The organism is Massilia niastensis DSM 21313, assembly GCF_000382345.1.
Lineage (GTDB): Bacteria > Pseudomonadota > Gammaproteobacteria > Burkholderiales > Burkholderiaceae_D > Telluria > Telluria niastensis.
This window is the reverse complement of sequence record NZ_KB908087.1, coordinates 1-56,852: the sequence shown is the minus strand read 5'-3', so window position 1 is coordinate 56,852 and position 56,852 is coordinate 1. Positions and strand designations below refer to the sequence as shown.

At 65.6% G+C, this 56,852-nt stretch carries 51 protein-coding genes, 1 tRNA gene and 1 pseudogene (1 of these 53 running past the window's edge); 36 read left to right on the top strand and 17 right to left on the bottom strand.

Annotated features, from left to right (window positions below; all coding sequences use genetic code 11):
* The 4 genes in view from H162_RS0109250 to H162_RS0109235 are tightly spaced (at most 30 nt apart) and all read left to right on the top strand, a layout consistent with a single transcriptional unit that may run on beyond the window.
* Window positions 1-787, top strand: partial view of an SDR family oxidoreductase gene (locus H162_RS0109250; protein ID WP_020653181.1) — the 3' portion only. 14 nt of this gene lie to the left of the window's left edge; 787 of the gene's 801 nt are visible here — the last part of the coding sequence; its start codon lies off the left edge, out of view; the stop codon is at window positions 785-787.
* Between the two features lie 30 nt (window positions 788-817).
* The gene (locus tag H162_RS0109245) at window positions 818-1,480 is read left to right on the top strand and encodes a tetratricopeptide repeat protein (protein ID WP_020653180.1); all 663 of its coding nucleotides are present in this window, start codon (window positions 818-820) and stop codon (window positions 1,478-1,480) included.
* A 24-nt stretch (window positions 1,481-1,504) separates the two neighbouring features.
* Window positions 1,505-2,170 carry a response regulator transcription factor gene (locus H162_RS0109240; protein WP_020653179.1) on the top strand — a complete coding sequence of 222 codons (666 nt, stop codon included), beginning with the start codon at window positions 1,505-1,507 and terminating at the stop codon, window positions 2,168-2,170.
* Window positions 2,167-3,558 carry a sensor histidine kinase gene (locus tag H162_RS0109235; protein WP_156885530.1) on the top strand — a complete coding sequence of 464 codons (1,392 nt, stop codon included), beginning with the start codon at window positions 2,167-2,169 and terminating at the stop codon, window positions 3,556-3,558. Before H162_RS0109240 ends, H162_RS0109235 begins: the two co-directional genes overlap by 4 nt.
* A 4-nt stretch (window positions 3,559-3,562) precedes the next feature.
* On the opposite strand, the gene H162_RS0109230 is transcribed toward H162_RS0109235, so the two are convergent.
* The 3 genes from H162_RS0109230 to H162_RS0109220 form a co-directional block, all read right to left on the bottom strand.
* Window positions 3,563-4,396, bottom strand: coding sequence for a universal stress protein (locus H162_RS0109230; protein WP_020653177.1), 834 nt, complete (start codon window positions 4,394-4,396; stop codon window positions 3,563-3,565).
* Window positions 4,397-4,451: 55 nt separating this feature from the next.
* Complete coding sequence (locus H162_RS0109225) at window positions 4,452-5,282, bottom strand: universal stress protein (RefSeq protein WP_026354438.1); 831 nt, start codon at window positions 5,280-5,282, stop codon at window positions 4,452-4,454.
* Window positions 5,283-5,356: 74 nt separating this feature from the next.
* The gene (locus tag H162_RS0109220) at window positions 5,357-6,211 is read right to left on the bottom strand and encodes a universal stress protein (RefSeq protein ID WP_229451989.1); all 855 of its coding nucleotides are present in this window, start codon (window positions 6,209-6,211) and stop codon (window positions 5,357-5,359) included.
* A 361-nt stretch (window positions 6,212-6,572) separates the two neighbouring features.
* Here H162_RS0109220 and H162_RS30465 point away from each other — a divergent pair, with 361 nt between their 5' ends.
* Window positions 6,573-7,058 (top strand): universal stress protein, encoded by a 486-nt coding sequence (locus tag H162_RS30465; RefSeq protein ID WP_020653174.1) that lies wholly within the window; start codon window positions 6,573-6,575, stop codon window positions 7,056-7,058.
* Window positions 7,059-7,157: 99 nt separating this feature from the next.
* On the opposite strand, the gene H162_RS30460 is transcribed toward H162_RS30465, so the two are convergent.
* Window positions 7,158-7,451, bottom strand: coding sequence for a universal stress protein (locus tag H162_RS30460; RefSeq protein ID WP_169444458.1), 294 nt, complete (start codon window positions 7,449-7,451; stop codon window positions 7,158-7,160).
* 167 nt (window positions 7,452-7,618) lie between these two features.
* Here H162_RS30460 and H162_RS0109205 point away from each other — a divergent pair, with 167 nt between their 5' ends.
* The 3 genes from H162_RS0109205 (at window position 7,619) to H162_RS0109195 (ending at window position 13,897) form a co-directional block, all read left to right on the top strand.
* Window positions 7,619-10,306, top strand: coding sequence for a bifunctional acetate--CoA ligase family protein/GNAT family N-acetyltransferase (locus tag H162_RS0109205; RefSeq protein ID WP_020653172.1), 2,688 nt, complete (start codon window positions 7,619-7,621; stop codon window positions 10,304-10,306).
* 162 nt (window positions 10,307-10,468) lie between these two features.
* Window positions 10,469-13,273 (top strand): cation-transporting P-type ATPase, encoded by a 2,805-nt coding sequence (locus H162_RS0109200; RefSeq protein ID WP_020653171.1) that lies wholly within the window; start codon window positions 10,469-10,471, stop codon window positions 13,271-13,273.
* Between the two features lie 39 nt (window positions 13,274-13,312).
* Window positions 13,313-13,897: an NAD(P)H-dependent oxidoreductase gene (locus tag H162_RS0109195; protein ID WP_020653170.1), complete on the top strand. Its 585-nt coding sequence runs from the start codon at window positions 13,313-13,315 to the stop codon at window positions 13,895-13,897.
* Between the two features lie 37 nt (window positions 13,898-13,934).
* Here the strand turns inward: H162_RS0109195 and H162_RS32610 are convergent, their stop codons facing one another.
* From H162_RS32610 to H162_RS0109175, 4 genes are all read right to left on the bottom strand, one after another.
* A complete protein-coding gene (locus tag H162_RS32610) occupies window positions 13,935-15,068 on the bottom strand; it encodes a GGDEF domain-containing protein (protein ID WP_020653169.1) in 1,134 nt (377 codons plus the stop codon).
* A gap of 105 nt (window positions 15,069-15,173) precedes the next feature.
* Entirely contained in the window at window positions 15,174-15,647 is a 474-nt protein-coding gene (locus tag H162_RS30450; protein WP_020653168.1) for a universal stress protein, read from the bottom strand.
* Between the two features lie 21 nt (window positions 15,648-15,668).
* On the bottom strand, window positions 15,669-16,106 hold the full coding sequence (locus H162_RS0109180; protein WP_020653167.1) for a universal stress protein: 438 nt from the start codon (window positions 16,104-16,106) through the stop codon (window positions 15,669-15,671).
* A gap of 39 nt (window positions 16,107-16,145) precedes the next feature.
* Complete coding sequence (locus H162_RS0109175) at window positions 16,146-16,598, bottom strand: universal stress protein (protein ID WP_026354436.1); 453 nt, start codon at window positions 16,596-16,598, stop codon at window positions 16,146-16,148.
* Window positions 16,599-16,884: 286 nt separating this feature from the next.
* Here H162_RS0109175 and H162_RS30445 point away from each other — a divergent pair, with 286 nt between their 5' ends.
* Window positions 16,885-17,988 carry a PEP-CTERM sorting domain-containing protein gene (locus H162_RS30445; protein ID WP_020653165.1) on the top strand — a complete coding sequence of 368 codons (1,104 nt, stop codon included), beginning with the start codon at window positions 16,885-16,887 and terminating at the stop codon, window positions 17,986-17,988.
* Window positions 17,964-19,064, top strand: coding sequence for an HAF repeat-containing protein (locus tag H162_RS32605; protein WP_020653164.1), 1,101 nt, complete (start codon window positions 17,964-17,966; stop codon window positions 19,062-19,064). The genes H162_RS30445 and H162_RS32605 overlap by 25 nt, the downstream gene beginning before the upstream one ends.
* 23 nt (window positions 19,065-19,087) lie before the next feature.
* Here the strand turns inward: H162_RS32605 and H162_RS0109160 are convergent, their stop codons facing one another.
* Window positions 19,088-19,837: an MBL fold metallo-hydrolase gene (locus H162_RS0109160; protein ID WP_020653163.1), complete on the bottom strand. Its 750-nt coding sequence runs from the start codon at window positions 19,835-19,837 to the stop codon at window positions 19,088-19,090.
* 112 nt (window positions 19,838-19,949) lie between these two features.
* Here H162_RS0109160 and H162_RS0109155 point away from each other — a divergent pair, with 112 nt between their 5' ends.
* From H162_RS0109155 to H162_RS0109075, 16 genes are all read left to right on the top strand, one after another.
* Window positions 19,950-20,297, top strand: a complete 348-nt coding sequence (locus H162_RS0109155; protein ID WP_020653162.1) for an ArsR/SmtB family transcription factor — start codon at window positions 19,950-19,952, stop codon at window positions 20,295-20,297.
* Window positions 20,278-20,709, top strand: a complete 432-nt coding sequence (locus H162_RS0109150; protein ID WP_026354435.1) for a YeeE/YedE family protein — start codon at window positions 20,278-20,280, stop codon at window positions 20,707-20,709. Before H162_RS0109155 ends, H162_RS0109150 begins: the two co-directional genes overlap by 20 nt.
* A gap of 10 nt (window positions 20,710-20,719) precedes the next feature.
* Window positions 20,720-21,157, top strand: coding sequence for a YeeE/YedE family protein (locus H162_RS0109145; protein WP_020653160.1), 438 nt, complete (start codon window positions 20,720-20,722; stop codon window positions 21,155-21,157).
* Between the two features lie 221 nt (window positions 21,158-21,378).
* Window positions 21,379-21,621, top strand: coding sequence for a HypC/HybG/HupF family hydrogenase formation chaperone (locus H162_RS0109140; RefSeq protein WP_020653159.1), 243 nt, complete (start codon window positions 21,379-21,381; stop codon window positions 21,619-21,621).
* Window positions 21,614-21,964 carry a hydrogenase maturation nickel metallochaperone HypA/HybF gene (locus H162_RS0109135; protein ID WP_020653158.1) on the top strand — a complete coding sequence of 117 codons (351 nt, stop codon included), beginning with the start codon at window positions 21,614-21,616 and terminating at the stop codon, window positions 21,962-21,964. The genes H162_RS0109140 and H162_RS0109135 overlap by 8 nt, the downstream gene beginning before the upstream one ends.
* Before the next feature lie 26 nt (window positions 21,965-21,990).
* Window positions 21,991-22,743 (top strand): hydrogenase nickel incorporation protein HypB, encoded by a 753-nt coding sequence (gene hypB / locus H162_RS30435; protein WP_020653157.1) that lies wholly within the window; start codon window positions 21,991-21,993, stop codon window positions 22,741-22,743.
* Complete coding sequence (gene hypD, locus H162_RS0109125; protein WP_020653156.1) at window positions 22,740-23,852, top strand: hydrogenase formation protein HypD; 1,113 nt, start codon at window positions 22,740-22,742, stop codon at window positions 23,850-23,852. Before hypB ends, hypD begins: the two co-directional genes overlap by 4 nt.
* Before the next feature lie 3 nt (window positions 23,853-23,855).
* Window positions 23,856-26,132 (top strand): carbamoyltransferase HypF, encoded by a 2,277-nt coding sequence (gene hypF, locus H162_RS0109120; protein ID WP_020653155.1) that lies wholly within the window; start codon window positions 23,856-23,858, stop codon window positions 26,130-26,132.
* Window positions 26,129-27,136, top strand: a complete 1,008-nt coding sequence (gene hypE, locus H162_RS0109115) for a hydrogenase expression/formation protein HypE (RefSeq protein ID WP_020653154.1) — start codon at window positions 26,129-26,131, stop codon at window positions 27,134-27,136. The genes hypF and hypE overlap by 4 nt, the downstream gene beginning before the upstream one ends.
* Before the next feature lie 10 nt (window positions 27,137-27,146).
* Window positions 27,147-28,265, top strand: a complete 1,119-nt coding sequence (locus H162_RS0109110) for a 4Fe-4S dicluster domain-containing protein (protein ID WP_020653153.1) — start codon at window positions 27,147-27,149, stop codon at window positions 28,263-28,265.
* Window positions 28,262-29,092 (top strand): FAD/NAD(P)-binding protein, encoded by an 831-nt coding sequence (locus H162_RS0109105; protein WP_020653152.1) that lies wholly within the window; start codon window positions 28,262-28,264, stop codon window positions 29,090-29,092. The genes H162_RS0109110 and H162_RS0109105 overlap by 4 nt, the downstream gene beginning before the upstream one ends.
* Window positions 29,092-29,871 (top strand): NADH-quinone oxidoreductase subunit B family protein, encoded by a 780-nt coding sequence (locus tag H162_RS0109100; RefSeq protein WP_020653151.1) that lies wholly within the window; start codon window positions 29,092-29,094, stop codon window positions 29,869-29,871. Before H162_RS0109105 ends, H162_RS0109100 begins: the two co-directional genes overlap by 1 nt.
* The gene (locus H162_RS0109095) at window positions 29,864-31,162 is read left to right on the top strand and encodes a Ni/Fe hydrogenase subunit alpha (protein WP_020653150.1); all 1,299 of its coding nucleotides are present in this window, start codon (window positions 29,864-29,866) and stop codon (window positions 31,160-31,162) included. Before H162_RS0109100 ends, H162_RS0109095 begins: the two co-directional genes overlap by 8 nt.
* Window positions 31,159-31,671: a hydrogenase maturation protease gene (locus H162_RS30430; protein WP_020653149.1), complete on the top strand. Its 513-nt coding sequence runs from the start codon at window positions 31,159-31,161 to the stop codon at window positions 31,669-31,671. Before H162_RS0109095 ends, H162_RS30430 begins: the two co-directional genes overlap by 4 nt.
* Before the next feature lie 596 nt (window positions 31,672-32,267).
* The gene (gene ppsA / locus H162_RS0109080; RefSeq protein ID WP_026354432.1) at window positions 32,268-34,706 is read left to right on the top strand and encodes a phosphoenolpyruvate synthase; all 2,439 of its coding nucleotides are present in this window, start codon (window positions 32,268-32,270) and stop codon (window positions 34,704-34,706) included.
* Window positions 34,707-34,709: 3 nt separating this feature from the next.
* Window positions 34,710-35,831 (top strand): 6-phosphofructokinase, encoded by a 1,122-nt coding sequence (locus tag H162_RS0109075; protein WP_020653146.1) that lies wholly within the window; start codon window positions 34,710-34,712, stop codon window positions 35,829-35,831.
* Between the two features lie 255 nt (window positions 35,832-36,086).
* Here the strand turns inward: H162_RS0109075 and H162_RS0109070 are convergent, their stop codons facing one another.
* The 3 genes from H162_RS0109070 to H162_RS0109060 form a co-directional block, all read right to left on the bottom strand.
* Window positions 36,087-36,803: an IS6 family transposase gene (locus H162_RS0109070; RefSeq protein ID WP_020653145.1), complete on the bottom strand. Its 717-nt coding sequence runs from the start codon at window positions 36,801-36,803 to the stop codon at window positions 36,087-36,089.
* 204 nt (window positions 36,804-37,007) lie between these two features.
* Window positions 37,008-37,790 (bottom strand): hypothetical protein, encoded by a 783-nt coding sequence (locus H162_RS0109065; protein WP_020653144.1) that lies wholly within the window; start codon window positions 37,788-37,790, stop codon window positions 37,008-37,010.
* Window positions 37,787-38,275 carry an RNA polymerase sigma factor gene (locus H162_RS0109060; RefSeq protein WP_020653143.1) on the bottom strand — a complete coding sequence of 163 codons (489 nt, stop codon included), beginning with the start codon at window positions 38,273-38,275 and terminating at the stop codon, window positions 37,787-37,789. Before H162_RS0109060 ends, H162_RS0109065 begins: the two co-directional genes overlap by 4 nt.
* Window positions 38,276-38,380: 105 nt before the next feature.
* On the opposite strand from H162_RS0109060, the gene H162_RS0109055 reads away from it, so the two are divergent.
* Together H162_RS0109055 and H162_RS33950 are read left to right on the top strand one after the other, a co-directional pair.
* Window positions 38,381-39,712 carry a S8 family serine peptidase gene (locus H162_RS0109055; protein ID WP_229451987.1) on the top strand — a complete coding sequence of 444 codons (1,332 nt, stop codon included), beginning with the start codon at window positions 38,381-38,383 and terminating at the stop codon, window positions 39,710-39,712.
* 99 nt (window positions 39,713-39,811) lie between these two features.
* Window positions 39,812-41,035, top strand: coding sequence for a hypothetical protein (locus tag H162_RS33950; RefSeq protein ID WP_156885529.1), 1,224 nt, complete (start codon window positions 39,812-39,814; stop codon window positions 41,033-41,035).
* Between the two features lie 133 nt (window positions 41,036-41,168).
* On the opposite strand, the pseudogene H162_RS30425 reads toward H162_RS33950, so the two are convergent.
* A pseudogene (locus H162_RS30425) lies at window positions 41,169-42,090 on the bottom strand (IS5 family transposase).
* Window positions 42,091-42,356: 266 nt separating this feature from the next.
* A complete protein-coding gene (locus H162_RS0109045; RefSeq protein ID WP_020653141.1) occupies window positions 42,357-43,115 on the bottom strand; it encodes a PEP-CTERM sorting domain-containing protein in 759 nt (252 codons plus the stop codon).
* Between the two features lie 236 nt (window positions 43,116-43,351).
* Here H162_RS0109045 and H162_RS32600 point away from each other — a divergent pair, with 236 nt between their 5' ends.
* Window positions 43,352-44,494, top strand: coding sequence for a DUF3466 family protein (locus H162_RS32600; RefSeq protein ID WP_020653140.1), 1,143 nt, complete (start codon window positions 43,352-43,354; stop codon window positions 44,492-44,494).
* Here the strand turns inward: H162_RS32600 and H162_RS0109035 are convergent.
* Entirely contained in the window at window positions 44,436-46,733 is a 2,298-nt protein-coding gene (locus H162_RS0109035; RefSeq protein WP_020653139.1) for a heavy metal translocating P-type ATPase, read from the bottom strand. The genes H162_RS32600 and H162_RS0109035 overlap by 59 nt on opposite strands.
* 351 nt (window positions 46,734-47,084) lie before the next feature.
* On the opposite strand from H162_RS0109035, the gene H162_RS0109030 reads away from it, so the two are divergent.
* Window positions 47,085-48,389 carry a family 1 glycosylhydrolase gene (locus tag H162_RS0109030; protein ID WP_020653138.1) on the top strand — a complete coding sequence of 435 codons (1,305 nt, stop codon included), beginning with the start codon at window positions 47,085-47,087 and terminating at the stop codon, window positions 48,387-48,389.
* 255 nt (window positions 48,390-48,644) lie between these two features.
* On the opposite strand, the gene H162_RS0109025 is transcribed toward H162_RS0109030, so the two are convergent.
* Window positions 48,645-48,731 (bottom strand) — tRNA-Leu (locus H162_RS0109025).
* Window positions 48,732-48,919: 188 nt separating this feature from the next.
* Between H162_RS0109025 and H162_RS0109020 the strand changes: the two genes are divergently transcribed.
* The 6 genes from H162_RS0109020 (at window position 48,920) to H162_RS0108995 (ending at window position 56,173) form a co-directional block, all read left to right on the top strand.
* Complete coding sequence (locus H162_RS0109020; protein WP_020653137.1) at window positions 48,920-49,711, top strand: hypothetical protein; 792 nt, start codon at window positions 48,920-48,922, stop codon at window positions 49,709-49,711.
* A gap of 25 nt (window positions 49,712-49,736) precedes the next feature.
* A complete protein-coding gene (locus tag H162_RS0109015; protein ID WP_020653136.1) occupies window positions 49,737-51,965 on the top strand; it encodes an acylase in 2,229 nt (742 codons plus the stop codon).
* A 1-nt stretch (window position 51,966) separates the two neighbouring features.
* Window positions 51,967-52,515, top strand: a complete 549-nt coding sequence (locus H162_RS0109010; protein ID WP_020653135.1) for a sugar O-acetyltransferase — start codon at window positions 51,967-51,969, stop codon at window positions 52,513-52,515.
* 88 nt (window positions 52,516-52,603) lie between these two features.
* A complete protein-coding gene (locus H162_RS0109005; protein WP_026354430.1) occupies window positions 52,604-53,155 on the top strand; it encodes a thymidine kinase in 552 nt (183 codons plus the stop codon).
* 7 nt (window positions 53,156-53,162) lie between these two features.
* Window positions 53,163-53,735: a hypothetical protein gene (locus H162_RS0109000; protein WP_020653133.1), complete on the top strand. Its 573-nt coding sequence runs from the start codon at window positions 53,163-53,165 to the stop codon at window positions 53,733-53,735.
* 197 nt (window positions 53,736-53,932) lie between these two features.
* Window positions 53,933-56,173: a carboxy terminal-processing peptidase gene (locus H162_RS0108995; protein WP_020653132.1), complete on the top strand. Its 2,241-nt coding sequence runs from the start codon at window positions 53,933-53,935 to the stop codon at window positions 56,171-56,173.
* A gap of 133 nt (window positions 56,174-56,306) precedes the next feature.
* Here the strand turns inward: H162_RS0108995 and H162_RS0108990 are convergent.
* On the bottom strand, window positions 56,307-56,852 hold a 546-nt coding region (locus H162_RS0108990), incomplete at its 5' end, for an IS1595 family transposase (protein ID WP_020653131.1).

Sequence of the window (56,852 nt, the reverse complement as noted above, 5' to 3'; positions counted from 1 at the left end):
ACCCGGCACGCCTTACCGTGCAGTGCTGACCGGCGCGAGCGGCGGCATCGGCGCGGCGATTGCGCGCCGGCTGGCGCCGCGTGCGGAGGTGCTGATCCTGGTCGGCCGGCAGCAAGCGGCCCTCGAGGCCTTGCAGCAGGAGCTGCAGCCGCATCGACTGCAGATCGTGTGCGCAGACCTGTGCGAAGCGCAGACCCTCGACCGGATCGCCGCGGCCGCCGACGCCTGCGGCGGCATCAACCTGCTCGTCAACAATGCCGGCGTGAGCGACTTCCACGCTTTCGAGACCCAGTCGCCTGGCGCGATCCGCAAGATGGTCGAGACCAACCTGCTGGCGCCGATGCTGCTCACCCGCGCCCTGCTGCCGTTGCTCGCCCGGGCGCCGGCCGCCCAGATCGTCAACATCGGGTCGGTGCTCGGTTCGCTCGGTTTCCCCGGGTTCGCCGCCTACGGCGCCGCCAAGGCCGGGCTGGCGGGATTCACGCAGGCCTTGCGGCGCGAACTGTCCGATACCGCGATCGCGGTGCGGCACTTCGCCCCGCGCTCGACCCGCACCCCGATCAACAGCGCGCAGGTCGACGCGATGAACCGGGCGCTGGGCACCGCCCAGGACTCGCCGGACGCCGTGGCGGAGGCGTTCCTGGCCTTCCTTGAGGAAACAGGCTGGCAGCGCATCCTGGGCCGGAAGGAGAGCTTCCTCGTCCTGCTCAACAAGCTGGCGCCAGGACTACCCGACAGTGCGATTCGAAAACAGCTCGGGCAGATACGCAAGTATCTCCCGAGGTAAGCAGCCACCATGCAAAAGGAGACGACGTCCATGAAACACCTTGCCCGAGTTTTCGCCAGGTCGCTGGTCACATCGCTGGCCGCACTGATGCTTGCCTCGGCCCCGGCCCGGGCCGGCGTGCCGGAGGATGTGGCGCATCTGCAGCACCGATGGGAGCAGATCAAGTACCAGACCCCGCCCGCGGGACAGGAGCAGCGCTTCGAACAGTTGCTCGCTGAGGCCCAGCAGGTCGCGGCGCGCAATCCGGGCAGCGCCGAGGTCCTGATCTGGTATGCCATCATCGAGTCCACCTACGCGGGCGCGAAGGGCGGAATGGGGGCGCTGAAGTATGTCAAGAATGCGAAGAAGTCGCTCGAGCAGGCGCTGGCGATCAACCCGAACGCGCTCGACGGCTCCGCCTATACCAGCCTGGGGTCGCTGTACTACCAGGTGCCCGGATGGCCGCTCGGCTTTGGCGACGACACGAAGGCCCAGGAATTCCTGAAAAAGGGCCTGGCGGTCAATCCCCAGGGCATTGACCCGAACTACTTCTACGGCGACTATCTGTTTCGCAAGGACGATTACGAGAATGCCGAACGGGCCTTGCGCAAGGCCTTGCAGGCGCCCGCGCGTCCCGGGCGCGAGGTGGCCGACGAGGGCAGGCGGCGCGAGATCGGACAACTGCTGGACAAGATCGCGTCGAACCGCAAATAATCTGCCAGAAAGGGGACAAGACGCTTGAGACTGCTGCTGATCGAAGATGACGAACTGCTGGCCAGCGGCCTGCTGGTCGCTCTGCGCCGCGCCCACTATACGGTCGAGCACGTGAGCGACGGCGCGGCGGCCGTCGCCGCGCTGCGCGATAATGCGTTCGACCTGGTTCTGCTGGACATCGGCTTGCCGACGCTGGACGGGAACGAAGTGCTGAAGGTGGTGCGCGCCAGCGGAAACTCCCTGCCGATCCTGATCCTGTCTGCCCGCGACGCCATCCGCGACCGTATCCTCGGGCTCGACCTGGGGGCGGACGATTACCTCGTCAAGCCGTTCGAACTCGACGAGCTGCTTGCCCGCCTTCGGGTGCTGGCCCGGCGCCGGAACGGCCGGCCGGTCAACCAGCTGACGCTCGGCGCCCTGGTGCTGAACATGGACAGCCTGACCGCGAGCTGGCGCGGCCAGCCGGTCGAACTGCAGCGGCTCGAGTTCATGCTGCTCAAGCAGATGGCCGAGCATCCGCAGCGCGTCTTCAACCGTGCCCAGCTGGAAGAGTCCGTGTACGGTTGGGGGGAGGGGGCCGAAAGCAATACGATCGACGTCCATGTCCACCACCTGCGCAGGAAGATCGCCCCCGGCGTCATCAAGACGATCCGCGGTGTCGGCTACCGCCTGGGCGACGTCGGTGCATGACTACCCTGATGTATTCCGGCCGCCGCAGGCTGGTCGTGGCCACCCTGATCTGCATGCTGCTCGTCTTCGGCGGCATCGGCCTGGCCGCGCACGCGGTCGCGCGCCATGAATCGGAAGAACTGTTCAGCGCCCGTCTGGCGACCTCGGCAAGGGTGCTGGAAGCCCTGGTGGCCCAGCAGCTCTCGACCGCCACGCTCGATGCGCCGCTCGTGATCACCTTGCCGCGCGAACTCGAGACAGCCACCAGCGACGAGCCGGAAGTCTTTGGCCACCGCTACGAAACCAAGGTCGCCTTCCAGGTATGGCACGACGACGGCAGGTTGCTCGCCAAGTCGGCGTCGGCGCCGACCGAGGCGCTTGCGCCGCTCGTCGCAGGATTCAGCGAGCACGCGATTGGCTCCACCCTGTGGCAGGTATTCGCATTGCATTCTGGCAAGATATGGGTGATCACGGCCGAGAAGGACGAGGTGCGCCAGGAGATGGCGGACTATATCGGCATGTCGATCCTCGCACCGTTGATCGTCGGCGGCCTGCTGATGCTGGCAGCCGTGAATGTCGTGCTGATTCGCAGCATGCAACCGCTGACCGACCTGGCCGCGCTGATCGCGGCGCGCAAGCCGGACTCGCTCGACCGGATCGAGTTGCCTGCGACACCGCTGGAGCTGGCGCCGATCATCACCGAACTCAATCATCTCCTGGTGCGTATCAAGGCCGCCTTCGAGCGGGAACAGCGCTTCATCAACGCGGCCGCCCATGAAATCCGGACACCGATCGCCGCCATCCAGCTGCATCTTGAAAACGCCCTGCGCTCGCATGGCGAATCGGAACGCGCTGCTTCCCTCGCGTCGGCGTTGTCCGGGGCGCGCCGTACCGGCAAGCTCGCCGACCAGTTGCTGGCGCTGGGTCGCATCAGCGCCAGAGGCGACGTATCCGAGGCCTGCCGTCTGTCCCTGCGCGAGGTGTGCTGTGACGTGATCGGGGCCGTCGAACCGCTTCTCGAACGTCGCGGGCAGAGCATCGGCCTGGATGCCGAGTACGATTGCCATGTTTGGGGCGAGCCGTCCCAGTTGAGGCGGCTGCTGCAGAACCTGATCGACAATGCCTCGATGCACGGGACACGGGAAGGGGAGATCCAGCTGAGTGTGGTGCAACGGGAGGGGCGCGCATTGCTGAGCGTTGTCAACGACGGGATCCCAATCCCGGATGACGAGATCGAGAAGCTGTTCGTCCCCTATTACAAGCTCCCAGGCGCCGCCCAGGGCGGCCATGGCCTGGGCTTGGCTATTGTCAAGGAAATTGCTGACCAGCATCATGCAGCCATCCGCATCTGCCGCAAGCCCGACGGCCAGGGAACCGTGGTCGAGGTGTCGATGCCATGTGTCAAGTGACCCACTAGTGTGCAAGCAGTAGCGGAATGTGGGCGTCGGCCAGCACGGTCCGGCTCGCGCCTCCCAGGCATAGTTCCTGGAATCGACCGTGACCATAGCAGCCCATGACCAGCACGCCGCAGTCCAGTTCGTCGGCCAGGGCCAGCAGTTCGTGTCCGCTGTCCTGCTTCGGATCGCGTACCAGGACGCTGGCGCCCACGCCGTGGCGGCTGAGGAAGCCCAGCAGTTCCGGCTGCTGTGCCTGGAACCCGGCTGCGTCGAGTTGCGCTCCTGTCAGCACGACCACGGTCACGGCGCCGGCACGCGACAGCATGGGCAAGGCGGCGCTCATGGCGCACGAGGCTTCCTTGCTGCCGTCCCAGGCCAGCAATACCTTGTCGCTGCGCGCAGGCGACGGGTTTGTGCGCGGCACCACCAGGACCGGCCGCGCGCAGTTCAGGACCACGTATTCGGGAAGGTGGGTAGCCATGTATTCGGGCGATTCGGTCGGGTCGTCCTGGCTGATCACGACCAGGTCGGCGAAGCGGGCCAGCAGGGCCAGGCCATTGTCCGCGCGGTCATGGACGAGCCGGGCTTCATGCGAAACGTGATTCTTGGCCGCAATTTCATTGAATCTCGAGAGTTCGAGTCTGGCGTCGTCGGTGCGCTGTGCCAGCCAGGCGGCGCGCTCGGCGCGTGGCGCCGCCAGGTCGTCGAGTGCGAGGATGTCCCGGGCTACTCCGAGCATTGCCGCTCCGATCAGGTGGCTGCCGTGCGCATGCGCCAGGGCCGCGGCGTAGCGCATGCGCCCGCCCGCATGGGACGAGCGGTCGACATGGACGAGGATGGTCTTGAACATAATGGTTGGGAAGAGTGGAAGAATCAGTGAAAGGCGGCTGGCTGCGGAAGTGAACTCAGTGGACGAGCAGCACGGGCAGCGTCATCGCGCGAAGGATGGTCCGGGTCACTCCTTTCATCAGCAGTTCGCGAAAACGCGTATGGCCATAGCCGCCCATTACCAGCAGGCTGCATCCCAGATCCGCTGCCGTGCCGAGAAGCGCCTCGCCGATATCGTCTCCCGCGGCGCGCTGAACGGACCGGCTTGCAACGCCATGCCGCCCCAGGTAGGTGGCGAGCCGCCCGCAGTCTTGGACGCCGCTGTCGGAGTGCGCCAGCTCGCCTCCGAACCCGGCAATGATCGCGCACCTGGCCGCGCGCAGCAGCGGCAGGGCGGCGACAACCGCTCGCGTTGCTTCGTTGCTCCCGTCCCAGGCCACCAGCGCGTCGCCGCGCAGTTCCGGAATGCAACCGGTGAAGGGAACGACGAGAACAGGACGGCCGCAGGTGAGCAGCAGGTATTCCGGCAGATCGCCGGGGAGTTCCGGCTCGACCACGCTGTGGTCAACCTGGCCCACCACGACCAGGTCGCAATAACGCGCCTGAACCGCCATGCCGCCGTCGACGTCGTCGTCGACGAGGCGGGCTTCCCTGGAAGCGACTCCTTCCTGCACGGCGATCAGGTCGAAGCGTTCGAGGGCCTGCGCAGCATGGCGACGCCGATGCGCGCAGTGACGAACGAGCGCCGGGCCGGCGGGAGCTTCCAGCGGCGCGAAGCGCGAGATGCCGGTCAGCGCGCTGCCGACCAGGTGGGCGCCGGCGGTACACGCCAGCCGCGCCGCCAGGCGGATGCGGTCGGGCGCGGCCCGGCTCAAGTCTGCATGCACGAGGATGGTCCTGTAATTCATGAATGAATCCGGTCGCACCTGGAATAGACCTGATCAGCATAGCGGATCCGCGTTCCCGGCGCCACCACGAAGTCCTAATGGGCGATCAGGAGCGGCACCGGCGCCCGTTCCAGCAGCTCGCGCGTGACCCCGCCCAGCGCCAGTTCGCGATAGCGGCTGTGGCCGTATACGCCGGCGACCATCAGTGCAGCGCCGCTGTCCCGCGCCAGGGCCATCAGCGCATTGCCAACCGTCGAGCCGGTCCGCTCCAGCACGACCTCGACGCGCACGCCGTGGCGCGCCAGATACAGGGCCAGGTCGGCGCCCGGCTGTTCCCCATGCAGTGCGGACCGTGCATCCGGGTTGACCAGGACCAGTTTCACGCTGTCCGCCGCCGCGAGCAGCGGCAAAGCGGCGGTGATGGCGCGCAGCGCCTGCAGGCTGCCGTCCCAGCCCGCCACCACGATGCCCGGCAGCACCTGGACCCGGTAATCCTCCGGTACGACCAGCACCGGACGTGTACCGCGGATGGCGAGGTGCTCGGGCATCCCGCGCGCGCGCAGCGGGAGCCCGGGAGCCGGGCGGGGATCCTGGCTCAGGACCATGAGATCGGCGTAGCGCGACTCCAGCAACAGGCCGGAGCCGGCCGCATCTTCGATCAGGCGCGACTCCACGGAGCCGACGCCGAGGCGCGCGGCCTGCTCCTCGAATTGGCGCAGGCGCGCCGTGGCGGTTTCGCGCAACTCGTCGAAGTCCGCGACGGGGACCGGCGCCGAAGCGGCGCCGGACAGGAGCGCAAGATCGAGCCAGGAGACACCTGTGGCGGCCGCACCGACAAGATGGGCGCCATGGGCCCCGGCCAGAAGGGCGGCGGCGCGCAGCCTGCTTTCCTGCTGGCGGCTGCCGTCGATATGGACTACGATCGTCTTGTACATCCCGGTTCCTTTCATCGATAAGGCGGCGCGACGAAAAGATTGCGCGGCAGCCAATCCGTGAGCGGGTAGCGCAGCCTGCGATGCGCATCGCCGTACTGCCCAGGAACCTGCATGACGGCTATCGTGACGATGCCCCGGCAGAGAACTGGCGTCGCTTCACTGTAGGCGCTGGAACGGCGGATGCCAACTGTATTTTGCAGTGTCACGCCCGGAACAGGGCCGCGAGCCTGCGTGCAGGCCGGGGCGGTAGTATCGCGCCTGCCATACTGTATTCAGGCGATCACCGATGGAGTGCTGGCTTGATCGCGATCAAACACCGCGATCCGGTCAGTCATAGAATAAGGCGCCGGGCGGTCGAAACGCAGGCGACAAGACCATGTTCATCGAGAGAATATGTGTGGCAACGGATGGCTCGGATCTTGCGGTCCGCGCGGCGCAGATGGCGGTGGTCCTGGCCCGAACCGGCGGTCACCGCATTATCGCTTTTTCGGTAGCACAACCTCATTTCTCCATTCCTTCCGGCGTGGTCGCAGCGGCCGACCTGGAAGACGAACTGCGCCGGGCCCAGGAAGCGGCGCACAAGCACGTCGACACCGTTGCGCGCATTGCCCATGACGCCGGTGTGTCGTGCCAGACGCTGACCGCTCTTTCATCGTCGCCCGGTCCCGAGATCGTGCGCGTGGCGGAAGAAAATGGGTGTGACCTGATCGTCATGGGCGCGCACGGCCCGAGCGATGGCGGCAAGCGCTTCGCCGGCAGCGTGGCCCAGCATGTACTCGCATTCTCGTCGATTCCGGTACTGGTATTGCGCGACCCCAGGGAGCCTCCGCCACCCGAATTCAGCGAGGACGCGCCGGCCTGACCGGCGCCTTGCGCTGGCCGCAGCGCGCCTGTCACCGCCGTCCCGCTTGCCGAGGGTAGGCAGTGACGGACGCTGCACCTGCGCATGATCAATGCGCCATCAGCACCGGCATGGCGGCCTGCCACGAATGGTTCTGGTGACGCCTCCGAGGAGGGATTCCCGCAGTTGCGAGCGCCCGTGGCTTCCCATGACGATCGGGTCGTCGTCCTCTTCCTGCGCCGGCGCGAGGAGGGCGTTGCCGCAATCGATGCCATGCTCGATCGACCGGATGACGGAATGGATGGCATGGCGTTCCAGGAATGCGACGAGGTCGGCCTGGTCGTCCGTGCCGGCTGTGCTGGCCACATGTGGGTTGCGGAATGTCGCCACTGGTAGCGACTTCCAGTTCTCCACGCCCTGCCTTGTGATGTGTTTGATACATATCAAGCGCGGCCTCATGCCAGCCGTATCCCCTGTACGAGCATCACTAGCAGGAAATTAAAATTAGGTTTTGATGCTGATCAAAGATATTGCCATTACACTTCGATAGGCTGGCGGTTTCCGATGACTATGGGAAGACAATGAGCATTCGCAACCTGGACTATTTCTTCAAGCCGCGCTCGGTTGCCGTGATCGGTGCATCGAACCGCCCCGGGAGTGTCGGCGCCACGGTCTGGCAGAACCTGGGGAGCGGGGGCTTTGCCGGTCCGCTCTGGCCGGTCAATCCCAAGCACCGGGAGCTTGGCGGAGAGCCAGCCTACCCCGACATCGCCAGCTTGCCCGCGGTTCCCGAGCTGGCCGTCATTTGCACCCCCGCAGCCACGGTGCCGCAGCTGATCGCGCAGTTGGGCGCGGCCGGCTGCCGCGCGGCGGTGGTGCTCAGCGCCGGCCTGGGCGCCACCGGCGCCGATGGGCGCAGCCTGCGGCAAGCCATGCTCGATGCGGCCCAGCCATACCTGCTGCGCATCCTCGGGCCAAACTGTGTCGGCATCCTGGTCCCCGGCGCCGGCCTGAATGCCAGTTTTGCCCCATTGGCGGCGCTGCCCGGGCGACTGGCTTTCGTGGCCCAGTCCGGCGCGCTGGTGACTGCCGTGCTGGACTGGGCAGGCGTACGCCGGATCGGCTTCTCCTGCTTTGTTTCGCTGGGTGACGGCAGCGACGTCGATTTCGGCGACCTGCTGGACTATCTGGCCGCCGATCCGGGAACCGACGCCATCCTGCTGTACGCCGAGAGCGTGCGCCAGGCGCGGAAGTTCATGAGTGCTGCGCGCGGCGCGGCGCGTGGCAAGCCGACCCTGATCGTCAAGGCGGGCCGCGGCACCGAGGCCGCGCGCGCCGCCTTCAGCCACACCGGCGCGCTGGCCGGCTCCGACCTGGTGTATGACGCGGCGCTGCGGCGCGCGGGCATGCTGCGCGTCTATTCGACGGCGGAGCTGTTCGATGCGGTTGCGATGCTTGCCCATGCAAGACCGCCGCGCGGCGACCGGCTGGCGATCCTGACCAATGGCGGCGGGCCCGGCGTGATGGCCACCGACGCCCTGGGCGATGGCGGCGGCCAGCTGGCCGTGCTCGAGCCGTCCACCATGCACCGCCTGGGACAGGAATTGCCGCCCACCTGGTCATGCGCCAATCCGGTGGACATCATCGGCGACGCTCCCGCCGAACGCTATCGCTATGCCCTGCAGGCCTTGCTGGACGGACCGGAGTCCGATGCGGTGCTGCTGATCCACGCGCCGACGGCGATCGTGCCGAGCATGGAGATTGCCCGCTTGCTGGTGCCGCTGATGGCAAGCGGCGCCAAGCCGGTATTGAGCTGCTGGCTGGGCGGTGCGAGTGTCGCGGATGCACGCCGCCTTTGCATGGAAGCAGGGATACCGGTCTTCGATACGCCGGAAGAGGCGGTCAAGGGTTTCCAGCAGTTGGTGGCATATCGCCGTAACCAGGAACTCCTGATGCAGGTTCCGCGTCCCTGCGAGCTGCCGGTCCCGGATCGCGTGCTGGCGCGGCGCTGCGTGGATGCGCTGCTCGGCGCCGGCGCGGGAGCGGTCGGCGCGGCGGACAGCAAGACGCTGCTGGCGGCCTATGGCATTCCGGTGGTTGCGACGGAGGCGGTGAGGGACCGGGCGGAGGCGGTGGTTGCGGCGGAGCGCATCGGCTATCCGGTCGCACTCAAGATCCTGTCGCCGGATATTTCCCACAAGTCCGATGTCGGAGGTGTCATCCTGGACCTGGCCGACGAAGCGGCACTGGGCGCCGCGCTCGAGGCGATGACGGCGCGGGTGCGCGAACTGCGCCCGCAGGCCAGGATCGCCGGGTTCGCCGTGCAGGCGATGGCGCGCCGCCCGGGTGCGCTTGAACTGATCGTCGGCGTGAGTACCGATCCCGTCTTCGGCCCCGTGGTGATGTTCGGCCAGGGCGGGGTCGCGGTCGAGATCACGGCCGACCAGGCGGTCGGGCTGCCGCCCCTGAACCGGGTCCTGGCCTCCGAGCTCGTCAGCCGCACCCGGGTCGCCCGGCTGCTGGCAGGTTACCGGCATCGCCCGCCTGCCGACATGGACGCGCTCTGCGATGTCCTGATCCGCGTCGGGCAGATGGCTGCCGATATTCCTGAACTGGCGGAGCTGGACATCAACCCCCTGCTCGCCGATGCGCAGGGCGTGGTCGCGCTGGACGCCCGCATGCGCCTCGAAGCGGTGGCGCCCGGACGCGCCGGCACGGCGCGCCTGGCGATCCTGCCCTATCCGGAGCATCTCGAACGGCAGGTCGACAGCGGCGTCGGCCCCGTCACGGTGCGGCCGATCCGTCCGGAGGATGCCGAGGCGCATGTCGCCTTCTTCCATGCGCTCACGGCCGAAGACATCCACATGCGGATGTTCGCCTCGATGCACGACCTGTCGCCGCAGCAGCTCGCCCGCTTTACCCAGATCGACTACGCGCGCGAGATGGCGTTCATCGCCACCCGGCGCGGGCAGGACGGACGCGACGAGACCCTGGGGGTGGCGCGCGTTGTGGTCGATCCCGACAATATCGACGGCGAATTTGCCGTCGCCGTGCGTTCCGATCTCAAGGGCCGCGGACTCGGCCGGTTATTGATGGGCTGCCTGGTCGATTACTGCATCGAACGCGGCCTGGCGGTCCTCCACGGCGTGGCGCTGAGGGAGAACGCCCGCATGCATGCGCTGGCCCGCGACATGGGCTTCGAGGTGCATCCTGAGGCGGATGGCATGGTCGTCATGCGGCGCACCCTCGGTGGCGCTTGGCCTGGTTGAGCGGAAGCAAGGTTCCGACAAGGACGCCACGCAATGGTGCCAGACGCTTGTCCTGCCTCGTCCACATCCTAGGGGGCAATCGTCGCGCCACCCGGCAGTCGGGTGCGATGCATTCGTTTCCGTACTTGTGTTGCCGTTCATTCTCCGGCGAAGGATATTGACATGACGATCAACAAGCCCGATGACGCGCCGGTGCGCGAGCGCGAAAGCGGGTCGGCGTCTCGTGGCGGCTCGTCGGCGGGCTCCGACGCATTGTCGGGAGAGCTGCCCGCCTGGCATGCACTACCCGTGGACGCAGTGCTCCGGAGCCTGGTCTCGGGTGCCGATGGCATCACGGAGGATCGGGCCGGGCAGAGGCTGGCGCAGCATGGGCCGAATCGCCTTGCGCCGCCGCCCCGCCAGGGTGTCCTGGTCCGATTCCTGCGCCAGTTTCATGACATCCTGATCTATGTGCTGCTGGCTGCCGGCGCGATTACATTGGCGCTTGGGCACGTACTGGACGCCAGCGTCATCCTCGGCGTCGTCTTCATCAATGCCGTGATCGGATTCATCCAGGAAGGCAAGGCGGAGCAGGCGCTGGATGCGATACGATCAATGCTGCCACTCCAGGCGCAGGTCCTGCGCGCCGGACAGCGCAAGACCATCGACGCCGACGGGCTGGTGCCTGGCGATATCGTCTTCATCTGTTCCGGCGACAAGGTGCCGGCGGACCTGCGCATCGTCGAAGCCCGCAGCCTGCGCATTGGCGAGGCAGTGCTGACCGGCGAATCGGTGCCGGTCGAAAAACAGGTGGCAGCGGTCGAGGCCGGGCGCGAACTGGGGGATCGTACGTCAATGGCCTATTCCGGAACACTGGTCACCTATGGCCAGGGATCGGGGGTCGTGGTGGCAACCGGAGCGGCCACGGAGATCGGCCGGATCAGCAGCATGCTGTCCCAGGTCCAGGACCTCTCCACACCGCTACTCAGGAAACTGGGCAACTTCGGCCGCATGCTGACGTTCGCGATCATTGTCGTGTCGTGCCTGATGTTCGTCGGGGGCACCGTCGTGCGCGGCTATCCCCCCAATGAGATGTTCCTGGCAGCCGTGGGCCTCGCTGTCGCCGCCATTCCCGAGGGCCTGCCCGCGGTCATGACCATCGCGTTGGCGATCGGCGTACGGCGGATGGCAAGCCGCAACGCGATCATTCGCCGCCTGCCCGCGGCGGAGGTGCTCGGATCGGTGACCGTCATCTGCTCGGACAAGACCGGCACGCTGACAAAGAACGAAATGACGGTGCAACACGTGTTGACCGCCGACGAAGACTATGAGGTCAGCGGCGCAGGTTATGCCCCCGATGGCGGTTTCAGCAGGAACGGCCGCGAGGTGGATGTCAACGAGCATCCCGAGTTGCGCGAGCTCGCCAGGGCCGGCGTGCTGTGCAACGACGCCAGCCTGCGCTTTGCCGATGGCCGATGGCAGCTTGCCGGCGACCCGACCGAGGGCGCGCTCGTGACCTTGGCCATGAAGGCCGGGATCGGGCAGGACCTTGAAAAGTCGGCCCACCCGCGCACCGATGTGATTCCATTCGAGTCCGAACATCGCTTCATGGCCTCCTTGCACCATGACCATTATGGCCACGCTCATGTGTTCCTGAAGGGAGCGCCGGAGCGGGTGTTCGAGCTCTGTTCATCGCAGCGCCAGCGTTGCGGCGACGCGCCCTTGCACCGCGACGACTGGATGAGGCGCATGGAGCTGGCAGCCGCGGCGGGCATCCGCCTGCTCGCGGTGGCGGTGCGTTCCGGGCGCGACCATGTCCGCGAACTCGCATTCGCGGACATCGAAGCAGGCGGATTCACGCTGCTGGCGGTGGTCGGGATCGCGGATCCGCCCAGGGAGGAGGCCAGGCATGCCATCGCGGCCTGCCTCGGTGCGGGAATCCGGGTCAAGATGATTACGGGCGACCATGCGTCCACGGCGGCGGCTATCGGCCGCCAGCTCGGGCTCAGTCCGGCTATCCGGGCCATTTCTGGTGCCAGCATCGATACCCTGGATGACGAGGCGCTGCGGGACGTGGTTGCGAAGACCGATATCTTCGCCCGCGCCAGTCCGGAACACAAGCTGCGCCTGGTGAAGGCGCTCCAGGCACAAGGCAACGTGGTTGCCATGACGGGCGACGGCGTCAATGATGCCCCGGCGCTCAAGTGTGCGGACGTGGGCGTGGCGATGGGCTGCAGGGGGACCGAGGCCGCGAAGGAGGCGGCCGAGATCGTCCTGGCGGACGACAACTTCGCCTCCATCGTCGCCGCGGTGGAGGAGGGGCGTACCGCTTACGACAACATCCGCAAGTCCATCATCTTCATCCTGCCGACCAATGGCGGAGAGGCAGTCATGGTGCTGATCGCCGTGCTGCTTGGGATCACCCTGCCGATCACACCGGTCCAGATCCTGTGGGTGAACATGATTACGGCCGTGACGCTTTCGCTCGCCATCGTGTTCGAGCGCACCGAGGCCGACACCATGCACCGCCCGCCGCGCGATCCAGCCGAACCGCTACTGTCCCGCTTCCTGGTGTGGCGCATCATGCTGGTCTCGGCCTTGCTGGTTGCTGGCAGCCTTGGCCACTTCCTCTGGGAAATGGAGCGAGGCGCCGGATTGGCAGTCGCGCGGACGGCGGCCGTCAACGCCCTGGTCATGGGAGAAATCGCCTATCTGTTCAATTGCCGTCACGTGAATGCATCATCGATCAGCTTCGAAGGCTTGGTGGGCAACCGCTATATTTTGCTGGCGATAGCGGTGCTGGCGGTATTGCAACTGCTTTTCACCTATCTGCCGACCATGCAGACGCTGTTCGGCACGTCTGCCCTGGACCTCGAAACCTGGAGCAGGATCATGATATTCGGGTTATTTCTCGGTCTCGTCGTGGAGTTGGAAAAGTGGCTGATCCGGACCGCGTTAGCAAGACGGGCGGAAGGAGCGCATGCGTAATGCGTCTGCCAATCATTTGAGATGGGTCGAGACAGCTCGATGGGAACGCACATCCTGATCATCCAGGGGCATCCGGACTTCGGCGCCTCGCATCTATGCCACGCGCTCGCCGCGGCCTATGCCGAGGGCGCGCTGGCGGCCGGTCATACCGTCGAGACGGTCGAGCCGGCGCGGCTGTCCTTTCCACTCCTGGCCAGCGCCAGCGAATGGCAGGAAGGGACCGTGCCGCCAGGCCTGCTGCCGGCCCAGCAGGCGTTCGGACGGGCCGGCCACATCGTGCTGGTGTATCCGCTCTGGCTCGGCGATATGCCAGCGCTGCTGAAGGGCTTCCTGGAACAGGTGCTCCGTCCAGGATTTGCGTTGACGGTCTCGCCGCGCAATCCCCTCAAGAGCGGGATGCTGGGCGGACGCAGCGCGCGCGTGATCGTCACGATGGGGATGCCGGCCTTCGTGTACCGCTGGTTTTTCCGCTCCCACAGCGTCAAATCGTTAAAACGCAACATTCTGAATTTCGTCGGTATCGCCCCCGTGGCGACCACCATCATCGGCGTAACCGGGATGACGCCGGCCCGCGTCGAACGCTGGTGTACCCATATGCGACGCCTGGGCGTGCAGGCGAAGTGAAGCGCCAGTCCGGACGGATACAGGCGAAGGGGCGACTTCACGTGTTGCTGTCGTCCAGCTGTGGGGTCATCGAGAGCACCACCCGGTCGCGGCCTTGCGCCTTCGCACGGTACAGCGCTGCGTCAGCCGCACTCATCAGGGCGCTAAAGTCCGAATGTTCACGGTCCCGCGCCGCGACGCCGATACTGACGGTGCAGCGTATCGTGCCGGTCGGGGTCAGCAAGCGGATCGCCGCCACGGCCCGGCGCATGCGCTCTGCACAGGCCAGCGCGTCATCGGCATCGGTCTCGGGCATGATGCACACGAACTCTTCCCCACCGACACGTCCGAAATAATCGCTGCCCCGCAATTCTGTGCTGCACACTTTGCAAAACTCCCGGAGGAGCATGTCACCAACGGGATGTCCGTACATATCGTTGACACGCTTGAAGAAATCAATGTCGAGCATCGCAATAGCGAGTGGGCGATTGTGGCGTTGCGCCAGTGCAAGGTCACGTTCCGCCAGCTCAACAAGATATGCACGCGAGAGCACGTTGCACAGGCTATCGTAATGAGCGGAACGGACAAGCGCCTGCCTGGCTGCATAGGCGACACGTCGGTGTTTGCCGTTGACAATCGCCACGCACGCCATCAGGCCCAGCGACGTGAGATAAACCGCCATACTGCTGACAAAGATGCGCGGCGGCATGACGGTCGCACCCAGGGCAAGGAATAACAGGGAAGGTGCGAGCACGATAAAAAACAGTCGTACCGGCCGGGGCTCGACCAATGCAAGCGGGTACATGACGCCCGTGATTGCGGGTAGCGCCAGTATCATGCCATCTGGCAGCAGGGCTGAGCTGAAGATCATGGCGGACACGTGCGTGCCGTACACCAGGATTGCCCGCCATATGACCGGTAGACGGGCAGGCCAGCGGACATAGCCAATGGCGCCGATCAGCACGAGCGACAGGCGAACCATGGTGGTCACCCCAGCGTTCTCGGAGTCTATCCAGTAATCCCAGGCACTGAACAGGACGATGCTGATTCCGAATACCGCCCCCAGCGTGGGCAGCATATGCGACAGCTCCTGGTCGAGCTGGGTATTCAAAGAGCGCTCGTCGTGCTCGTCCAGCGTTCCACGTACGCGGTCCAGCCACGCGCCGACCCTGCCCGAGGCAGACGCGATCATGCGCTTGCTCCTGTTGCGAGCGTTGCCGGCGGGCGGTCGGCTGGCAGCATGGAATCGCTCGGGCGCTGGCATGGAAGCTCGCTGTCGTGGCCGCATCTTGTCGGGTCAGGTCCGGGGCGGCGACGGGACCTCTGCCGGTGGCGGCCGCAAGACCATGACCGGGATCGCCGAGTAGGCGAGTACGTTCTGCGTCACACTACCCGCGATCAGCCTGGTAAGGCCGCGCCGTCCATGCGAGCCCATGAAAATCAAGTCGCATCGATGGTTCCTCGCCACATCGACGATCGCCTCCGCTGGACTCAGGGAGTATTCCGTGACGGTCGCACAGTTGACGCCCGCCGCCTGCGCGCGCTCGGCAATCCTGGCGACAAGCTCGTCGGCTTGTTGCAGCAGCAGATCGACACGCGGGCCTTGCTCGGTCACGATCCCCCCTTCGGCTGCAGCCGGGTAGGGCTCGGGGAAAGCGATCGACAGTGCGACGATCTCGCTGCCGCAGCCGCGTGCGAGTTCAATTGCTGCGTCCGCCGCGAGCGTGGCGGTTGCCGACCCGTCCGTCGGCACCAGGATGCGCTTGTACATGGGTTTTCTCCCGATCAGAGGCTAACGGTGAACCATGACGGGAATGCTGCCGTGAACAAGCACCTTTTGCGTCTCGCTGCCAAGCAGCAAGCCTTTGAGTCCCTTGTGGCCGTGCGAGGCCATCACGATCAGGTCGCATGCTTTCTCACGCGCTGTCGACAGGATCGCCTCATAAGGACTGTCCGAATAGACGTGGGCGCAGGTGCAGGGAACGCCCGCATCGCGTGCCGCGTTCGATACATCGTCAAGCAGGCGCTGCGCATGCTCGCGGCTTGCCATCTCGTACTCCTCCTTCGTTTGTTCGAGCATGGCGGCATCCATGGTGAAGGTGTGGAACGGTGGAACGGCGGTCAGGCCGATCACCTCGGCGCCGATGGCCTTGGCGAAATCGACGCCAGCAGCGATCGCGCGTTGAGAAGCGTTCGAACCGTCGGTGGGAAGCAGTATTCGCTTGTACATGTTAACTCCTGGAGTAGCCATGAGCACAATGCCAGCTCTTCATGCCGGCTCGGTGTTCCCATGGAAAAGAATGACCGGTACCGGGGAGTAGGCGAGTACACGCTGGGGTACGCTGCCAGCGATGAGCCTGGTAAGTCCACGCTGTCCATGCGCGGCGATGAGGATGAGGTCGCAATGCAGATCGAGCGCCGCTCGGATGATGGCGTCTGCTGGATCCGGGGAAGCGACGGTCACGCTGCTGCACGGAACGCCCGCGTTGCGAGCAAGTCGGGCCACCCGGTCCGCATGTCGCGCGGCGGCCTCGCGCATCCGATCGAGCTCGCTCTCGCGGCCGCGCTCCGGCGTTGCAGCGCTCAGTATGGGGAAGCATGGTTGGGCGACCGACAGGGCGACGATGTCAGCGCCGCAGCCGCGCGCGAGCGCAATGGCCGCCGCGGCAGCACGCTCCGACAGGGCGGATCCATCAGTTGGCATGAGGATCTTCTTGTACATGGTCTTGTACGCCGGCCGTCTCATCCTGGAGATTTGCCATGGATTGCGGGGGCGAGTATGCGCTGATAATGAGAGAGTTTGCTTGACGCAGATCAAATGCAACCAAATAGGTTTGTTCTAGCGAGGCCCATGCGGCAAGCGGACGCCGGCCTTCGGCTGGAGCAGGCTGTGCTTGCATGTTCCGATCGAGGGATTAATCTGTCTTGTATGCGGCTGTCAAAACCTTGCCGGCGGCAGGCAGACAGCTTGCCGCGTCGCTGCGCCGGCGTTTCCTGTGGAGTGAGCTATGCTGCGCCGTGGCTTCCCGATAGCCTGTCTGGGCATCCTTCTCCATGCGGCGGCAGGCGACGCGCCTGCGCAGCAGCTGTATACGGCGGCCAGATTGCCGGGGTTCGCGCCTGCCATCAACAATGCCGGCGATGCGGCGGGAACCGCTTCGTCGACGCCACCTTTTCTGCGCGCCTTCCGCTGGTCGCAGGGAACGGCGAGCGACCTCGGCTCGCTCGGGCAGGCGGGCAGCCGGGCTTACGGAATCAACGACAATGGCGACGTGGTCGGCGATTCGGACGTGCCTGTGCCGGGTCGGACGTTTTCGAATGTGCATGCTTTCGTCCACAGCGAGGGGGGCATGCGCGACCTTGGCACCCTCGGGGGAGCCAACAGCACGGCGGTGGCTATCAATCAAGGGGGCCAGATCGCCGGGACTGCAGAGACTGGCTTTGGCCGGCGGCACGCATTCCGCCACAGCCAGGGACGCATGCTCGATCTCGGCACTCTCGACGGGTTCGCCAGTACCGCGATGGACATCAACCGCGCGGGGGACGTGGTCGGCGAGTCCGGCGGCCATGCCTTTCTGTACCGCGACGGCATGCGCGACCTCGGCGCTCCCCTGGGCTACAGCATTGCGCGGGCCGTCAACGACGCCGGCCAGGTGGTGGGCCTGAGCGGACGGTCCGACATCGATGGGCACGCCTTCCTCCATGCAGACGGGCAGATGCACGATCTCGGCACCTTGGGAGGAGCATTCAGCGCTGCCTTCGACATCAATAATCACGGCGACATCGTCGGCTGGACCGACGTGGCGGGCCACGATGGCAGGCTGGCATTCCTGTACAGCGAAGGCGAGATGCGAACCCTCGATTCCATGCTCTACGGGACGAGCGCCGTTTCGTTCGGCATGGCCTTCGCCATCAACGATGTCGGCCAGATACTTGCCAGCGGCTGCGGTGCCGGCGCCTGCGCTTCCTACCTGCTCACGCCCATTCCAGAGCCGGCCGGCTACCTGATGCTGGGTACGGGACTCGGCCTGATCCTGCTGCTCCGCCGCCGGCAGCCCCGAGGCCTTTGGCCGATGAGGAGGCAGACATGGCGATGCTCCTGCGCTGGATAGGTTCGTTCCTGATCGCGACGGCGCTGGCGCTGCCGGGCGGCGCCGGCGCGGCCGGACCTTATGCCAGCAGTCCCGTGCCGCCAGGGACCGCGGCCCTGTCCGTCCAGGGACATAGTGCGGGAACCTATCTGAATGCTGGGGGCGCTTATCGCGCTTTCCTGTCCCGCGACGGTGTGCGCACCGACCTCGGCACCCTCGGTGGCAGTTTCAGCAGCGGCCTTGCCGTGAATGACAAGGGATGGGTGGCCGGGATTTCCGACACGGCCGGGGCTGGCAGCCGCGCCTTCCTGTACCGGGATGGCGCGATGACCAACCTGGGAACCCTCGGCGGCGGGTATAGCGCTGCTGTCGCCGTGAACGGGGCGGGGCAGGTGGCCGGCAACTCGACCACCGCGGACGGCCGGCGCCATGCGTTTCTGTATAGTGAAGGCAGCATGCGGGACCTGGGGACGCTCGACGGCCAGGATAGTACCGCGTACGGCATGAATGCTGCCGGAGACGTGGTCGGGGAATCCGGAGGCCATGCTTTCCTGTATACCGGCGGCGTCATGCATGACCTGGGTACCCTCGGCGGCAAGCGCAGCATCGCCTACGATATCAATGACGCCGGCGATATCGTTGGCGCCGCAGCGACAGCGCTCACGGGCGATTTCGGACACGCTTTCCTCTACATGGACGGGCAAATGATCGACCTCGGCGCCACCGGCCGTCATGGCGAGGTGTATGCCAGTGCGGCATTTGCCATCAACAACTCCGGTAGCATCATCGGCAGCACCGAGTACGATGGCGGCCGCCGCATGTTCATTGTCGAGGATGGGGTCCTGAGTGGACTCGAGATGGTCGATCCCGGGATCATTCCAGATTATCCGTTTGCTCTCACTGACAATGGGCAGATCCTGGCTGACGCCCGCGACGTGCGAGGGCAGCCCCTGGTCGTCCTGCTGTCTCCTGTTCCGGCGGTACCTGAACCCATGACCTGGCTGATGGTCCTTGCAGGAACCCTGTTGATGTGGGCCGGGTCATGCAGGACCAAGGGTCCAGGCGTGGCGGCGCCGGAGCGGCCGATGCCTCGCTGAACAGGAATCAAAAGGGCGGTCAGTCAGCCCTGTGGACTCTCGCTCGTCTGCCGGCAATAGCTTGCGAGGTTTGCAGGAACGTCAGGCGGACAGACGCCGCATTGCCGGTTCCCGGTCTCTGCATAATCGATGAACATTGGGTAGGGCAGGTTGAGGTTCGCCATGATCTGCCTGAACTCCTCCAGCGTTCTGTCGCCACCCAGGCGCGGATTGCGCTTCTTTTCCTGGACAATCGAGGAGACGAAGCGCTGCTGGTAGTCATGGGCCGGATAGACCAGGGTTTCATCGGGCAGGGCGAACAGCTTTTCCCGCACGCTCCTGTAGAGCGCATCGGCATCGCCGTTCTGGAAATCCGTGCGACCGCAGCCTTCGATCAACAGGGCGTCGCCGGTAAACACCCGGTCGCAGAACAGATAGGCGAAATGCCCGTCGGTATGTCCGGGCGTATGGATCGGCTCCAGGCTGATACCGCCAACCTGGAACGGCTTGCCTTCCTCGATCCCGATGTCCGTGCAGGACAGGCGGTCGTATGCCGGCGCGGCAATCCTGCTGCCGACTGTCCGTTTCATTTCCAGCGCGGCGGTGATGTGGTCCGCATGGATATGCGTTTCCAGGGTGTAGGCCAGTTTCAGACCGAGGCGATGCACCTCGGCCAGATCGCGGTCCATGCTGGCGATGACAGGGTCGATGAGAAGGGCCTCCCCAGTGTCTTCATCGCCCAGGAGATATGTATAGGTACTCGACAGCGGTTCAAACAGTTGCCTGAAGATCATGATGGCCTCGTTCGGTAGCAGGTGCGGTAAGCGATCATTTTCAATATACGCTTAAATATATTATCAGGTGGTATAATGATCCGGTAAAGGACTTTCTTCAATAGATTTGCATATGCCTTCATCAGGACAAATTGAACTGGCGAGACTGCAAGCCGCAGCCGGGCAGGCCTCCACACTCCTGAAAGTGCTGTCCAATCCCGACCGCCTGCTGCTGCTATGCCAGATGACACAGGGCGAGTTTCCGGTCAGCGAACTGGAGGTACTGAGCGGCATCCGGCAGCCGACGCTATCGCAGCAACTCACCGTCTTGCGTGAGGAAAAGTTGGTCAGTACCCGCCGCGAAGGCAAGCAGATCTTCTACAGCATCGCCAGCAAGGAAGCATTGGCAGTGATGCAAGTGCTGTATCAACTGTACTGTCCGAGCGACCAGGAGGCACGCGATGACAATCGATTGGACTAGTTTCACCCCCTGGATGTCGCTGGCGGGCGGCCTGATGGTCGGCTTGGCCACCGTCATGTTCCTGCTGCTTAACGGACGAATCGCCGGGATCAGCGGCATTCTCGGTGGGCTGCTGAGGCCGGCACGGGGTGATGTCGCCTGGCGTCTGGCGTTCATTGGCGGCCTGGTGATCTCGCCCCTGCTGTTTTCCCTCGCCGCCCCGTTGCCGGAGGGGCGGGTCGAAGCGAGCAATCCTGTGTTGCTGATGGCCGGCCTGTTGGTAGGCATCGGTACCCGCTACGGCTCGGGTTGTACCAGCGGGCACGGTGTATGTGGCCTGTCCCGGCGTTCGCCGCGATCCGTGGCGGCGACCATCGCCTTCCTGTGCGCCGGGTTTGTCACTGTGTACTTTGTTCGCCACGTCATTGGCTAAGGAGAACGGCATGAACATCATCATGGCACTGCTGTCCGGACTGCTGTTCGGCCTGGGGCTGATCGTGTCCGGGATGACCAATCCCGCGAAAGTCCTCGGCTTCCTGGATCTGGCCGGAGATTGGGACCCGTCGCTGGCCTTCGTCATGGGTGGGGCCGTACTGGTCGGCTCGCTGGGGTTCGCGTTGGGCGCCAGGCGGCGGCGCACCCTGCTTGGCGAAGCCATGCGCTTGCCTACCGCCACCCGGATCGACCGGCGCCTGGTGCTGGGCAGCCTGACATTCGGTGCAGGCTGGGGAATGGCCGGCTACTGCCCAGGACCTGCGCTCGCTTCGCTGGCGCAAGGTGGCGGAAAGCCCTTGCTGTTCTCCGTTTCCATGCTTGCCGGCATGGCGGTGTTCGAGGTCGTGGAGCGCGTCCGGAACGGAACAGCGAACAGGGCGGGCTGAAAGCGGTCGGTGCGCCGACAGCACCGGCCGGGACGTCGAACGCAAGACCGTTGCGCTGGCACTGCGGATGCGCTTCGATGCCATGGAGGCGGGGATGGTCTGCCACTTTACTGCCAGAGTTATTTTTCCCTATTTTGATCTACGTCAAACAGCGGATCTGCACACGGTGACAGTATCGGAACCGTCATTCGTCAATCCCATGCCACCACCCGGCGTCTCCCATGTGCCTTGCCATCCCTATGCGGGTCGATGAACTCGACGGCCAGACGGCACGTTGCACCGCAAGCGGCATCAAGCGGGAGGTAAGCCTGTATTTGCTGCCCCCTGGCTCGGTCGAGCCAGGGGATTTCGTCATTGTGCACGTGGGATACGCGATCCAGAAAATCGTCGCCCATGAGGCCCAGACGATCTGGGAGATGCTCGACCGGATGCGGCCGGATGACATCGCGAGGCGGGATGCATGAGGTTTCCATCTGCGAGGCGTTGCTGGCACAGGTCGCCCGCCTGGCAGTGCAGCACGGAGCGACGGGAGTGAGCACGATCACATTGCGGCTCGGACCATTGTCCGGCGTCGAGCCGGCACTGCTGCGAACGGCGTACAACCAATGCCGTGCCGGCACATGCGCGCAGGATGCCGACCTGGTCATTGTGACCGTCCCGGTTCGCATCACCTGCCAGGCCTGTGCCGCCACCGGCGAGGCCACGATCGAGCGACTGGCATGCGGGACATGCGGAAGCGCGGACACGCGGCTGGTGGGCGGTGACGAGATGCTGTGCGAGAGCGTCGACCTGGTCTTCGCGGCCTGAGCGGAGGTTTTCCTGGCGGAGGAGCGATGTGCGCGGACTGCGGCTGTGGCAAGACCGATGTCAATCCCGGGGTGCGCTACGCACCTGTCAGCGCCAGCACGTCGAGGGTCGAGGTGCTGCGCCGCCTGCTTTCCGAAAACGACACGGCAGCTGAACACAACCGCTGCCATTTTGATGCAAACCATGTGCTCGCCGTCAATCTGATGTCGTCGCCCGGGGCCGGCAAAACCGCCTTGCTGGAGGCAAGCATCGACGCGCTGTCGGATGAATACCGCATTGCCGTGATCGTCGGCGACCTGGAAACCGAGAACGATGCCCGGCGCATTCGCGCCAAGGGCGTGCCCGTGGTGCAGATCACGACGGGCAGCGCCTGCCATCTTGATGCCTCGATGGTCCATGACGCCTGGCACCGTCTGCCGCACGACCGGGTGGACATCCTGTTCATCGAAAATGTGGGTAACCTCGTCTGTCCCGCCAGCTTCGACCTCGGACAACACCACGACATCGTCCTGCTCTCGGTCACCGAGGGCGACGACAAGCCGGCGAAGTATCCGGTCATGTTCCGTGCGGCCGACCTGCTGCTGATCACCAAGGTCGATCTGTTGCCGTACCTGGACGACTTCGACGAGTCGCGCGCCAGGCGCTTCATGCACCAAATCGCCGGTCATGCCCCCGTATTGTCGATTTCGGCGCGCAAGGACATGGGGATGGACGAATGGCTCGCCTGGTTGCGCCGTATGCATGCGGCCCGCGGCCGGTTTCGGCAGGAGGCGCGATGACCGTATCCGCAGGGGAGTGGCTGGAAAGGATCAGGGCGCTCAAGCTGCCGCACAAGGTCAGGATCATGAATGTCTGCGGCGGCCACGAGCGGACAGTCTCCATGGCGGGGCTGCGCAGCGTCCTCCCAGCGGATGTCGAGCTGATTCCCGGTCCCGGTTGCCCGGTCTGCGTATGCCCCGAGGAAGATATTCATGCAGCGATCCGGCTTGCGGTCGAGCAGCGGGTGATCCTGCTCGCATTCGGCGACATGCTGCGGGTGCCGGCCAATGTGCCCAAGGGTGAGCTGCGTTCGCTCGACCAGGCGCGCGGCGCAGGGGCGGACGTGAGGCCGATCGCCACCCCGCTCGAGGCGCTCCGGATCGCCCGCGCCAATCCGGATCGCCCGGTGGTCTTCTTCGCGGCGGGCTTCGAGACCACGACGGCGCCGGTCGCGGCGATGCTGCTCGATGCGCCGCCCGACAACCTGTCCCTGCTGCTCTCCGGGCGCCGCACCTGGCCGGCGGTGGCCATGCTGCTGGCGTCGGGGCAGCCATCCTTCGACGCGCTGCTGGCGCCCGGCCATGTTGCCGCCGTCATGGGCTCCGACGAGTGGCGCTTCGTGGTCGACAAGCACGCGATGCCGGCCGCGGTTGCCGGATTCACGCCGGACAGCCTGCTGGCCGCCACCTGCTCGGTGCTGCGACAGGTCGTGGAAGGACGGCGCTTCCTGGACAATTGCTATCCCCAGGTGGTGCATGCGCAGGGCAATCTCCAGGCGCAGCAGCGCTTGCGCCAGGTGATGGACATCGCCGATGCGAACTGGCGCGGCATCGGGATCATCCCGCGCTCCGGTTTCCAGCTGAGGCCGGCGTTTGCTGCCCATGACGCGCGGCTGCAGTTTCCCGGCGCCGCAGACGGTTCGCGCAAGCGCGCCGGGCAGATGCCCCCGGGCTGCGATTGCGCGAAGGTCGTGCTCGGCCAGATCTATCCCGACCAATGCCGGCTTTATGGACGCGCCTGCACGCCGCGCGCGCCGGTCGGGCCGTGCATGGTGTCCGACGAAGGCGCCTGCCGGATCTGGTGGGCAAGCAGGATGCGCCAGCCGGCTTCCGCCACGGACGAGGGCTAGGACATGGATACCGCCGGTGCCGGCGTCGAGAACGCGCCAGGGGACGGGCTGATGGCAGGCCGGCGCTGGTTGCTGGCCGGACGGGTGCAGGGCGTCGGGTTCCGGCCCTTCGTCTACCGGCTCGCCTGCGCCTACGGCATCCGGGGATTCGTGCAAAACCTCGCGGGCCGGGTGGTGGTGGTGGGGGAGGGAACACAGCGCGAGCTGGCGCAGTTCGGGCACGCACTGCTGGCCGAGGCGCCACCGCTGGCCCGCCCCCGGCTTGCATCCTGCGCCGCGCATCCGCCAGGCGGCTTCGCCGATTTCCGGATCATCGCCAGCGCGCCGGATGCGGAAGCGGAGATCTTCCTGCCCCCGGACTGCTTTTGCTGCGACGACTGCGTGCGCGAGCTGGACGATCCGCACGACCGGCGGTATCGCTATCCCTTCATCAACTGCACGCAATGCGGTCCCCGCTATACCGTGATCACGGGGCTGCCGTATGACCGCGAGCGCACGACGATGAAACAGTTCGCCATGTGCGCGGCATGCCGCGCGGAATACGAGGATCCCGGCAATCGCCGCTTCCACGCAGAGCCGATCGGGTGCCCCGTATGTGGTCCGCGCCTGGCCTTCCATGCGCCCGGCTCGCCTCTCGTGGAAGACACCCCGGCCGCGCTGGCGCGCACCATCGGGCATCTGCATGCGGGATGGATCGTCGCGGTAAAGGGACTCGGCGGCTACCATCTCCTGGCCGACGCGACCAGCGGGGCTGCCGTGGCGCGCCTGCGTCAGCGCAAGCACCGCCCGCACAAGCCGCTGGCACTCATGTTCCCCGCCGACCCGGCATATCTGCGCCGGATGCTCGACCTCGATCCGGCCGCGCATGCGGCGCTGTTCGATCCCGCGCGCCCGATCGTCCTCGTCCGCGCGCGGGAGGGCTCGGGCCTGGCACAGGGCATCCACCCGGGACTGAACGAGGTCGGCGTGATGCTTCCCTACAGTCCGTTGCACCACCTGCTGCTGCAGGCCTTCGGACGTCCCCTGGTCGCCACATCCGGCAACATCAGCGGCGAGCCGGTGCTGACCGACGCCGCCGAGGCCGAAGCGCGCCTGGCCGCCGTCGCCGACTGCTACCTGCATCATGACCGGCGCATTGCGAGGCCGGCCGACGATTCCGTCCTGCGCGTGATCGCCGGCAGGCCAAGGCCGATCCGCCTGGGACGGGGGGCGGCCCCGGTCGAGGTGGCGCTGCCGTTCGTGCTGTCGCGGCCACTGCTGGCTGCCGGCAGCCACATGAAGAATACCCTCGCGCTGGGATGGCGCGACCGGGCGATCGTCGCGCCCCATGTCGGCGACCTGGACAGCCCGCGCGCGCTCGCGGTCTTCGAGCAGGTGGCGGCCGACCTGCAGGCGCTGTATGGCATTGCTCCAGCGGCGGTCGCGTGCGACGCCCATCCGGGATATGCCAGTACACGCTGGGCCGCGGCCTCGGGGCTGCCTTTGCTGAAAGTGCAGCATCATCGCGCCCATGCGTCCGCGCTGGCTGCGGAACATCCGGATGTCGAGCGCTGGCTCGTGTTTGCCTGGGACGGCATCGGGATGGGCGACGATGGCTCGCTGTGGGGAGGCGAGGCCTTCGCTGGCGCCCCGGGCGACTGGCGGCGCGTGGCGAGCCTGCGGCCGTTTCGGCTGGTCGGCGCGGAGCAGGCTGGACGCGCGCCCTGGCGCAGCGCCGCGGCCTTGTGCTGGGAGACGGGTCACGCGTGGCGCGAAGGCCAGCATGAGCTCGTGTTGCAGGCCTGGCGCCGGCGTGTCAACTGCCGCACCACGTCGGCCGCCGGGCGTCTGTTCGATGGCGCCGCGGCGCTGGTCGGGCTGCTGGATGAGGCGAGCCATGAGGGGCAGGGGCCGATGTGGCTCGAAGCGATCGCCGAAGGCGAAGACGGCGCGCCGGTGCCCCTGCCTGTGGCAAAGAACGGCGCGGGCCTGTGGGAGATGGACTGGGGGCCATTGATCAGGCCGTTGATGGATGCGCGGCAAACGGCCGCGAGGAGGGCTGCGGTGTTCCACATCAGCCTGGCGCACGGCTTGCTGGCGCAGGCCAGGTCCGTACGCAGGGAGCATGGACTGCGGCATGTGGGTCTCACCGGCGGGGTGTTCCAGAACCGGCGGCTTGCCGAAACGGCGCTCCAACTGCTGACGGCCGACGGATTCGACGTGCGGCTGGCCGAGCGGCTGCCGTGCAACGACGCCGCACTGTCTTTCGGCCAGCTGGTCGAAGCCGGAGCAAGGCAATGATCGAGGACCGGCATATCCTGCTCGCCCACGGCAACGGCGGCCGCCTGATGCGCGAGCTGATCGAGGCCGTGTTCCTGCACCATCTGGGGAACCGCTACCTCGATGCCGAGGCGGACGCGGCGGCCGTCCCGATCGCGGGGCGGGAACTGGTGTTGAGCACGGACGCATTTACCGTGCAGCCGCTCGAGTTTCCCGGAGGGGACATTGGCGCGCTGGCGGTCAACGGCACGGTGAACGACCTGGCGGTGGCCGGCGCCATTCCGCATTACCTGACCCTGAGTGCGATCATCGAAGAGGGGCTCGAGACTGCGCAACTGGAGCGGATCGTCGCCAGCATGGCGCGCGCGGCCCGGGCCGCAGGGGCGGCGGTGGTCGCCGGCGACACCAAGGTGGTGCGCCGAGGGGAAGGGGGCGGCCTGTATCTGATTACCACAGGCGTCGGCCTGCGTTCCCACGGCGCCTTGCCCGGCCTGGCGCAGGTGCGGGCTGGCGACCGCATTCTCGTCAGCGGGCCGGTCGGCGACCATGGGATCGCAGTGCTGCTGGCGCGGGAAGAGTTCGGCCTGTCGGGCGACCTGGAATCGGACTGCGCCAATGTGCTCGGCCTGGCGCAGGCGCTGCTGGCGCTGCCCGGCCTGCGCTTCATGCGTGATCCGACCCGCGGGGGACTGGCGACGGCCGCGCACGAAATATGCCGCGCAACCGGGCTGGGCATCAGGCTGGACCAGAGCGCGATCCCGATTCGTCCCGCGGTGCGCTCGGTCTGCGACATGCTTGGCTACGACCCGCTGTACCTGGCCTGCGAAGGCCGTATCGTCGCCGTGGTGGCGGAGCACGCGGCGCGTGACGCGCTCGCCGCATGGCGTGATCTGCCCGAGGGCCGGGAGGCGCGCGTGATCGGCGCCGTGACGAAGGCGAGTCCATCCGTCACGCTGCAAACGGACCTGGGCGGGGAGCGCCTGCTGGAAGAACTGGAAGACGACCCGCTGCCACGCATCTGTTAAAGGAAGCACGATGGATACCCTGCCACAGCTCTTCATGCCGCGCGCGCGCTTGCAGGACCTGATCGACGCGCTCGCCGGCGCCGGCTTTCGCTGCATCGGCCCCACGGTGCGGGATGGCGCCATCGTGTTCGCTCCATTGAAGGACGCGGCGCAATTGCCGGCGGGCGTAAGCGATGTACAGGAGCCGGGAGCTTATCGCCTCAGCCGGAACGCCAGTCCGCGCACGTTCGCCTGGGCCAGCGGCCCGCAGGCGCTCAAGCCGCTGCTGTTCGCGCCGAGCGAGGTGTTATGGCGAGCTAGGCGGCGCCCCGATGGGAGCATCGATTTCAGCAGCGACGTGCCGCAGGGGCCGCCTCTGGCGGTGTTCGGGGTGCGCGCCTGCGATCTCGCGGCGCTGGCGATACAGGACCAGCATTTCCTGCATGGCGCGCATGGCGCGGCGCCCGATCCCTTCTATGGCCAGCGCCGCGACCGCCTGTTCCTGGTTGCGGTGAACTGCAGCCATCCCGCAGCCACCTGCTTCTGCGCCTCGACAGGGGATGGTCCGCGCGCGGTCCAGGGTTTCGATATCGTGCTCGACGAACGAGACGATGGGTTCCTGGCGCAAAGTGGAAGCGACCGGGGGCGGGACATGCTGGCCGGCCTGGCCTTGTGCGCCGCTATGCCCGACCAGGTCGCCGAAGCGCAGCGCCAGACGGAGCGGGCCGAGCAGGCCATGACGAGGCGCCTGCCGGGACGTAACCTGCGCGATGCCTTGTTTGCCAACCTCGACCATTCACGCTGGGATGAGGTTGCAGACCGATGCCTGTCTTGCGGCAACTGCACTTCCGTATGTCCTACCTGCTTTTGCCACAGCGAGTCGGAACAGCCGCGCATCGACGGTACCGAGTCTCTGCACGGGCGCGAGTGGGATTCCTGCTTCACCCGTGGCCACAGCCATATCCACGGCTTGACGGTCCGCCCCGACACCCGCCTGCGTTACCGCCAGTGGCTGACCCACAAGCTCGGCAGCTGGCACGACCAGTTCGGTCGCAGCGGCTGTGTCGGCTGTGGGCGCTGCATCGCATGGTGTCCGGTCGGGATCGATATCACCGAAGAGGCGAACGCGATCTGCGGGAGGGGCCCATGAATCCCCACCTGCCGGCGGAAGCGGACATCGTCGAGCGCATCCAGGAATCGCCGTCCGTCTTCACGCTGCGGCTGAGGCTCAGCGATCCGGCTGCGCGCGGGGCCTATTGTTTCGCTCCCGGCCAGTTCAACATGCTCTATCTGTATGGAGTGGGCGAGGTGCCGATCTCGATCGTCTCCGATCCGCACGATCCCGAGCATCTCCTGCACACGATCCGCGTCGTCGGCCGCGTCACGCGCGGCATGGCGGAGCTGCAGGTTGGCGAGCGCATCGGCCTGCGTGGGCCGTACGGACGAGGTTGGCCCCTGCAGCAGGCGATCGGCCACGATGTGCTGATACTGACCGGCGGACTGGGGTGTGCACCCGTGGTCTCGGCCATCAACTACGTCACCCTGCGCCGTTCCTCGTTCGGCAGGCTGACCATCATCCAGGGCGTCAAGCATGCGGACGACCTGCTGTGGCGCGACCGTTACGCCGTCTGGGCCGACATGCCGGATACCCAGGTCCTGCTGTCGGCGGACCATGGCGGGCCGGTATGGCCCTGGCATGTCGGGCTGGTCACCGAGGTATTCGGCGAGACGCACGTCGCGCCGGAGCGCACCCTGGTCATGATGTGCGGGCCCGAGGGCATGATGCGGGCGAGCGTCACGGCGCTGCGGGCACGCGGTATCGAGGAGGGCAATATCTACCTCAGCATGGAGCGCAACATGCAGTGCGCACTCGGGCATTGCGGCCATTGCCAGTACGGACCGGCCTTCATCTGCCGCCAGGGACCGGTATTCGCCTACCCGGAAGTCAAGGCGCTGTTCGACGTGAGGGGATTCTGATGAAGCCGCGCATTGCAGTACACAAGTTCAGCTCCTGCGACGGATGCCAGCTGGCTTTCCTGAACCTTGGCGAGACGCTGCTGCAACTTGCGCAGCTGGTCGACATCGTGCATTTCGCGGAAGCCGGGCCGGTGGCGGAGAGCGAGCACGTCGATGTCGCTTTCGTGGAAGGCAGCATCTCGACCGCACATGATCTGGCCCGGATCCAGCAGGTTCGCGCGCATGCCACCTGGCTGGTCACGATCGGCGCCTGCGCCACTGCCGGTGGTGTGCAGGCACTGCGTGGGCTTGCCGATGCGAAAGCCTGGATGCACGCCGTTTACGCCAGTCCGGAATATATCGATACCCTCGCCACTTCCACCCCGATCGCCCGGCATGTCAAGGTGGACCTGGAACTATGGGGATGTCCGGTGAACGGAAGACAGGTGCTGGGCGCCCTGCGTGCGCTGCTGTCCGGCGTCATGCCTCCCGAGGAGGAGGACAAGGTATGCCTCGAGTGCAAGCGGCGCCAGCATGTCTGCGTGATGGTGGCGCACGGTTCTCCCTGCATGGGACCGGTCACGCGCACGGGTTGCGGCGCATTGTGTCCTTCCTTCGGCCGCGACTGCTACGGCTGCTACGGGCCGGCCGAGAACCTGAACACCAGGTCGCTGTCGCACTGGCTGGAAGGACTGGGGCTTGCCAGGGAGGAGGTGGCGCGGCGCTACCTGTTCATCAATAACGGCGCCCCGGCGTTCCGCCAGGCCGGCCTGGAAGCGACCGGAGACGGCGATGACTGACAGGCGCGCGGTGAGCATCAGGGTGCCCGTGCTGGCACGGGTCGAAGGGGAGGGCGCGCTGGAAGTCGATATCGCCGACGGCCGGATCGTTCACCTCCGGTTGCGCATTTATGAACCGCCGCGCCTGTTCGAGAAATTCCTGGAAGGGCGCGCCTTCCATGAGGTGCCGGACATGGTGGCGCGCATCTGCGGCATCTGCCCGGTCGCGTACCAGATGAGCGCAGTGCATGCCCTGGAAAGCATTGTCGGGGTTGCCCCGGGGCCCTGGGTACGGGCGATGCGTCGTGTGATGTACTGCGGCGAGTGGATCGAAAGCCACTGCCTGCACATCCACCTGCTGGCGGCGCCGGATTTCCTGGGGTGCCGCAGTGTCGTCGAGCTGGCGCAGAGCCATCCCGAAGAAGTACGGCGCGGACTTGCCCTACAGGCGCTGGGTAACGACCTGATCCGCCTGCTGGGTGCGCGCTCGGTGCATCCGGTGGGCGTGCGGGTCGGCGGTTTCCATCACGCGCCTCCAGTTGACGCGGTCGCGGCGCTGTGCGGGCGCTTGCGCGCGGCCCTGCCGGAGGCCGAGGCGCTCCTCGCATGGACTGCCAGCTTGCCGCTGCCAGCCACGGCACAGCGATTCACCAGCGTAGCGATGCGGGACGGACACGCGTATCCGATGAACGAAGGACGCATCATGTCGGACCAGGGCCTGGATATCGGAGCCGGCGAATTCGAGGACTGCTTCGCCGAACACCAGGTCCCGCACTCGACGGCCTTGCACAGCCTGCTCCTGGGACAGCCTTACCTGGTGGGACCGCTCGCGCGCATCAACCTGAATCACGATCTGCTGCCGCAACCGGTACGCGATGCCTTGCAGGCGACGGGCGTACGCTTCCCCAGTGCGAACCCGTTTCATGGCATCGTTGCGCGGGCAGCCGAGATCCATTGCGCGTTGGTGGACGCCTTGCGTCTTCTCGAGCAATACACCGTTCCGGCGGCGCCGTTCGTCGAGGCCGTTGCGCGGTGCGGCATCGGAACTGCTTGCACGGAGGCGCCGCGAGGCTTACTTTGGCACCGATACGAGACCGATTCCGAGGGAATCATCCGGAACGCACGCATCGTCCCCCCGACCAGCCAGAACCAGGCGCGCATCGAACAGGACCTGCGGCAAGCCCTGGAAGAGTTCGGCCTCGATCGTGAGGATGACGAGCTGCGCCGGCTTGGCGAAACGGTGATCCGCAATTACGACCCCTGCATTTCATGCGCGACACATTTTCTACGACTTGCCGTACGACGCACATGATCCCGATTCGACTCATCGGCATCGGTTCTCCGTCCGGCGACGACCGCATCGGATGGGATGTGATCGAGGCGCTGGTGGCGAGCGGGCTGCTGCAGCGCTTCCCTGCCGGCACCGTGGAGGCCTGCTGTTGCGATCGGCCCGGCGCCCTGCTGGCGCTGTTCCGGGAGGTCGAACTCGCGGTCGTGATCGATGCCATGCAGAGCGGAGCGCCGGCAGGAACGGTGCGGCGACTCGGGGCTGAGGAGCTGGCACCGGGCCAGGGCATGGTGTCCTGCCATGGCATCGGGGTGGCAGAACAGCTGGCCCTGGGCCGCGCGCTGGGTTTGTTGCCGCCGGCATTGCTGCTGTATGGCATAGAAGCGCCGCACGCCGCAGCGGCCGCGGAGCCAGCCCCGGAGGTGCGCGCGGCGATTCCGGAACTGCTGCGCCTGCTTGTTTCGGATCTGGAAGACAGGCTTGGCGCCAAGCCCGGCTTGGGCGCCGCAGCAGTCGGACCGGGGCAGCCTTGAGGTGTAGTGATTACGCGTTGACCATCGCAACATTGTCTTCCGGTTGTATTCGCCATTTACAGGGAGTTTCGCATGACATCCATATCACCTAGACCCGGTCGGTTGATAAGCATTGCATTAACGGCAATGGCCCTGGCCGGATGTGCGGCCACTCAACAGCAAAGCCGGGAATCCTCGCCGCAACATGGCATGGGGCAGGAGCACCATCGGGCACATCATCCGCCAGCCACCGCTGTGCGGCCTCCGGGGGCAAGCGGACCAGGAAGCGCCGCCGGGCCAGGCGGGATGATGTGTCATGGCGGAATGATGGGCCAGGGCGGCTGCCCGACAGACAGGATGGCCCGGTATGGCCCCATGGAGTTGAAGTCCATGTGTGACCTGCACGAAAAAATGAGGAACGCCAAGACTCCGGAAGAGCGCAGCGCCATGCTGGACCAGCATATGCGACACATGGCGCCGGAAATGCGGCAAAGGCATCTCGAGATGATGGAGCAGCATTGCAGCAGCGCCCGATAGATGGGCGTGGACTCATCAGGTAATCCAGGTCGGCGGGGCCAGCCGCATGCTGGCCTGCCGCTGATCCCAAGGAGGCGGCCATGGACTCACCACTTGCATTCATCCGATGGTTTTCAGAGCTGGGAATCGCCGATGTACCTTTGGTGGGCGGCAAGAATGCATCCCTCGGCGAGATGGTCCGTGAGCTGGGCAGCAACGGGGTCCGCGTGCCGAACGGCTTTGCCGTCACGGCCGCCGCCTACAAGGCGACACTCGACCGCGCCAACGCATGGGAAGGCCTGCGTCGGGCGCTCGACGGGCTCGATCCGGCCGACGTGCAGGACCTCGCGCGCCGTGCGGCGCAGGCGCGTGCGATCGTCTACGGTGCGCTGCTGCCCCTGGAGCTCGAGGAAGGCATCCTGCAGGCCTGGCGCAAGCTGCGAGAGGAATACGGCGACGGGCTGACCGTGGCCGTGCGCAGCTCCGCCACCGCGGAAGACCTTCCCACCGCCAGCTTCGCCGGCCAGCACGAAACCTACCTCAACATAGGCGGCGAAGCGAGCTTGCTCGACAGTATTCGTCGCTGCTTCGCCAGCCTGTTCATGGATCGCGCGATCGTCTACCGCATCGAACATGGCTTCGACCACTTCAAGGTCTACCTGTCGGTCGGCGTGATGAAGATGGTGCGCTCGGACCTCGCCTGCTCCGGCGTGACCTTCACGCTCGACACCGAGACCGGCTTTCGCGACGTCATCCTGGTGACGGGCGCATATGGGCTGGGAGAGAACGTCGTGCAGGGAACGGTCGACACGGACGAATTCTACGTGTTCAAGCCGACCTTGCGCGACGGACGGCGGACCGTGCTGCGGCGTTCGCTCGGCGGGAAGGAAATGCGGATGGTGTACGCGGCGGCCGGCGGCCGCGAAACCACGCGCAACATGCCGACCGGGCCAGAGGAGCGTGCGCGCTTTTGCCTGGACGATGCCGGCGTGCTCGAACTGGCCGAGGCTGCATTACGGATCGAGGAGCACTACGGCGCCAGGGCCGGGCATCCGGTACCGATGGACATCGAGTGGGCAAAGGACGGCATCGACGGCAGGCTCTATATCGTCCAGGCCCGTCCCGAGACGGTCGCCTCGCGCAGGTCCGGTACCGAGCTGGACGAGTACGTACTCGACGCCAGGGGCCGGCTGCTGGCATCCGGGCGTGCCGTCGGCAGCAAGCTTGCCACCGGCAGGGCGAGGGTCATCGCGGACGTGAGCCAGCTCGACCAGTTCCAGCCGGGGGAGATCCTGGTCGCCGAGACGACCATGCCCGATTGGGGGACGGTCATGAAGACGGCCGCCGGCGTGGTGACCAACCGTGGCGGCCGTACCTGCCACGCCGCGATCGTGGCCCGGGAAATCGGCGTACCGGCGCTGGTCGGCTGCGCGCACGCGACCGAGGCGATCCGCACCGGCGACGAGGTGACCGTGTCGTGCGCCGAGGGCAGCGTCGGCCATGTGTACGCGGGCCGCGTCCCGTTTCGCAAGATCACGACCGACCTGGCGGCCCTGCCCATGCCGCGCACCCACCTGATGGTCAATATCGGCAATCCGGACATCGCCTTCCAGACGCGCTTCCTGCCGAATGACGGGGTGGGCCTGGCGCGCATGGAATTCATCGTCGCCGAGCACATCCGCATCCATCCGATGGCGCTCGTGCATCCGGAACAGGTACAGGACGCGGCAGTGCGCGCCGAGATCGGGCGCCTCACCCGGGATTACCCGTCGCCGGCCGATTACTTCGTGCGCGAGCTGTCCGAGGGCGTGGGCACCATCGCCGCGGCGTTCCACCCAAAGCCGGTCATCGTGCGCATGTCCGACTTCAAGACCAACGAGTATGCCAGCCTGGTCGGCGGCTCCTTCTTCGAACCGGTCGAGGCCAACCCGATGCTCGGCTTTCGCGGCGCGGCGCGTTATGCGCATCCGGCCTATGCGGAAGGGTTCGCGCTCGAGTGCCGGGCGATGAAGCGGGTGCGCGAAGAGATGGGACTGTCGAACCTGCGCCTGATGATCCCTTTCTGCCGGCGCGTGAAGGAAGCCGAGGACGTGCTGCGCATGATGGCGCAGCATGGACTGGAGCGCGGGAAGGATGGGCTCGAGATCTTCGTCATGTGCGAAATCCCCAACAACGTGATCCAGATCGATGCCTTTGCCCGCCTGTTCGACGGCTTTTCGATCGGCTCGAACGACCTGACCCAGCTGGTGCTGGGCGTGGACCGCGATTCCGAGATCGTCGCCTTCGACTTCGACGAGCGCGACCCGGGCGTGCTCGAGATGCTGCGCCAGGCGATCGAGGGCGCCAGGCGCAACGGCCGCCACGTCGGGATCTGCGGACAGGCGCCGTCGGATTATCCCGAGGTGGCGCGCTACGTGGTGGAGCAGGGGATCGACTCGATCAGCCTGAACCCCGATTCGGTGGTGGCAACGGTGCGCAACCTGGTCGAGGTCGAGCGCGGGCTCGGCATCGCGCCGCGCCCGAGCGGCGCAGGAGGCTGACCCGTGCCCCCGGCCATCCGGCGCATCGCCATCGTCACCGGCGGCGGCGACGCACCGGGCCTGAACGCCGTGATCCGCGCAGTGGTTCTGGCGGCCGGCCGGCAGGGCTGGGAGTGCCATGGCATCCGCGACGGTTTCAATGGCCTGCTGGCACCGGGGCAATGTCTCGGGGACCCGGTCCCGCGCCTGTCGGCCGACGCGGTGCACGGCATCGGCCATCTCGGCGGCACCATCCTTGGCAGCACCAACCGCGGCAACCCGATGCGCTATCCGGTGCGTCGCAGCGACGGCAGCCTGGCGGAGGAAGACCGCAGCGACGAACTGGCGGCCCTGTGCCGCCAGTGCGGATTCGACGCCCTGGTCATCGTCGGCGGCGACGGATCGATGGAAATCGCCGAGTGCCTGTACCGCAAAGGGCTGCGCGTGATCGGCGTGCCCAAGACGATCGACAATGACCTCGACCGCACCTTCCAGACCTTCGGCTTCGACACGGCGGTCGGCTTCGCGACCGAATGCATCGACCGCCTGCACACCACTGCGGACAGCCAGCACCGCGTCATGGTGGTCGAGGTGATGGGGCGCTATGCCGGATGGATCGCACTGCATGCGGGCATGGCCGCGGGCGCCCATGCGATCCTGCTTCCTGAAATCCCGTTCGACATCGACGTGGTGGCCGACGCCATCCGCAAGCGCGACGCGTCCGACCGGCGCCATGCGATCGTGGTGGCGGCCGAGGGCGCGCAGCCGGTGGGGGGGCCGCGCGCAGTGCTGGCCGCGGCCGGGGCCGGCCACGCCGAGCGCCTGGGCGGGATCGGCGCCTGGGTCGAAGCCCGGCTGGCCGAGCGCACCGGCAAGGAGTGCCGCTCCGTGGTGCTGGGCCACCTGCTGCGCGGCGGCAGTCCGTCGGCGTTCGACCGCGTGGTCGCTTCGCGCTTCGGCGCCGCGGCGGTACGGGCGCTGGCGCGTGGCGAATCGGGTGTGATGGTGGCGCTGGGTGACCAGGATATCGGCACCGCGCCGCTGTCCGAGGTGGCCGGCCGCACCAAGCGCGTGCCGGTCGACGGCGACACGGTGCGCACGGCGCGCGACCTCGGCATCTGCCTGGGCGAGCGTCATACGAAGTAGTTTTGCGAAAAAAACGAAGTAGAAGTGTGAACAAAATGGTCTTGTTGAGAACGTCTCAGCATCGTCCCTTTAAAAACAAGACCTTGGCGAGGTCGCGAAGTAATTATGCGAAATTGCTGGTAGTACGTTTTCGCTGTCTTTGCGGCAATGGGACATAGGAGCTTGGACAGGCACGCAAACGCCATGTTCGCCGCTCCGGCTGTGGTGCAAATTATGGATGAGGGACGCGCCGAGTCGCTCACATGTGCAGACAGTTCATGCATTCAAGACAGCTGCCCAAATCTCGGGCGTAGTCTGCCGCTGAGTGGCCAAGGTACCCAAGTTGAACTGCCCTTTGCGCATGCGACGCATGAGCTCGACGCCTCGAATTGTCGTGGTGGCGGAAGCAAGGCTTTTCAGGCCCAGCATGGCGCCCACTCTGGACTTCACATTGCGATGGTCCTGCCCGATTAGATTGTTCAAGTGTTTTGACGAGCGAAGCTTCGTCAGCTCGGGAAGCCTTCCATGCTGTTGAAGTTCGCGAACGGCCCTGTGCGAGGCTGCATAGCCGTCCAGCGTAATGGTCTCAGGCGATCGGCCCTGGGAACGCACAGCCTTGCGAAAGAAAGCCTTTGCCGAGGCGACGGTGCGTCGTGAGCCGAGCCGGAAGTCGACGGTCTTGCCTGACGCATCGACAGCCCGGTAGAGATAAGCCCACTGGCCCCGGATCCTGACGCAGGTTTCGTCCACCCTCCAGGAAATGCCTGCCGGCGATGAAAAGCGACTCCAGCGCTTGTCGAACTCTGGTGCGTAACGCTGTACCCAGCGCAGGATTGTCGTATGAGCGATTGACAGGCCGCGCTCGGCCATCATCTCGACCAGGTCACGATACGACAGCTTGTAACGCAGGTACCAGCGTACACTGAGAATGATGATCTCCTGCTCGACGTGTCGGCCCTTGAACAGGTCAGTCTTGCTCGGATGGTTACGCATGCTGGACAAAGGTCGTCATTCTAGCCGAGCTTCAGGTTTGCACCAGAGCCAGGTTCGCTACCTACGGGACCGTCCTCGAGCCGAGCCTCAATGATCATCCGCATGCCTGCCTCCCTGATTGCTAGCGAAGTGATCAATATAGCGCGGCTCTCATTTAACGGCTGCCTCCGGTTTAACTGCACTCACACAATCCGGTTACCGAGCTCAACGCTTCCAGCCGCGGTCACGCGCAATGCGCTCGCCCGCGGCGTCAAGCGTTGCACCGTCGATGCGCTCGTCGATGGCCTCAAGCACGGCGGCAGGCGCCGTGCTTGAGGCTTGGCGGTATGCGGCAGTCTCGGCAGGCACTTCGCGCAGCACGGGAATGCGCCAGCCATCACCCTCGCGACAGGCAAGGCCCGCGCTGCCGCTGACTGTGAAGCTGCGGCAATAGCTGCCGTCGAGGGTCGCGAAGCTCACACCGATCTGGACAAGTTTGTCCGGTTGTGTGGTGCTCGCCAGTTGTTGCGACAGCGCGCCGGCCAGTTCTCCCCGCGCGAGCAGGCGCCCGTTGGCATCGAGGGCAGCAAAGCCGGTATCATTGCCACCCGCGCCGCCGCCCAGCCAGGCGCTGCCGGCAAGCACGCCGACGGCGAGCGAGGCCGCCAGCGCTCCCCAATGCGGCCAGGCGCGCCGGCGGACGGTGGCCGCTCTGGCTGCTTCGGCTGCTTCCCACGCCTTTGTTTTGCGCTCACGCGCGGCATCCAGCGAGCTCACGCTACCAGGGCCGGCACCAGAGCCAGTCCCGGTCGCTTGCAGCCGAGCTGGCACGGGCTCGTCCAGCACGCCGACGAAGGCGGCAAAGACGCCGGCCCTCAGCGCGCGGTGGCGCGCGACGGCCGCGGCGACCGCCGGGTCCTCATGCTCCGCGCGTTCGACCAGGCTGCGCTCGGGTTCGCCAAGCTCGCCGTCGGCATAGGCCATCAGGGTTTCGTCGGAAAAGCTCATGGTATGCTCCTCACTTCGTCTTGCAACAGTTTTTGTAATGCGTCGCGCGCCCGTGCCAGCCGACTCGTCAGGGTGCCCATCGGAATGTCCAGCACCTCGGCCGCTTCCTTGTACGGCAAGCCGTCTACCAGCACGAGAGCGACCACGATCCGGTGCTCCTCGGACAGCAGGCTCATCGCCTTTTGCACGGCCATACGCTGGTGATGCGTCTCCATCGTGTCACGGCCGACGAGTTCGCCTTCGTCCGCAGGGGCAAACAGATCGTCGCGCCGCACCCGGCTACGCACTTCGTCTATCCAGGCATTGCGGACGATGCGAAACAGCCAACTGTCCAGGCGGGTTCCTTCGGTATATTGCTCAGAGCGCCCGATCGCACGTTCCATCGCGACTTGCACCAGGTCATCGGCATCTTCCCGGTGGAAGGTGAGAGAGCGCGCGAAGCGGCGCATCCGGGGCAGCAGGGCAGCAAGGTCGTCGGCGAGCATGGGTTTTGTATTGGTTACATCGAGTAAACGTCGGCGGGAGGGATTTTAGTCCATCCGCAATCGTTTTTACTTCGATATAGTTCCCAACATCGTTAGGCATCATTTATGCTCACATCCATGAAACCCTGCCGTTCACTCTCCAAACGATTGGCGCAGGCCGTCGTCGCGCTGGTGCTATGCGCCGCTGGCGCGGCCAACGCGCAGCTGCGCCTGCCGTCCCTGAACCTGCCGCAGCCCCTCGGGCAGCCCGGACTGGACACCCTGGTGCGCCCGGCCGAACGCCTGCTGGACCGCGCCGAACCGGACGAGCTCGGCGCCCTGCGGCTTGTTCAGGTGGCCGAGCTGCTGCGCCGCCATCCCGACGTACTCGAGGTGGATCCGCGTGGAGAGCCGGTCGTGCGCTCGGAAATCCTGGCGACTTCGCCAACGCCCGCCGTGCTGCGCGCCGCTGCCGGCCTTGGCTTCCAGCTGATCCGCGAGCAACAGTTCGACGATCTCGGCGCGTCGCTCATCGTGCTGCGTGCGCCCGCCGGCATGAAGACCGCCGAGGCACTAGCCCGGCTGCGTTCGCTCGATCCCCAGGCCTCGTTCGATTTCAACCATGTATACATGAGCGGCGCCAGTGTGCCGCTGGACGGCGGCGCTACCGGCAGCGCGCCGACGGGTGGCGTCAGGGCGCCGGGCGCCGTCGGACTGATCGATAGCGGCGTCGCAACCGGCCACCCGGTATTTGCCGAAGCCACGATCGAAGAGTTCGGCTGTGGCGGAACGCGTCATCCCGCGCCCCACGGCACGGCTGTCGCCGCACTGATGGTCGGGCGCGCCGAGCGCTTCCGGGGCGCGGCGTCCGGCACCAGGCTGTATGCCGCCGACATTTATTGCGACAGCCCCACCGGCGGATCGGCCGACAAGATTGCCGCTGCCTTGGGATGGATGTCGAAGCACGGGGTCGGTGTCATCAACCTGAGCCTGGTCGGCCCGGCCAACGCCACGCTAGGGCGGATGGTGGCGGCCATGGTCGCGCGCGGCCATTTGCTGGTGGCGGCCGTCGGCAACGACGGGCCGGCGGCGCCGCCGCTGTACCCGGCCAGCTATCCCGGCGTGGTGGGTGTGAGCGGGGTCGACCGCCAGGGACGGCCGCTGCCGGAAGCGGCGCGCGGGCCGCAGGTGATGTTTGCCGCTCCCGGTAGCCAGATGGTGAGCGCGGCGCCTGGGGCGCCGCCGTATCGCCAGGTGCGCGGCACCTCGTTTGCCGCGCCGATCGTCGCCGCGCTGCTGGCGCAGTCGCTGCCGCAGCCGGATCGCGAGGCCTCAGCGCGGGCCCTGGCCGCGCTGAGGCGCCAGGCCGTGCGCAGCGACCCGGCGTCGATCAGCAATGCAACCGGATACGGCGTCGTGGGTGCATCGCTGCGCGTGGATCCTGCGCGCTTTCGCTAGAAAATAGAAATATTTTCGGATGGATGGAATAAACGGCCGAGCCCGTTCGTTTTCCATGTAACTGCGCGCTATCCAGCGCCACTTACAGGAGAAACCATCATGCAAACCAAGAAAATCGTTCGTCACATCGCCATCGCCCTGACCATGAGCTTTGCCGTTTCGGCCCACGCCCAGCTGCTCGGCGGCGGTGGGGGCGGCCTCGGCGGCGCAGTAGGCGGCATGATCGGGGGCGGCGTCGGCGCGCGCATGGGGCCGATCGAAGCGATGGGCGGCCGCGGTTCGCCGCTCGAGGCACCACGCCAGATCGAACGCCGCGCCAGCGGCAGTATCGACGCCAACGGCGACGCCAGTGCCCGCGGCAATGCCCGTGCCTCGGCGCTCCCTGCAGCCGCCCAGTCCTCCGATGCCAGCTTTAGTGTTACGGGACAGGTGCTGTCCGGTGCACGTAGTGCCGCCAACGGCGCGGCAAGCGGCGAGAGCAGCCTGCAAAGGGCAGGACATGAGCCGCTTGTCCGGGCAGACGGCGCCGGCAGCGGTAGCGGTGAACTGACAACGGGCCTGCCGCGTGGCCGTGCGGCCGAGGTGGGTTCGGCAGGCGGCAGTCTGGGCAGCGCACTGGTGGGTACTGTGCGCAGCGCGGACGCCGAAAGCAGCACGTCGGGAAATGGCACTGGTCAACTTACCGGCAGCATCAAGCGAACGACTTCCTCGCTCGAGGGGCGCGGTAGCGGCGCAGCAGGAGCAGGCGGTGCGTCCGATGAAGGCAGTGGCAACCCAGGATCGACTGGTAGCTTGGGCCGCACCGCGTCAATGCTTGCAGGCAGAGGTAACGCCGCAGCTGGGGCAGCGTCGGATTCCGGCAATGGCAATGCAGGACTGGCCGGCAACCTCAGCCGCCAGGCAGCGTCGCTTACCGGTAGCGGCGAGACCGGCGCCAGCCATTCGGTGACGGGGGCCAGCAGCCCATCGGGCGCCAGCGCCGGCATGCAGGGGAAGGGCAGTGCATCGGCGTCGTTTGGCATGCAACCTGGCGGTGTTGCAGGACAGGTTCGCGACCTTTCCGGTAGCGCCCGCTCGGGCGCCAGCGCCGCAGCGGAGCCCGCCATAGCAGCCGCACGCAGCCGGGCCAGCCGCAGGGCCGAGTACGCCCACTCCACAGTCAATGGCGCACGTGGCGCAGCGACTGCAAGCGCGCGTAGTGCCGCTGGTGGGACACGTTCGGTTGCAGGCAAGGGCGCGTCGACGCAACTGTCGGCGTCCGTTGGCGTCAATGGTTCGGCGTCCGCTCGTGGCTCCGCTTTGGGTGGCGCCCGCATCAACTAACGGAAAGCATCCATGCGGCGCGCCGTTGGACAACGGCACGCCGCGTTTATGTCAGTTGGATATGTTTATAGGACAATTCGGCTTTGTTGAGCAAATCGAACACAGGCCGAGCTGACGCTATTTGTAGTTCGTTTTATAACACTGGGACCGTAATCGGAGTGCCCAGCCGAGTGAAGCGATTCAGCACAGCCGCTCGCACCTGCAATTCGGCGACCTGACGGTCGTGCCATGACGCGTTCGCCCAGCAGCTTGAAACAGCGCATTTTGGTTTCGACAAGACTGCGCCGATGGTAACCGCTCCATTTCTTCCAGATCGTCCGCCCCAACCGGCGTGTCGCGTGCAGAATGTCGTTACGTGCATCCGCGCCGCGGCGGTTCGTCTTCCAGGGTTTGGCATTCTTGCGAGTAGGGATAATGGCATGCGCTTCGCGCAACGCGATCGCCTCGTGACAGTCCTTCGTGTCGTAGGCGCCATCGTCGCTGACGCTGGCAATGCGTTCGTCAACAGAAATCTGGTCAAGCAACGCTGGCAGGACAGGTGCATCGTCAATGCTGTTGTCGGTCACCTCCATGGTCCGGATCTCGAGCGTGGACGCGTCGATCCCGAGGTGTACCTTGCGCCATTGCCGGCGATAGTCTGCGCCATGCTTTTTCGTCTTCCAATCGCCTTCGCCCAGCATCTTGATGCCCGTGCTGTCCACCAGCAGATGCAAACCTGTCGTGGCTGGTACTGCACCGATAGCAACCTGCAGCGTCTTCTGGCGCCGGCTGATCGTGCTGTAGTCCGGTACCGCCCAGTTCAGTCCAGCCAGGTGCAGCAGGCTTTGCGTCATGCCCATGGCATGGCGCAGCGGTAAATTGAACAAGCACTTGATGCTCAGGCAGAACTGGACCGCCTCGTCGCTGAACGTCTGGCTGCGCCCGCGCTTGCCACTCGGCTGGCCGTGCCAGTTCATCGTCGTGTCAAGCCAGATGAGTAGCGAGCTGCGTGCCTTGAGCGCTTCGTTGTACGTTTTCCAATTCGTCGTGCGGTACTTCTGTGGAGCTGGTTTCATCTGTTCAGGCTACCAGACCGGCCGGCTCTACGCTGGGCGGGCCTGATTTGCGCAACAAAGCCGTCCAGAAGCGTACTTGCAAGGGGTGAGCAGCGTCAACCTGCGCCCGATTTTGGCGCCCAAAACTCGAACCGCGCGGCGCCTTTGGGACGCACGCTGGCAATGCGTTACCACAGGAGGGTGTTCACAGAATTACTTTGTATGACGGCGAGCGCGCAATCCCGGACTCGTGATCGCGCGCAGCTGGCGCGCATCGCCGAGACGGATCACGAACAAGAAGGGATGGCCTGGATGGATGGGCGCGCAAGCTTTCGCATACGGTGACGACGCCGCCGCACCGCGGCGCCAAGGAACGGGAGCAAGCCGGTCGACAGCATGGCCCACGTGGACGGTTCCGGCACGGGCGGCGGCACGGTATGGCTTGCAAGGAGGTTGGTGTAGGCGCGGACCTCTCCGCGGACAGGTTCGTTGCCGGTCTCGATCAGTAGCGGAGTGATTCTGTCGCCGGCCCTGTACTCTTCATGACCGCGAAACCAACCTTCCTCCGAGTTAAAGTAGAAGAAGAAGCCGCCCGCCGCATCCGTGCCTTCTGGCGGATTCTTGTGGAGCGACAGGTCCAGTATGAAGGTGAAGTCGGTGCGGGGCGAAATACTGTAGGTGAAGACAGCCCTGGTGTCCAGATACACACCGCCGGAGGCGTCTTCGCTCCATTCTCCGCGCGCTCCGGAGCTGGCGCCATCGAACCAGACGCTTCCTTCGCCATCCGGCCCGCCGGCCGTACAGCTGCCCATGCTGGTGATGGTACATTCGTCCAGGATGGTGCTCTTGCTGTCGAACACGATTGCCGTTCCGCTGACTTCGGTCAGCTCGAACGTGGCCCATGGGGTAATGCCATCGTTCGGGTCCTGATCCACCAGTTCATACTTCAAGTTATTGTATGCCGCCGACACGGTCACCTGGGCCAGGGCGCCGCACGACATGGAAAACAGCAGCGAGGCAAGAACGCATGGAAGTCTGCTCGGCATGGCTTGCTCCTCATGGGGATGCGCATCCGATCATCATAGTACGCCTCGGTGAAAATGGGCGATCGGCCCAGGGAGATATGCAGGCCGGCCCATGGTCGGGTCGCTTTACCGCCACGAGGGTAGAGCCTATCTGTGCCACTTTGATCTGAGTCAAACGAGCGCTACGACCGCTTCGTATCCTTTGTGGTATCAATGGGAAGCCACGCGAGGTCCGCGCTTGCGACTCAGGAGGTGATATGTCTGTCTCTCGCTTTCGGCGAGTCCTGCTCGCCGCAGTGCTGGCCCCGCTGTGCTTCCATTCTCCGGACGGGTTCGCTCAAACGCCCTACAACCTGTACCCGATCCGTCCCTTCTTTTCACCCCAGGGCATCAACGACGCCGGGCAACTTGTCGGCGTCAGCTTTAACGATGAAGGCTTGGGCCAAGGGGCGATCTGGACGCGGGGCGGCAATCCACCGATCATGCGGCTGGGAACGACCTATGATGCCGCCAACGATATCAACAATGCCGCGCAGGTGGCCGGGACCCACAACCTGCCATCGGGGGAGCTGCGTCCGGTGGTGTTTGCCGACGGCGGCATGCGCGACCTCGGGACACTGGGGGGAGCTCGCGGTGTCGCGTTCGCGATCAACGAGAGCGGCCAGGTGACCGGATTTTCCAGAACCGCAGCGGGCGAGGACCACGCCTTCCTTTACGCCGATGGCGCACTGAAGGACCTCGGCGCCCTGGAGGGCGGGCGCAGCTATGGCCAGGGCATCAACAATAGCGGCCAGGTGGTGGGCTACGCGACGATCGCCCCCGGCGAAGATGCGCCGGCGCGCGCCTTCCTGTACAGCGGGGGAACGATGACGGATCTCGGCGCCTTCGGCGGGGTAGCCAGTTCCGCAACGGCGATCAACGATGCGGGCCAGGTGGCTGGATATGCGCTCGATGCCGACGGCAATACGCGTGCTTTCCTTTATGAGGATGGCAGGATGACGGATATCGGCACGCCCGGCGGCGAGTGGGCGGTCGCCAATGCGATCAATAACAGGGGCGATATCGTCGGCTACGGCGGTATTGCCAGTGGCGAGGGGCGCGCTTTCATCTACAGCGAGGGCAAGTTGACCGATCTGAACAACCTGCTGACCCCACACGAAGGCTGGACGGTGAACATGGTCAATGCCATCAATGACGACGGTGAAATCGCGGGCTTTGCCTGCCGCCCGCATCCCGACTACCCCGCGGCGTTCGACTGCGCAGGCGTATTCCTGACACCGGTCCCTGAGCCCGCTCCCTGGATGCTCTGGACGTGCGCTGTCCTGCTCGGCTGGACCTGTTTCAAGAAGAAAGACTATGGTAGATTTCTTCTTCCTGAGAAAAGTGTAGCCGTAAAATAGCATCGAGTGCATACAAGGTGCGGCGTAATTCCAGCATGGAAGCACCTGGATCGCCGTCACTCGACTTGACATTCGCAAAGCGGTCCACAATGCGGCTGAGCCGAAAGATTTCACGGTGCGTGTTACTCATGGATGCCATCGAATCCTCACCGCCGATCAGGCGCGCCACATGCGGATACAATCTGGCGTCATCATCCGATTCGTGCGGGAGCAGTTGACTCCGAAGTAGCGTATTCAATGCGACGAGCTCTTCTCTGATGACTGATGAGGGCATGGTGTCCGCGCGGTCCGCCAGTGAGCCCAGGCGTTCAATGATGGGCAGCAGCCGTGCATGTTCCTCCTTCAGCCTGGCTACCTCGCCGGGCGGCATGCCGTCTTCCGACGTTGCGACATCCAGGCGAAGAACGCGCAGCGCGTTCAAGATGACGGCGACGTCGATCAGCTCTTGTAAAAGTGCGCCCGCTACCGGTGGCAGATAACCGTACGCAGCAACCAGCATTGCGATCATCGACAGCGTCATTCCTCCTATGACGCTCTGCAAGGCGATCGTGCGGGTTTGCTGGGCGATGCGAACCGCGAATGCCAGACGGTCCAAACGGTCCACCAACAATACGACTTGCGCAGACTCGGCCGCGGCAGCAGCACCGCGTGCGCCCATCGCGACGCCGATGTCCGCGGCAGCCAATGCCGGCGCATCGTTAATGCCATCGCCGACCATCATCGTTACCCCATCCATCCGCGCCTTCGCGATCTCGGCAAGCTTCGATGACGGCGTCTGCTCCGGCATGACCGCATCGATGCCAAGCGAGCAGGCGATGGTATGGGCCACATCGCGGCGGTCTCCGGTCAGCATGGCGATCCGTCTCACTCCGCATGCCCTTAGCAGCCGCAAGGCGCGGGGCGAGTCCAGCCGAATCTCGTCCGCCATCTCCAGTACGCCGTGCAACTTGCCATCGATGGCGATGCAGACGCCTGCGGCGCCGTCATATCCGATGCGCTCCAGGGGGGCCGTCGACCAGGCCGGCTTCTCCGCAGTCCCTGATACATAGTCGTAGCCGCCGACGCGAACTTCCTTGCCATCCACATGTCCGGACAGGCCGGCCCCGGGCTGCTCGATGACCTGTCGAGGCGTGGACAGCACCAGCCGGCGTTCCACGGCGGCGCCGACCACTGCCTGCGCAATCGCGTGGCTGGACATCTGCTCCAGGGACGCAGCCAGCCTGAGGACATCTTCCGGCTGTGCGGACGGATCGGTTGCGACGGCGACCAGCCGGGCCTTGCCCCCAGTGAGCGTTCCTGTCTTGTCGAAAAAGATGGTGTCGACCTGCGCCATCTTTTCGAGCGCACCACCGTGCTTGATCAGCACGCCACGCCGGGCACAACGGGACATCGCGCTGACGATGGCAACGGGCACGGCCAGGATCAGTGGGCAGGGCGTAGCGACAACCACCACGGCCAAAGCCCGGTTCGGGTCGCCAGTCAGCAACCAGGCGATCCCGGCAATACCAAGGGCGAGGGGAACGAACAGGAGGGCATACCGGTCTGCCAGGCGGGCAGCGGGGGCTTTCGACGCCCGGGCCGATTCGACAAGGCGAATGATAGTGGCAAAGGTGCTGTTGTCCGCCGTGCTGGTGGCCAGCAGGTCGAATGCATTCCCGGCATTGATGACGCCACTGCCCAATGCCACCCCGGGCGGGTAAGGAACCGGCAATGCCTCACCCGTCAGGCTCGACTCATCCACGGTGGCGCCATTCATTAGCGTGCCGTCGACCGGCACTGTTTCGCCCGGCCGGACCAGGAGGCGATCGCCCGGCTGAACCGCTGTCAACGGCACCTGGACAACCACGCCGTTTTCATAACGGTTGGCGAGCCTGGGTGCTTTGCTCAGCAAGGCAGACATGTCGTCCCGGGCCCGCTTTTCCGCATAGCCTTCCAAAGCCCGGCCGCTGGCAAACATCAGGGCGATCACCGCCGCAGCAAGATTTTCCTGAAGGGCCAGTGCACCAACGATCGAGACGAGGGCGATGAGGTCAAGTCCTAATTTTTTGCGCCACAGTGCTGCGATCGTGTCCGCCAGCACCGCGACAAGCACGACGCAAGCACCACTCAGCCAGAGCCAGCTTGCCACATCGCGTAGATCGAGCAGGTGCAAGACGGCGCCGCCGGTCAAAGTGAGGGTGCAGAAACCCACTTGTATCAAACTTAACCTATTGTTCGCGAGCATGATGACCTCGAACATCCGTTGCTGAAAGCGCTGGACTGGAATCTCGTTAACCCGTTGCCGTGTCGGATTGCCAGCGCACCGCCAAGGCATTCGATGCTGGTCAGAGATCGCCGTGTCGTTCCCCGTCTGATGCGGCCGTGGGCATATTCCCGTCGCTTTTAGTCTAACATCACTGAAATGGTCTCCCTGCGATATGAAAGAGGGTGGCGGACACGACAAGAGCAGGTTCGCTCCCGGCATCGTAATATGCTTGTCACGCCAACGGTCCCGTAGCGAGTCGGTCCGGCAGCGTTGGCTGTTCCGCGTTTCAATCGTGCCAAAACCGTGATGCTCGGATCCCGGGTATCCGGTTTTCAGGAGACGTCCATGTTCCCAGGCTTCATTTTTGCAACCGGTATCGAGAACAGCATCCCCACCATCCAGAACGGCCGGGTACGCATGGACGAGATGGAGAAATGCGGCCATTACGCCTACTGGCGCAAGGACTTCGAACTGGTGCGCGAACTTGGCGTACGCGCCTTGCGTTACGGCGCGCCGCTGCACCGCACCTGGATCGGCCCCGCGAAGTACGACTGGTCGTTCGCCGACGAGGCGTTCGAGGAACTGCGGCGCCTGAATATCGTCGCCATCGCCGATCTATGCCACTTCGGTGTGCCTGACTGGATCGGCAATTTCCAGAATCCTGATTTTCCTGCTCAGTTCGCGCAGTACGCGCGCGCCTTCGCGGAGCGTTATCCCTGGATGCAGGTCTACACTCCAGTCAACGAAATGCAGATCTGTGCCCTGTTCTCGGCCTTGTATGGCTGGTGGAACGAGCAGATGACCACCGACCGCGCCTTCGTCACCGCACTCAAGCACATCGTCAAGGCCAACATCCTGGCGATGCGCGCGATCGTGCAGGTCCGTCCCGACGCGCTGTTCGTGCAGAGCGAGTCCAGTGAGTATTTTCACCCGGAGAACCCGGCCGCGATCAGCATGGCCGAGCACCGCAACGCGCGGCGCTTTCTGTCACTGGACCTGAACTACGGCCGCCGGGTTGACTCGGAAATGTATGAGTACCTGCTGGACAACGGCATGACACGTGAGGAGTACCACTTTTTCCTCAACAACAATCTCAAGCATCACTGCATCATGGGCAACGACTACTATGTCACCAATGAACATCATGTCAGTGCGGACGGATTGGCCCATGCGTCGGGCGAGGTGTTCGGCTACGCCGTCATCACACACCAGTACTACAACCGTTATCGACTGCCAGTCATGCATACGGAGACGAACTCGATGCAGGGGCCGCAGGGCGATGAAGCGGTGCGCTGGCTACGCAAGGAATGGGCGAACGTCCTGCGGGTGCGTAACAATGGTGTGCCGGTCGTCGGCTTTACCTGGTACTCGCTGATCGACCAGGTGGACTGGGATATCGACCTGCGTGAGAACCGTGGCACCGTCAATCCACTCGGTCTGTTCGACCTCGAACGCAATATTCGTCCGGTTGGTGCTGCCTACCGCGCCCTCATCCGCGACTGGGCCGAGGTGCTGCCCACGCAAAGCATCTGCCTGCGCGTTCCTATCGTACTGCCGCAGGAGACGGAGTGTGCCGACATGTATCCGCTGCCGCGACTCCCAGGGGAAGCGGGCGGTGCGGCAACGGCCGCACCGCCAAATGCGGAATGATTCATGTCGGAGAATTGCTGGAACTCGCCCGAAGCGCCGGCGAAACCCCAGCGTTAACAGTCCAGCCGCCAGCAGCTAGCCCTCGCAAGCAGTGACGGTATACGAGGTTAGCCCATCCAGGCATGCCGTCAACAGTACCGCAAAGTACGTGCGCTACGGGGATATGAGCTGAGACAAACGAAGGCGAAAAAAAACCGCCGTCATAGGAGAAGCGGCGGGTCTTGAGACAACACGAATTGTTGTGTTACCAATACGTGGTGCCCGGAGCCGGGATCGAACCGGCACGCCATCTCTGGCACGGGATTTTAAGTCCCGGGTGTCTACCAGTTTCACCATCCGGGCAGCGCGCCGCATTCTAGCACAGGACGGCCATTTTCGGATCGTATTTGCAATTTTGCCCTGTTGGCAAGCCTGTCCCGGATCTCCTCGTACCGGCGAGCCCGGCCCCCCGTTGGAACCCCGCCAAGGATGGTGTAGCATGCGGGACGGCGCGCCCGGCGGGCGCCGCCGCCAGTCACAAGGACATGAATTTGAACATCAAGATCAACGACGAACTGCGTGCCTTCGTCGATCCGCTCACCGCCATCGAATACGCCGCGCTCGAGCGCAGCCTTCTCGCCGAAGGCTGCCGCGACGCGCTGGTGCTGTGGGGCGAGGTGCTGATCGACGGGCATAATCGCTACGACATCTGCCGCAAGCACGGCATCGACTTCCGCACCGTCCAGAACAACAGCTTCGACTCCCTCGAGGACGTCATGCTCTGGATGATCGACAACCACCTCGCGCGCCGCAGCGTCTCGGATTTCCAGCGCGGCGTGCTGGCCCTGCGCAAGAAGGAAATCGTGGCCTCGCGCATGGCCACGCAGCCGGTGCCCGAGGAGGCCGACAAGAACGACCCAGGGGCCGACGGCTCGCCGCCGTGGAATACGCGCGAGGACATCGCGCGCGCCGCGCGCGTGTCGTCCAACACCATCAGCCAGATCGAACGGATCCAGAAAGCCGCCACCCCGCAGCTGCGCGAGGCGGTCCGCGCCGGCACCATCTCGATCAATGCCGCCGCCAACGTGGCCCAGTTGCCGGAGGAGGCGCAGATCGCGGCCGTCGCCGGCGGACGCAAGGAGCTGCAGCAGGCCGCGCGCCAGGTGCGCGAGCAGAAGATGGCCACCCGTCCGCGCAAGGAAATGCCGGCGGAGCAGGGCGTCGACGAAGTAAGCGCGCTGCGCGCCGAACTGGCCGCGCTGAAGGACCGGGTCGCCACCCTGCTGACCGAGAACGAAGTACTCAAGCAGCGCCTCGCCAACAGCGGCGCGCCAGGCGCATAACAAGCAAAAAACAGGAGATCCCCCGATGTTCAAGCCCCGTTTCATCGCGTCCGCCGTGCTGGGCTGCGCCGTCCTCGGCGCGACCCAGCCGGCGCAGGCCGTCGCCGCCGACCAGCCGGCGGCGCAGCAGCCGCATGGCGCCGCCGACCTGGCGCGCTGGAAGAAGACGGCGCAACGGGTGACGATCATGCGCGACAAATGGGGCATCCCTCACATCTTCGGCAAGACCGACGCGGACACCGTGTTCGGCATGCTGTATGCGCAGGCCGAGGATGACTTCAACCGGGTCGAGCTCAATTACATCAATGCGATGGGCCGCCTGGCCGAAGTCGAGGGCGAAAAGGAGATCTGGCGCGACCTGCGCATGAAGCTGTACATCCAGCCCGCCGCCATGCAGGCCAGGTACGCCGCCAGCCCGGAATGGCTGAAGAAGCTGATGAACGCCTACGCCGACGGCCTGAACTACTACCTGGCCACCCATCCGGAAGTGAAGCCGAAGCTGATCACGCGCTTCGAGCCCTGGATGGCGCTGAGCTTCAGCGAGGGCAGTATCGGCGGCGACATCGAATCGATCGACCTGAAGGAACTGGAGCGCTTTTACGGCAAGCGCAGCGGGCCCGCGCTGGCCGCCGTCGACCACCGCGGCGTCGATCCGGAGCCGCGCGGCTCGAACGGCTTCGCGATCGCGCCGAAGCTGAGCAAGTCCGGGCGCGCGCTCCTGATGATCAACCCGCATACCTCGTTCTACTTCCGCCCCGAGGTGCACATGGTCAGCGGGGAGGGCCTGAACGCCTACGGCGCCGTGACCTGGGGCCAGTTCTTCATCTACCAGGGCTTCAACGACAAGCTGGGCTGGATGCATACCTCGGGCGGCGGCGACGTGATCGACGAATACCTCGAAACCGTGACCGAGCGCGACGGCCGCTTCTTCTACAGGTATGGCAAGGAAGAACGCCCGGTGCGCGCGGTGCCGGTCACGCTGCCGTACAAGACGCCGTCCGGCGCCATGGCCAGCCGCACCGTCACCGCCTGGTTCACCCACCACGGCCCGGTGGTGCGCGAGGCCGGCGGCAAATGGGTGGCGGTGAAGATGATGGACGAGCCGCTCAAGGCGCTCACCCAGTCCTATACCCGCACCAAGGCGCGCGACTACAACGCCTTCTACAAGGCGATGGAGCTGCGCACCAATTCGTCGAACAACACGGTGTATGCGGACGCCAAGGGGAATATCGCCTACTTCCACGGCAACTTCATCCCGAAGCGCGACCCGCGTTTCGACTGGACCAAGCCGGTCGACGGCAGCGACCCGGCCACCGAGTGGCAGGGACTGCACGCGATCAAGGACACGATCACGCTGTTCAATCCGGCCAGCGGCTACATCTCGAACACGAACAACTGGCCGTTCAGCGCGTCGGGCGCGAACAGCCCGAAGCGCCAGGATTACCCGGACTACATGTGGTCCCTGCCCGAGAACGCACGCGGCCGCCATGCAGTGAGGGTGTTCAGCGATGCGCGCGACTTCACCATCGACAGCCTGATCGCGGCATCCTACGACAACCACCTGACCGCCTTCGAGCCGCTGCTGCCGGCGCTGCTCAAGGACTACGACGCGCTTCCGGCGAGCGACCCGCGCAAGGCCCGGCTGGCGGAGCAGGTCGAGGCGCTGCGCGGCTGGGACCTGCGCTATGCGGCGACCTCCGTGCCGACCTCGCTGGCCATCTACTGGGGCCAGGACATGGTGGCCCAGCACGGGCCGCGCGCCCGCGCCCAGGGCACGCCGGTGGTCGATTTCATCGGCGCCAGCCTGAGCCCGGACGAGCGCCTGGCTTCCCTGCTGCGCGCCGCCGACAAGCTCCAGGCCGATTTCGGCAGCTGGCGCACCCCATGGGGCGAGATCAACCGCTTCCAGCGCATCAGCGGCGACATCGACCAGCAGTACGACGACAGCAAGCCGAGCTACCCGGTCGCCTTCGCGTCGGCGAACTGGGGCTCGCTGGCCTCGTTCGGCATGGTCGCCAAACAGAAGACGAAGCGGATCTACGGCGACCGTGGCAACAGCTTCGTCGCGGCGGTCGAATTCGGCCCGCGCGTGCGCGCCAGGAGCATCCTGGCCGGCGGCCAGAGCGGCGACCCGCGCTCGCCCCACTTCAGCGACCAGGCCGAGATGTACAGCCGGGGCGAATTCAAGGACGTCCTGTTCTACAAGGAAGACATCGAGAAGAACCTCGAGCGCAAGTACCACCCGGGGCAATGACATGACCGAAAGGCAGAAGATGCTCGCTGGCTTGCCCTATCACGCCAGCGATCCGGAACTGTGCGCGGAGCAGGCGGCGACGTCCGCCTGGCTGGCGCGCTACAACGCGGCGCTGGGCGCACCGGTCGCCGACTGGCAGGCGCTGCTGGCCGAGCGCGCCGGGCGGGTGGGGCAGGGCAGCATCGTGCGTCCGCCTTTCCATTGCGACTACGGCTGGAATATCACCCTGGGCGAGCGCGTGTTCGTCAACTTCAGCTGCGTGTTCCTGGACGTGGCCCCGATCGCGATCGGCGACGATACCCGCATCGGCCCCGGCGTGCATATCTATACCGCCGAGCATCCACGCGATGCGGAGGAGCGCCGCGCCGGCTTCGAGTCCGGCCGGCCGGTCGCCATCGGCCGCAATGTCTGGATCGGCGGCGGCGCGATCATCCTGCCCGGGGTCACGATCGGCGACGACGCCATCGTCGGCGCCGGCAGTGTCGTCACCCATGACGTCCCGGCGCGCGCGCACGTCGCCGGCAATCCGGCGCAGCCGATCGGCGGGTAAACGAGGGCCGCCGGCGCTGGCCGCCGGCGTGCGGCGCTTGCTATAATCGCGCACTTCGTTTTCCGCATTTTCAGCACAGGTCAGGGCAGTGGCTAAACTCTATTTCAGGTATTCGGCGATGAACGCCGGCAAATCGACTGCACTGTTGCAGGTGGCGCATAACTACGAAGAGCAGGGCCAGCAGGTCAAGCTCTACACCGCCCAGATCGACGACCGCTATGGCGTCGGCCTGATCACCTCGCGCCTGGGACCGCAGCGCCAGGTCGACACCTTCGATGCCGACACCAACTTCCTCGAGAGCGCGCCCGCCGTGGCCTGCGTGCTGATCGACGAAGCCCAGTTCCTGAGCACCGCCCAGGTCCAGCAGCTGCACCAGCTGGCCCAGGTGCGCGGCGTGCCGGTGATCTGCTATGGCCTGCGCAGCGACTTCCGCGGCGAGCCTTTCCCTGGCTCGGCCTACCTGCTGGCGCTCGCCGACGACATCGAAGAGCTCAAGAACATCTGCTCCTGCGGCAAGAAGGCGACCATGAACATCCGCGTCGACGCCGAAGGACGCCGCATCAAGGATGGCGAACAAGTCAGCATCGGCGGCAACGAAAGCTACCGCCAGGCCTGCGGCCGCTGCTTCTACGCGAGCTGAGATCCCGATGGCGCCGCTGCTTCGGTGCGGCGACTGGCTGCCGGCCGCCCTGTGCCTCCATGGCGACATGCTGCTGTACCTGCTGCCCTCGGCGGCGCTGGCCCTGCTGCTGTGGATCGGCTCCTGCGCCCATCCGTTCTTCTTCCTGTTCACCGCCGCCGGCACGCTGTGCCACGAACTGGCCCACTTTTCGGCCGGGCTGCTGACGAATGCCGAGCCGATCGGCCTGTCCGTGATCCCGCGCCGCATCGCGCGCCCCGGCAAGGGCCACAACTGGGAACTGGGTTCGGTCACCTTCGCCAACCTGCGCTGGTACAACGCCGCGCCGGCCGCACTGGCGCCGCTGCTGGTGCTGCTGCTGCCGTTCGCGGTGGCCTGGTGGCGCACCCGGCGCGACTGGGTGTTCGAACCGCTCGACCTGGCGCTGATGTTCTTCCTGGCGCCGCAGTTCCTGTCATTCTGGCCATCCCCGGTCGACTGGCGCCTGGCGGCCCGTTCCTGGCCCTATGTTCCGCTGCTGATCCTGGGCGCGGCTGGCTACTTTTACCATCCTTTGCTGTTTCAACTTGTAAAAGGATGAACGCTTGGCTTATGCCAGCCTTAATCTCTGGCTCCAGGGGTATGCAAGCCGGCTCTGTTCGGCCACGCTATCCTGTAGAATTGGCCGGAAGCGCGGATTGACCAGCCCTCCGGGCCGGCCCCGCAACCGCAACAGCATCCCGACGGGAGAAACGAAGAATGAAAAAACATGTGTTCATTGCCGCTCTGGCATTTGCCATGTCCGCCCATGTGGTGACCGCACAGCCCGAGAAAGCCGCTGCCGCCGCTTCCGTGCCGTCGGCCTCCGCCTCCGCCTCTTCCCTGCAGATGAAGCCCATCGCCGCCCAGACCCAGGCCGCGCTGTGGGCTTCGCGCGTGCTCGGACGCTACCACTACAAGGCGGTGCCGCTGGACGACGCCATGTCGGCGAAGATCTTCGACAACTACTTCGAAACGCTCGACAGCGAGAAGCTCTACTTCGTCCAGGCCGACATCGACCGCTTCGCGCCGCTGCGCACCAAGTTCGACGATGCGATCAACAACGAAGACCTCACCTCGCCGTTCCAGATCTACAACCTGTACCAGCAGCGCTTCGCCGACCGCATGACCTATGCGCGTGAGTTGCTGAAAACCAAATTCGATTTCAGCGCCGACGAGACCCTGCAGCTCGACCGCGAAAAGTCTCCCTGGGCCAAGTCCGAGGACGAGATCCGCGATCTGTGGCGCAAGCGCGTCAAGAACGACTGGCTGCGCCTGAAGCTGGCCGGCAAGGAAGACAAGGCGATCCGCGAGACCCTCGACAAGCGCTACGAGAACTACATCAGCCGCGTCAAGAAGCTGAACAACGAAGACGTGTTCCAGATGTTCATGAACTCGTACGCGACCGCGATCGAGCCGCACACCAACTACCTCGGCCCGCGCTCGGCGGACAACTTCGACATCGCCATGCGCCTGTCGCTGGAAGGCATCGGCGCCGTGCTGCAGTCGCGCGAGGACTACACCATCATCCGCGAAATCGTGCCGGGCAGCCCGGCCGACAAGTCGGGCAAGCTGAAGGTCGGCGACCGCATCGTCGGCGTGGCCCAGGGCAATGCCCCGTTCACCGACGTGCTGGGCTGGCGCCTGGACGACGTGGTGGCGCTGGTGCGCGGCGAAAAAGGCTCGACCGTGCGCCTCGACGTGATCCCCGGCGATGGCGGCCAGGATGCCAAGCACGTGACCGTCTCGATGGTCCGCAAGAAAATCAGCATGGAAGAGCAGGCCGCCAAGAAATCGATCATCAAGGTCAAGGAAGGCGGCGTGGAGCGCCGCATCGGTGTGATTTCGCTGCCGACCTTCTACCAGGACTTCGAGGCGCGCCGCAAGGGCGACAAGGACTTCCGCAGCGCCACCCGCGACGTGGCGCGCATCCTGGGCGAGCTCAAGAAAGAGAAGGTCGACAACGTCCTGATCGACCTGCGCAACAACGGCGGCGGTTCGCTGATCGAGGCGATCGAGCTGACCGGCCTGTTCATCGACAAGGGCCCGGTCGTGATGCAGCGTACCGCCGAAGGCCGCGTCGAAGTCGAGAGCGACACCACCCCCGGCCTGGCATGGGATGGCCCGATGGGCGTCCTGATCAACCGCGGTTCGGCCTCGGCGTCGGAAATCTTCGCCGCGGCGATCCAGGATTACGGCCGCGGCCTCGTGATCGGCGAACCGAGCTTCGGCAAGGGCACGGTCCAGACCCTGATCGACCTCGACCGCTTCTCGCAGAGCGATAAGGTGCGCTACGGCGAGCTGAAGATGACGATCGCGCAGTTCTTCCGCATCAATGGCGGCACCACCCAGCTGCGCGGCGTGAGCCCGGACATCAAGCTGCCGGTGCTGTCGGACGTCGAGAACTTCGGCGAATCCTCGTATGACAACGCGCTGCCCTGGGTGGCCATCAAGCCGGCGACCTACCTGCCGGCCGGCGACCTGAAGGAACTGGTCGGTCCGCTGCAGAAGCGTCACGATGCGCGGATCGCGAAGGACAAGGAGTTCCAGTTCCTGCAGGAGGACATCGCCGAGGTGATGCGCTTGCGCAAGGAAAACGCGATCTCGCTGAACGAGACCGTGCGCCGCAAGGAACGCGACGCCCAGGACGCCCGCGCCAAGCTGCGTGAAGCGCGCCTGGCCGGCGGTAGCGGCGCCGAAACCGACGAGCCGGCACGCGCACCGGGCAGCAAGGAAGCCCGCGGCAAGGTGCCGGAGGCAACCAAGCCAGGCAAGTCCGTGGTCGCCCTGCGTGGCTCGCCGCGCCAGGACGACGGCCTCCAGGCCGACGAGCGCAACCTGCAGGCGGAGCTGGCGGCCGAGAAAGCGGCCAAGGACGCCAAGGATGTCCTGCTGCAAGAGGCTGCCAACATCCTGGCCGACGAGGTCGGGATGCTGAAGACCGACACGCGGATGGCTTCGCGCGCCATGCCTTACATGGCTAGCCCGCGCGGCAACTGAACAGGAAGGGCGCGGCGCTAGCTGCGTCCTGCCGGCGCCAGGGGAGCGGCGCTTCTGATAACGGCCGTGTCTGTGAAGACACGGCCGTTTTGTCTTGGCTCTGTTCGCGTTGGCTGTGGAATCGGCCAACTGCTTACTGCTGAGTTCGCCGCAGGGCGGCGCGCAGCAGGTGCGCCGGCGTCGACAGGACACCGGCGTCGAGCACCCTTTGCCAGCCCGAATAATGGATCAGGTAGCGGCTGGCGACGCCGCGAAAGCGCACCAGCCAGTTCTTGAAGCGGCCGTGCCAGCCATTCACATTCTGCAAATGAATCGTGCCGCGCGCCCGGATCCCGGCACGCACGTCGATGCTGGCGTGCGCGATGCGCGCGTCCCGGGCGAACGCCACATAGGCCTTGGCGCCATCGCTGATCAGGAGCACATCGGGCGCCAGCGCCGGTCGCAGGCAGGCATCGAGTTCGGCCTTTCCGGGCATGCCCCTGCCGGTGACGAAGTCGAGCGTCTGCCGGGTCCGGTCGCGCGCCACCAGCAGGCAATCGAGGTCGCGCGAGATGCCGCGCCGGCGCGCCCGACCGCCACGCCGCCGCGCCGGGCGGGTCAGGTGGCGCGAACCCTTTTGCGACTCCAGCAGGTAGGTCTCGTCCGCTTCCACGATCCCGGTCAGCTGCTCGGCCCGGTC

Bases quoted from the DNA above. Each gene is read 5' to 3' on its own strand.
- H162_RS0109000 (WP_020653133.1), top strand. From the start codon at position 53,163: ATGGCGCCGCTGCTTCGGTGCGGCGACTGGCTGCCGGCCGCCCTGTGC.
- H162_RS0109155 (WP_020653162.1), top strand. From the start codon at position 19,950: ATGCCTTCATCAGGACAAATTGAACTGGCGAGACTGCAAGCCGCAGCC.
- H162_RS0109150 (WP_026354435.1), top strand. From the start codon at position 20,278: ATGACAATCGATTGGACTAGTTTCACCCCCTGGATGTCGCTGGCGGGC.
- hypD (WP_020653156.1), top strand. From the start codon at position 22,740: ATGACCGTATCCGCAGGGGAGTGGCTGGAAAGGATCAGGGCGCTCAAG.
- hypB (WP_020653157.1), top strand. From the start codon at position 21,991: ATGTGCGCGGACTGCGGCTGTGGCAAGACCGATGTCAATCCCGGGGTG.
- hypE (WP_020653154.1), top strand. From the start codon at position 26,129: ATGATCGAGGACCGGCATATCCTGCTCGCCCACGGCAACGGCGGCCGC.
- H162_RS0109200 (WP_020653171.1), top strand. From the start codon at position 10,469: ATGACGATCAACAAGCCCGATGACGCGCCGGTGCGCGAGCGCGAAAGC.
- H162_RS0109235 (WP_156885530.1), top strand. From the start codon at position 2,167: ATGACTACCCTGATGTATTCCGGCCGCCGCAGGCTGGTCGTGGCCACC.
- H162_RS30450 (WP_020653168.1), bottom strand. From the start codon at position 15,647: ATGTACAAGCGCATCCTGGTGCCGACGGACGGGTCGGCAACCGCCACG.
- H162_RS0109030 (WP_020653138.1), top strand. From the start codon at position 47,085: ATGTTCCCAGGCTTCATTTTTGCAACCGGTATCGAGAACAGCATCCCC.
- H162_RS0109105 (WP_020653152.1), top strand. From the start codon at position 28,262: ATGAATCCCCACCTGCCGGCGGAAGCGGACATCGTCGAGCGCATCCAG.
- H162_RS32605 (WP_020653164.1), top strand. From the start codon at position 17,964: ATGGCGATGCTCCTGCGCTGGATAGGTTCGTTCCTGATCGCGACGGCG.
- H162_RS0109055 (WP_229451987.1), top strand. From the start codon at position 38,381: ATGCTCACATCCATGAAACCCTGCCGTTCACTCTCCAAACGATTGGCG.
- H162_RS32600 (WP_020653140.1), top strand. From the start codon at position 43,352: ATGTCTGTCTCTCGCTTTCGGCGAGTCCTGCTCGCCGCAGTGCTGGCC.
- H162_RS0109010 (WP_020653135.1), top strand. From the start codon at position 51,967: ATGACCGAAAGGCAGAAGATGCTCGCTGGCTTGCCCTATCACGCCAGC.
- hypF (WP_020653155.1), top strand. From the start codon at position 23,856: ATGGATACCGCCGGTGCCGGCGTCGAGAACGCGCCAGGGGACGGGCTG.
- H162_RS0109140 (WP_020653159.1), top strand. From the start codon at position 21,379: ATGTGCCTTGCCATCCCTATGCGGGTCGATGAACTCGACGGCCAGACG.
- H162_RS0109145 (WP_020653160.1), top strand. From the start codon at position 20,720: ATGAACATCATCATGGCACTGCTGTCCGGACTGCTGTTCGGCCTGGGG.
- H162_RS30430 (WP_020653149.1), top strand. From the start codon at position 31,159: ATGATCCCGATTCGACTCATCGGCATCGGTTCTCCGTCCGGCGACGAC.
- H162_RS0109160 (WP_020653163.1), bottom strand. From the start codon at position 19,837: ATGATCTTCAGGCAACTGTTTGAACCGCTGTCGAGTACCTATACATAT.
- H162_RS0109135 (WP_020653158.1), top strand. From the start codon at position 21,614: ATGCATGAGGTTTCCATCTGCGAGGCGTTGCTGGCACAGGTCGCCCGC.
- H162_RS0109175 (WP_026354436.1), bottom strand. From the start codon at position 16,598: ATGTACAAGAAGATCCTCATGCCAACTGATGGATCCGCCCTGTCGGAG.
- H162_RS0109100 (WP_020653151.1), top strand. From the start codon at position 29,092: ATGAAGCCGCGCATTGCAGTACACAAGTTCAGCTCCTGCGACGGATGC.
- H162_RS0109195 (WP_020653170.1), top strand. From the start codon at position 13,313: ATGGGAACGCACATCCTGATCATCCAGGGGCATCCGGACTTCGGCGCC.
- H162_RS33950 (WP_156885529.1), top strand. From the start codon at position 39,812: ATGCAAACCAAGAAAATCGTTCGTCACATCGCCATCGCCCTGACCATG.
- H162_RS0109060 (WP_020653143.1), bottom strand. From the start codon at position 38,275: ATGCTCGCCGACGACCTTGCTGCCCTGCTGCCCCGGATGCGCCGCTTC.
- H162_RS0109245 (WP_020653180.1), top strand. From the start codon at position 818: ATGAAACACCTTGCCCGAGTTTTCGCCAGGTCGCTGGTCACATCGCTG.
- H162_RS32610 (WP_020653169.1), bottom strand. From the start codon at position 15,068: ATGATCGCGTCTGCCTCGGGCAGGGTCGGCGCGTGGCTGGACCGCGTA.
- H162_RS0109230 (WP_020653177.1), bottom strand. From the start codon at position 4,396: ATGTTCAAGACCATCCTCGTCCATGTCGACCGCTCGTCCCATGCGGGC.
- H162_RS0109180 (WP_020653167.1), bottom strand. From the start codon at position 16,106: ATGTACAAGCGAATACTGCTTCCCACCGACGGTTCGAACGCTTCTCAA.
- ppsA (WP_026354432.1), top strand. From the start codon at position 32,268: ATGGACTCACCACTTGCATTCATCCGATGGTTTTCAGAGCTGGGAATC.
- H162_RS0109035 (WP_020653139.1), bottom strand. From the start codon at position 46,733: ATGTTCGAGGTCATCATGCTCGCGAACAATAGGTTAAGTTTGATACAA.
- H162_RS0109015 (WP_020653136.1), top strand. From the start codon at position 49,737: ATGTTCAAGCCCCGTTTCATCGCGTCCGCCGTGCTGGGCTGCGCCGTC.
- H162_RS0109110 (WP_020653153.1), top strand. From the start codon at position 27,147: ATGGATACCCTGCCACAGCTCTTCATGCCGCGCGCGCGCTTGCAGGAC.
- H162_RS30445 (WP_020653165.1), top strand. From the start codon at position 16,885: ATGCTGCGCCGTGGCTTCCCGATAGCCTGTCTGGGCATCCTTCTCCAT.
- H162_RS0109095 (WP_020653150.1), top strand. From the start codon at position 29,864: ATGACTGACAGGCGCGCGGTGAGCATCAGGGTGCCCGTGCTGGCACGG.
- H162_RS30465 (WP_020653174.1), top strand. From the start codon at position 6,573: ATGTTCATCGAGAGAATATGTGTGGCAACGGATGGCTCGGATCTTGCG.
- H162_RS0109205 (WP_020653172.1), top strand. From the start codon at position 7,619: ATGAGCATTCGCAACCTGGACTATTTCTTCAAGCCGCGCTCGGTTGCC.
- H162_RS0109045 (WP_020653141.1), bottom strand. From the start codon at position 43,115: ATGCCGAGCAGACTTCCATGCGTTCTTGCCTCGCTGCTGTTTTCCATG.
- H162_RS0108995 (WP_020653132.1), top strand. From the start codon at position 53,933: ATGTCCGCCCATGTGGTGACCGCACAGCCCGAGAAAGCCGCTGCCGCC.
- H162_RS0109225 (WP_026354438.1), bottom strand. From the start codon at position 5,282: ATGAATTACAGGACCATCCTCGTGCATGCAGACTTGAGCCGGGCCGCG.
- H162_RS0109070 (WP_020653145.1), bottom strand. From the start codon at position 36,803: ATGCGTAACCATCCGAGCAAGACTGACCTGTTCAAGGGCCGACACGTC.
- H162_RS0109065 (WP_020653144.1), bottom strand. From the start codon at position 37,790: ATGAGCTTTTCCGACGAAACCCTGATGGCCTATGCCGACGGCGAGCTT.
- H162_RS0109220 (WP_229451989.1), bottom strand. From the start codon at position 6,211: ATGAAAGGAACCGGGATGTACAAGACGATCGTAGTCCATATCGACGGC.